This is a genomic window from Lentzea sp. NPDC006480 (assembly GCF_040611995.1).
GTDB lineage: Bacteria > Actinomycetota > Actinomycetes > Mycobacteriales > Pseudonocardiaceae > Lentzea.
In genome coordinates this window covers 1-56,247 of sequence record NZ_JBEXPJ010000006.1, presented here as the reverse complement: position 1 = coordinate 56,247, position 56,247 = coordinate 1, and the positions used below count along the sequence as shown (strand labels likewise).

The following is a 56,247-nucleotide window of genomic DNA, read 5'->3' as shown; positions in this document are numbered from 1 at the left end:
GCGCCACCTTCCAAGCGGGCCAGCGGAACGTCGGCGCCGAGGGCATCACGCAGCCGGCGCCCGGCCGCGACGACCATGCGGTTTCCCCAGGCCTGGCCCAGCGCGTCGGACACCGTCGACAGGATGTCGAGGTCGATGCGCAGCACCACGCCCTTCTGGGAGTCGCGCAACGGTTCGGCGCACGCCTCGCGCAGGCCCGGCCGGTTCAGCAGGCCGGTCAGCGGGTCGTGGTAGGCGTCGTGGCGCAACCGGGCCAGCAGGCGCCGGTTGTCGACGGCCGTCGCGAGGTGCGAGGCCAGCGTCCTGAGCAGCTGGATGTCCGCCTTGCCGAACCCGCGCCAGCGCGAGAGCCGGTCGTGCGCCTCGACCGCGCCGAGCAGCTGCGTCGCACCGCGCAACGGGACGACGAGCGCTTCTTGCGCGTCACGGCGCAGCAGGGCCTCGGTGACGTCCTCGGTGGCGTCGGCGACGCGGTAGTAGCGGACGTGCGTGCCGGGCAACTGCAGGATCGGGTCCTCGCGCACGGCCCGCGGGTCGGTCGCGGCCATCTCGTCGGGCAGCGGTTCGCCGGCGACGAGGGTGATCATGGCTTCCTGCGGGTCGGTGCGCAGGCGCAGCACGACCCGGTTCGCGTTGAGCTGCTCGCGGATGCGTTCCGCGATGAGCTGCCACTCGTCCTCTTCGACACCCGTCGTCAGGTCGTCGTCGGGCTGGCGCGGGCCGGTGCCGTGCTGTCCCGACCTCGCGACACGGAGGCTGACTTCGCTCAGCGCCTCGAGGTCGCGCTGTTCGCGCAGCAGTCCCGAGTAGGCGAGATAGGTGGCGACGATGCCCGCGAGCACCAGGATGATCAGGACGCCGCCCCACTCGGTGGTGGAGACGATCTGGTAGCCGACGAGGCCGGCCGAGGTGTTCAGCAGGGCCACGACGAGCGTCTGCAGCACGAGACGGACGCTGTTGCCCACGCGCATCGACTTGCCCATGAGCCGCAACGCGCAGAGGCCCAGCACGCTCGCGAGCAGCGGCACGGTGATGGTGCCGACGAAGGCACCCGCCCAGAACGGTCCGCCCGCGCCGATCATCCTGTTCACGGCCTCGGCGGCGGCGAACGCGACCGAGATCTCCATGAACATGAGGCCCGCGTTGTACACCGCGCGGTCGAGGATCCGCCTGCCGAGCAACGTGCCCACGCCCGCGACCACGTGCGCGGCGAGCACGACCTCGAACGGCGCTACGAGCAAGCCCAGGACCAGCGGGATCTCGGTGAAGGAGATCGTCCACGCGACGCCGCTGCGGACGTCGACGTTGATCGCGAGCTGTTCCGCCAGCAGGAAGCCGACGACGAGAAGGGGGCCGATCCAGAAGAGGGAGGTGTTCTCCTTCTCCGGGAGCCATGCCGCGACCATGCCCGCGCAGACGACGCCTGCCACCAGGAGGGTGACGGCGAACGCGCTGAACGCGCGGTTGGTCGACTTGGCCGACCAGGCGGCCGAGTCCGACACGGGGGCCGACGCTCGGTCGGACATCCAGCCTCCTCGTCGGCCTGGGGTGGGGGGACCTCTAGGCGTGACTGAGGGGTCCCGCACTTGGCGATCAGGACCCCTCCAGGGGCACCAATGTACCCCGCTCGGGGGACGAAATGGCAGGTCGAGCACCCCGTGTGACTTCGATTCACCCAGACGTGGTTACACGCTCAGGTGTCCGCGGAGCACCGTCACGGCCTGCCCGGAGAGCAGTACGCGATCTTGGTCGAGGGTCGCCCTGACGAACCCCCCACGCGGCGACGCCTGCTCCGCCAGCAGGTCAGCGCGCTGGAGCCGAGGCACCCAATAGGACGCCAGCGTGCAGTGGGCCGAACCGGTGACGGGGTCCTCCGGGATGCCGGCGGCCGGATAAAAACAGCGACTCACGATGTCCGCGTCGCCGTCGCCGATCGCCGTCACGATTACTCCGCGTGACGATATCTGTGTCAGTCCTTGGACATCAGGTCGCAAGGAACGGACTTCCGCGGCGCTTTCCAACTCGATCAGGTAGTCGAAGCGCCCACGCGAGACGGACTTGATCGTCGCATGTGGCAGCGCTTCTACTAGTCCGATTGGCGGGTCAGTCAACTCTGGAGGGTCCGCCGGGAAGTCCATCCGGACCCATCCATCGTCATTCACGCATGTGAGGGGCCCACTACGCGTGGTGAACGTCTGCTCTCCGCCCAGCACATGAGCGGTGGCGAGGGTGGCGTGCCCGCACAGGTCGACTTCGACCGTCGGCGTGAACCAGCGCAGGTGGTTGTCGGGGGTCACGAACGCCGTCTCGGCGTGCTTCATCTCGGCCGCGACGGCCTGCATCCAGGCGTCGTCGCGAGGCTCGGTCAGGAGCACGACGCCGGCCGGGTTGCCCGCGAAGGGCCGGTCAGTGAACGAATCCACCACGTAGATCTCCACACCCCGACCTTCCCATGCTCAGATGGGGGCGTGAGCGAGATCTTCACGTACCGCGAATCGGATCCGGACTCCCTGCTGCCGACGTGGGGCGCGATCCGCACGCACGGGCTGAACTGGCAGCCGGGCTGGGACCTGCCGGCGTTGCTCGACGAGTGGGAGACCAGGCTGACCGGCGTCGACGACCCGGACACCGCGGCGATCGTGACGCTGCCGAGCCACGAGACCGCGGACGCGCTCCCCTTGGTGCGGCACGGGTTCGCGCCCCTGATCGTGGTCGCCGAGCGGCGCGCGGGGCACGCCGTCGCGCAGCGCCCGTCCGATGTGACCATCCGGCCGGCCACGCACGCGGACCTGGACGTCGCGGTCGAGTTGAACATGCACACCATCAGGTACGACACGGCGTTCGGCATGATCAGCGAACGACCGAACAGCGCGGAACACCTGCGAACCACGTACACCGAGGTGCTCGACCGCGACCACGAGTCGATGTGGCTCGCCGTCCGCGGCGACACGCCCGTCGGCATGGCGTACGCCGACATGCCGTCGCACGCCCAATGGATGGAGCGCTTCACCGAGGCGCGACCGTTCGCGTACCTCGGCCACCTCGGCATCCGGCCGGACGCACGTGGAAGCGGAGCCGGGAGTGCGCTCGTGGCGCACGTCCACTCGCTTTTGGACGGTGCCGGCGTGGCGTCGGCCCTGCTCCACCACGCGTTGCCGAACCCGCGCTCGACGCCGTTCTGGTACTCGCACGGGTACCGGCCGCAGTGGACGACCTGGGTCCGGCGACCGGCTTTGCGCACGTCCCCCGGCGTGTCTTCGTGACCCGAACGGCCTAGTGGCGCATGATCTACCCGTTCACACAAGCGAAGAACCCAAACGACACCGTACTTGTGGAACGAATTCGGCCTCTATATCGACAAAGGGGTAGCGGATTCGGACACCACACCTGGGGGGTCGAGATGGAACTCAGCGGAAGAGCAAGGTCGATGTTGCGGGCCGTCGAGGCGGGCCGTGCCGAGGTCACCGGCGGCACAGAGCCCGAGCTGTACGTCGACGGACTGCCCTGCTGCGACCAGATGGCGACGCACGACCTCGTGCACGCGGGACTGCTGCGCCCCACGCAGCCGACGAGCTTCGGCCGCCGCGTCTGCGCGGAACTGACCGACGACGGCCGGGCAGCACTCGCCGTGAGTTGATCGGCGTGTTGGTCGCCCAATGATCGAACATCTGTTCGACATGGGGTATGCTGCGCGCTGAGGCCGGCACGCAAGAGAGAGGAAGCTCTTGCGCGCCGGCTTCAACCTTCTCCTGTGGACTCAAGCCACCTTCTGCTGCGTGCCCACGTTCATCCGGTTCCAGAGGTTGATCGCACCGATGGCGATCATGAGACCGGCGAGCTGCTCCTCGTTGTAGTGCCTGGCGGCCTCGTCCCACACCTCGTCGCTCACGTGCACCTGCGTGACCTGCTCGGCGAGCGCGAACCCGGCCCTCTCGGCGTCGCTGTAGTACGGCACGTCCCTCCAGCCGGCGACGGCGTAGACCTTCTCGTCCGCCACCTTCGCCTCGCGCAGGAGCTTGGTGTGGTAGTCGATGCACGCGCCGCAGCCGTTCATGATGCTGACGCGCAGGCAGATCAACTCGACGTAGTCCTTGTCCAGCCCCGTCTTCCCGGCGGCGGCGGACAGGTCCAGCAGCGCCTTCATCGCACCGGGCACGGACATGATCGGGTTGGCGATCCTCATCTTCGTTCTCCCTGTCTTCATCGTCTTCTGCCCTCTCGACCCGGCAGGAGACGCAGGTGTGACAGGTCTGCCGAAGATTTTTTCCTAGGCGCTCAGCCCCTGGCCGAGGCCGCCGTCGACGGCCAGTTCGGAGCCGGTCGTGAAGGTGGCGTCGAACGCCAGGAAGAGCACCGCGTCTGCCACCTCGTTCATCGTGCCGTGGCGCTTGAGCGGCGTCGCGCGGTCGCCTTGCTCCTTGAACTGCCGCAGAACCTCTTGCGGCACACCGGTCACGCCCATCGACGGCGTGTCGACGAAGCCTGGGCTGACGACGTTGACCCGGATGTTTTCGGGGGCCAGTTCCGCGGCGAGCCCCCTGGAGAACGCCCTGACGGCGGCCTTCGCGCCCGCGTAGACGCTCAGGCCCGGTGAGCCCAGGTTCACCGCGACGCTGGTGGTGAAGACGATCGAGCCGCCCGGCTTGATCAGCGGGGCCAGGTGCTGGGCGGTGAAGAAAGCGCCCTTGGTGTTCACGTCGAACGTGCGGTCGTAGTCGGCCTCAGAGGTGGTGTCGAACGGCGTGAGGGTGGAGAAGCCGACGTTGATGAACAGCAGGTCGATGTCGCGGAGTCGTTGTGCGACTTCGGCTTTGAGGGTCGCGATGTCGTGCAGGTTCGCCGCGTCGGAGGCGATGGCGTGGGCCTTGACGCCCTCGGCCTTCTCGACCGTGCGGCCCGTGAGGAGCACCTCGGCGCCACCGTCGACCAGCTTGTCCACCACCGCGCGGCCCATGCCGTGCGTGCCGCCGGTGACGACGGCCCTCTTCCCCAGGTACTTCATTTCCGGATCTCCTCGATGACGCTCGCGATGCTGTGCGCGCCGTGGCCGTTGCGCTGGGCGCGTCGGAACAGGTCGTGCAGGGCCTGCGGGACCGTGACGTCGAGGTCTTGTTCCTCGTTGGCACGCGTGAGCAGGCGCAGGCCCTCCACGTTGATGTCCAATGCGGACACATCGGTCTCGTAGTTCTGGTGCGCGGTCTGCTCGCCCATCTCGGGCAGGAAGGTGCCGACGGTGGCGAGCCAGTCGGTGGCCATCGGCGTGAACTGCCGCGGCGTGATGCCGGCGGTCTGGACGAGTGCCTGTGCCTGCAGGTAGCCGGCGAACGTCGACCACATGATCCCGAGCAGCGCGAGGTCGTACAGCGCGGCCAGCCCGGCGTCCTCACCGACGTGGACGGGCTCGCCGAACGCTTCGAGCACGTGGTGCTCGGGTTGGCCGCTGTACAGGATCCGGGCCTGCTTCGTGCCGATCTGCTGGGGCACAGCCATGATCACGCCGTCGACGTACTCGATGCCGTTCTGCCACGCCCACTCCGCAGCGGCGCGAGCCTGGTCCGGAGTGCCGGACGTGAGGTTGACGAGCGTCTTGATGTTCTTGCTCAGCAACGGTTGCTGGACGTCGTACGTGGACAGGCAGGTGACGACGACGTCTGTTTCGAAAGCTTCCTCAGGTGTGGCAACGCTTCTGGTGCCGGGCAACGTCTTCGGCGTCCGGTTCCACACGGTCACGTCGTAGCCCTCGTCGACGAGGGCGGTGGCGAGCGCGCTGCCCATCCGGCCGAGGCCGAGCACGCTCACGGATTTCTTGGTCCCCATGCGAGCAATGCTCGTTCGGCCACTGTCGAGGCGACAAGTACCTACTATTTTGTCAGGTACCCACCTTTTGGTAAGGATCCAGCATGCTGCCTAGGAAGTACTCCTGCGGACTCGACGCGGCGGTCGACGTGATCGGCGGGCGGTGGAAGGCGTTGCTGCTCTGGCAGCTGCACTACGGCCCGCTGCGCACCGGCGAGCTGCGCCGAAAACTGCCCGGAATCAGCGAGAAGATGCTGATCCAGGTGCTGCGCGAGATGGAGGCGGACGAGATCGTGCACCGCGAGGTGTTCCACGAGGTGCCGCCCCGCGTCGAGTACTCGTTGACCGAGCAGGGGCAGAAGCTGAACACCGCGTTGCTGCCGTTGGGCGACTGGGGCGAGGACAACATGCAGGCGATCGCGCGCCGCCGTGGCGTGGAACCGGCGCCTAGGCATTGAGCAGCAGGCGTTCCGCCCACTGCGGCAGCTCGTGACCCCGTGCTGCTTCCCTGATGCGGATCCGGAGCGGGCCGGGCAGCCGTGCCACGTCGAGCCGCTGCTTGATCCTGCTGTTGCCCACGAGCAGCAGACGGGCCGCGGCCGCGTCGTGACGTTCGTCGGCGTTGGGGTCCTGGAGCGCGGCGATGATCTCCGCGATCGGCGTCTCGCGCAGGATCAGCCCAGGAACGTCCTCGTACGGCGGCTTGCCGGTTCCGGCAGCGGACCATGCCAGCAGCTGCAGCACGCGGGTGACGGGATCCAGGCCCTGCAAGCGCTTGCGCGCCTCGATCACGTGCTTGGAGTCCGCTGCCATCTCGAAGTGGCCGACCAGATCGCCGGCCATCTCCTCCAGCGCGGGCGGCATCGCGGCGATCCACGCCAGCCGCTCCGGCCGTTCCTGCCAGCTCAGCCCCGGCCCGGGCAGACCGTGCTCCGCCAGCCAGCGCAACAACTCCGCGCCGTCCGCGAGCTCGCCGTGGCCGCTGTCCCACTGCCAGGCGAGCGAAACCCCGTGGTGCGCCACGACCTCGGTGAGAGGCGCGCCCCGCACGTCGGAGAACTCGAACCTGACCTGGCCGCGGCAGGCGCACACGTAACCCGGCAACGAGCCGATCTTCATGGCCGCGCGCAGGCGATCGCGGTCCTCGGGCCGGGACAGGTCGACGACGACCTCGCCGTACCACTCGATCTCTTCGACGCGGACGCGCGCGGCGCCCCGCAGGACGTCGTCGAGCGCGGTGAGACTCATCGTTCGAGATAGACGACAGTCGCGTCGTCGGAAACCTTCTTGCGCGGCCAATCGACGGCCTTGGCGTCTTCCTTTTCGACCGCGCGCATTTTGCGGATCAGATCGTCCGGCCCGTTCGCGGCCATCAGTTCGAGCGCCTTGCGCCAATCGAAGAGATTGAACAAGTCGACCGCCCGCGCGGCACCGTCGGAGAGGATCGCGACCCGCTTGACGTCCTGCAGCGGAATTTCGCCCGTGAGCGCGTGCTCGACGTCGGCGGGGTTCGCACCGGCCGTGCGGTTGGTCTTCGTGTCGCTCACGACGTGCAACTGCTGCTTGGTGTCGATCACCACGGTGGCGTCGCCCAGCACCAGGTACCGCAGCACGTCGCCGGAGATCTGAACGAGCCCGACCGCAGCGCTGGGGCTGTCCGGGTGATCGAGATCGCAGCTGCCCGAGTGCAGCTCACGGGTCTGCCTGATGGCCTCTGCCAGCGCCGGAGCAAGCCCGAGGTGCGCGACCCGCAGCAACTCGGCGGCCAGCTGGTCGGCGAACCAGCCGACGCTGTGCGCGCAGCCGGTCTCCTCCTTCGCCGTCACCCCGTCGAGCACGGCGAGCAGGTTCGGCCCCACGAGCGCGCGGTCCTCGCTCGGCGCGGTGGTCCGTCCCGCCTCGGTTGCCATCTGCGTGCGCACAGCGTCCCCCTCTGTCACCACACCGGATGTACGACGATGGGCCCCTGACCAGCTCGGTCAGAGGCCCATCGACTTGCGTGGCGGGTAGAGGATTCGAACCTCTGTAGCTTTCGCGACGGATTTACAGTCCGCTCCCATTGGCCGCTCGGGCAACCCGCCCCACACCGCCGTAACGGTGCGGGCAGAACGATACATAACCCCTTCGGGCGGCCCCAAATCGGGGTCCCCCAGTAGCATCGACGCTGGCTGTGAGCCCGAGTTCGTTGCACCCGAGATCGTTGAGGAGTGAAGTCGTGGCAGACCCGTCGTTCGACGTGGTGAGCAAGGTGGACCGGCAGGAGGTCGACAACGCGCTCAACCAGGCGGCCAAGGAGCTGAGCACGCGCTTCGACTTCCGGGGCACCAACACCACCGTGGCCTGGGCCGGCGAGGAGGCGATCGCCTTCACCTCGGAGACCGAGGAGCGCTGCAAGGCGGCGATCGACGTCTTCCAGGAGAAGCTGGTCAAGCGCAACATCTCGATGAAGGCGTTCGAGATCGGCGAGCCCGCGATCTCCGGGAAGGTGTTCAAGGTCACCGGAAACCTGGTGCAGGGCATCACGTCCGAGAAGGCCAAGGAGATCGCCAAGAAGATCCGCGACGAGGCGCCCAAGGGCGTCCAGGCGCAGATCCAGGGCGACCAGCTGCGGGTGTCCGGCAAGAAGAAGGACCACCTGCAGGACGTCATCGCCCTGCTGAAGAGCTCCGACTTCGGCATCGCGCTGCAGTTCACCAACTACCGGTGAAGGGCATCGTCCTCGCCGGTGGCAGCGGGACGCGCCTGCACCCGATCACGCAGGCCGTCTCCAAGCAGCTGCTGCCGGTCTTCGACAAGCCGATGATCTACTACCCGCTGTCGGTCCTGATGCTGGCCGGCATTCGCGAGGTGCTGATCATCTCCACGCCGACGGACTTACCGCTGTTCCGCCGGCTGCTGGGTGACGGGTCCCAGTGGGGCATGGACTTCTCCTACGCCGAGCAGGCCGCGCCGAACGGGCTGGCGGAGGCGTTCATCATCGGCGCGGATTTCGTCGGGAACGACGACGTGGCGCTGGTGCTGGGCGACAACATCTTCTACGGCCAGGGTTTCTCGTCGACGCTGCAGCACCACGCATCCTCTTTGGACGGATGCGTGCTGTTCGGGTACCAGGTGAAGGACCCGGAGCGGTACGGCGTGGGCGAGGTCGACTCGACCGGGAAGCTGTTGTCGATCGAGGAGAAGCCCAAGCAGCCCAAGTCGAACCGGGCGATCACCGGGCTCTACTTCTACGACAACGGTGTGGTCGACATCGCGTCGAAGCTCAAGCCGTCACCGCGTGGCGAGCTGGAGATCACCGACGTCAACCTGCACTACCTGCGCGAGGGGCGGGCGCAGCTGGTGGACCTGAGCCGCGGGTTCGCGTGGCTCGACACCGGCACGCACGACTCGTTGCTCGAAGCGGGGCAGTTCGTGCAGGTGCTGGAGCACCGGACCGGCGTGCGCATCGCGTGTCCTGAGGAGATCGCGCTGCGGATGGGCTTCATCTCGGCGCAGGAGTGCTACGCGCTCGGCGAGAAGCTCGGCAAGTCCGGGTACGGCGAGTACTTGATGGCAGTGGCGCGCGCGGGACGTTAGCGACGCGCCATTTCCTCGAGCCTGCGGATGCGGTCGGCGATCGGCGGGTGGGTCGAGAACCACTTCGCGAACTGCTCCCCCGAGCGGAACGGGTTCGCGATCATCAGGTGGCTCTGCGACACCACCTCCGGCTCCGGTGCGAGCGGTGCCGCCCGCGTCCCCAGCTCGATCTTGCGCAACGCCGAGGCCAGCGCCAGCGGGTCGCCGGTGAGCTCCGAGCCGGACTCGTCGGCCTGGAACTCGCGCGACCGGCTCACGGCCAGCCGCACGACGGTGGCCGCGATCGGACCGAGCAGCGCGATCAGCAGCAACCCCAGCGGACCTGGGCCGTCGTCGTCATCGCCGAAACCGAAGATGCCGGCGATCACGGCCAGGTTCGCGAGCATCGTGATCACGCCCGCGAGCGCGCCGGCCACGCAGCTGATCAGGATGTCGCGGTTGTAGACGTGGGCGAGCTCGTGGCCGAGCACGGCGCGCAGCTCGCGTTCGTCGAGCAGCTCCAGGATGCCCGTGGTGCAGCACACCGCGGCGTTGCGCGGGTTGCGGCCCGTCGCGAACGCGTTCGGTGCGATGGTCGGGCTCAGGTAGAGCCTCGGCATGGGCTGGCGGGCCTTCTGCGACAGTTCGCGCACGATCGCGAAGAGCACGGGCTGCTCCACCTGCGACACCTGATGGGCCCGCATCGCACGCAGCGCGAGCGTGTCGGAGTTGAAGTACGCGTAGGCGTTCACGCCCAAGGCCAACACCAGGCCGATGACCAGTGCCGTCCGGCCGAACAGCCCGCTGATCACCACGATCAGCGCGCTCATCCCGCCGAGCAGCACGGCCGTCTTCAACCCGTTGAAGTGCTTGTGCACGGTTTTCGCCTCCGGGTTTACGTCCTACCTCTCAACGAACCGGGGCGCCTGCCGGTTCCGGTGGCCGTTTCCGGTGCGGCTTCGGCGGCCGGGTCGAGCGCAGGTGGCGGTGGCACCTTCTCGACCCACGTGGCCAGCACGTCGCGTTCGTGGACCAGCTCGGCCACGGCACCGTCGCCCTCGATCGAGCCCGTACCCGGATAGCCGAACTCCGGGGCCCAGTGCAGGGCGTCGAACGGGCAGACCTCGACGCAGATGCCGCAGTAGAGACACTGGCCGTAGTCGATCGCGAACCGGTCGAGCACGTTGCGGCTGCGTGGCCTCGCTGAGCCGGGCTGCTGCTCGACCTCGGTGTGCGAAGTGATGTGGATGCACCAGTCGGGGCACTCGCGCGCGCAGATCATGCAGACGGTGCAGTTGGCGTCCAACAGCGCGATGACGCCTCTTGTGCGCGGAGGAAGCTCGGTCACGGGGTCTCCTCTTCGCGGCGTGGGCCCCAGGACGGGTCCGGCACGCCCGGCGGTGCGGTGCGGCGGCGGCTCGGGGCGCTGGTGTTGTCCTCGCCCGGTTCGAGCCGGCCCGGCCACGGGCGGACGACCCGGGAGGCCAGCACGAAGTCCTTGCGCAGCGGGTGGCCCTGGAAGCTGTCGGGCAGGAGCAGGTGCTCAGGCTCGCTGCCGACCGTGATGCCGAACATCTCGGCGGCCTCGCGCTCGTGCCACCGCGCGCCCTTCCACAGGTGGGCGACGCTCGGCAGCGCGTCGGTGTCGCCGATCTCCGTCCGCAGCATCACGCCTTCGCGCGTCTGCGGGTTGATGACGTGCAGGAACACCGCGTGCCGGAGATTTGCGGCTCCTGGCCTGCCCGCGTCCTCGACACCGAGCCAGTCGAACATGACGTAGCCGCTGGAGTGATGGGCCGCGGCCGTCTCGAGCCAGTCGGCGAGCTCGACGTGGTGGATCGTCTGGCCGAAGGCGGTCTTCGGGGTGGTCACGCGTTCACCAGCCCGTGGAGTGCCTTGAGGCCTTCGAGCAGCGCTTCCGGACGTGGTGGGCAGCCGGGGACGGCGACGTGGACCGGCAGCGCCTGGTCGATTCCCTTGGTGACGCTGTAGGAGTCCCAGTACGGGCCGCCGGTGTTGCTGCAGGCACCCACGGAGATCACGTAACGCGGTTCGGGCATGGCCTCGAAACTGCGGATCACAGCGGGCAACATGACGTCCGTGACGGTGCCGGAGACGACGAGAACGTGCGCCTCGCCCGCGCCGGCGACCGGCGTGACGCCGAGGCCGGGAAGGCGGTCGAGAGCTGCCATCACTTCGACTCCGCAGCAGGCGAGCCCGAGTTCGAGGACGGTGACCCGGTAGGTGGTGCCCCAGTTCAGGACAACGCCGTCGGGGCGAGCGGAAACGGTCACAACCAGCGAGGGTAATACTTGGGGGCCCACCAGCTTGCGCCTGGCGGACCCCCACCCCCCAATGATTCCCCCCCGGAATCGGCTCCCACGCGTGGTCGCCGGAGATAGCTTTGTACACCGCGCGATAAGAGTCCAGAGATTTACGAACAGGATCTGCAGATCATTTCCCTGCGAAATGCGGTCAAGTTCAGTTCAACTGATCGGTAGAACATCAGAGAGGGTTCCGATGTCCGGCTCGTCCCAGTTGGTGCTCCCGACCAGCACCTCCCTGCACCGGCTGCTGAACACGCCCGGCGCCCTACTGGATACCACGATGGACCAGCTCAGGACGCTGTTGACGGTTCACGAGACCCGTTCGGCGCTGCGGGCGGCACGGGCGCTGGGGCGCGAGCAGTCGAGCGTGCAGAAGCAGCTGGACACGTTGAACCGGAACTTCCAGGAACTGTGCGGCGAACAGCTGGTGGTGAAGCAGGGACGCGGAAAAGACGTGCTGTTCACGCCCACCGGTGAGTCGCTCGTCGAATTGGCGCGGGAGACGCTCGCGGAGTGGCTCGACGGAATTCACGAGTGCCGCCGCAAGCTCGGCACGACGGTCACGGTCGGCACCACCCGATACATGCTCGACACGCTCGCGAAGGCGTGGCACCACGTCGCCGAGGAGTTCCGCGAGCGCGACGTGGACCTCAAGGTCGTGCACATCCGGACCAAGGACATCTGGGCGAAGCTGGAGACGCAGGAGGTCGACGTCGTGTGCGGCAGCGTCGTGACGCGGGCCGGCGCGGGGTGGGAGAGGCCGGAGTTCGACGTCATCGAGTGGCGGCGCGGCGGGCTCGCGTTGCTGACGAACCTGCCGGAGACGGTGGTCGGCGACCGGGTGCGGGTGCCGCAGCTGCGGTCGATCCCGCTGGTGGTGCCAGGAGCGGGTCTGATCGCGGAGTTCCTGCGAGGGTGGTTCGGGCCGGACTACCGGCAGGGGCTCGACATCGCGGCCGAGATCGACGAGATCCAGTACGGAATTTCGCTGCTGCGCTCGAACCTCGTCCAGGGAGCCATGATCGTGACGTCTGGTTTGGGCGTGGTGGCGTCGAACAACGAACTCCGGGAGGGCGGGGGCCTCCGCGTCGTCGAGCTCTCAGACGACTCGCTGGAGCGACTTGTGGGCGTCTTCGCCCGAACGGACGAGCTGTCGAAGCATCCGGCGGACCACCCGCTGAACCTGCTGTGGACGGCCTTCAAAGCAGAAGCGCCCCGGCCGTAGCCGGGGCGCTCTGGTTCCTTCTGCCTACTTCTTCGCGGGTGTCATGGCGTCGTGCTCAGGCTTCCGCTGCTCGACTTTGGGACGTTGCTGGGCTTTGGCCATCTTGGCCAGCCAACTCGTCGCCTCCGAGCGGACCTTCGCCAGCTCGTCGTCGCGTGCCTGTTGCTCGTTCATCGGCCACTCCCTGCGTTCGGGAAATCGCTTCGATGGGAGCACTACCGGGCGTGCGCCCGCTAGGGCCGCCATACTTGTGGGTGAACCTGGTTGACAGCATCGCCCGCCGATGGGTTTGACGCACCCCGACACGGCGTGATTGGCGTCTTTAGTACCCCCGGTACCCGCCACCCAGGCCGATGCTGACCAGACCGGGGTGGTTGTGGAAGCCGCCGTAGCGCGCGTACGTGTAGCGCACGCCGGCGATGATGTTGTCGACCGGCGCGAGGATGTTGTCGTAGCCGGGCAGCTTGTACGCGCGGAAGGTCGGGTCGATGGTCTGCATCAGGCCCTTGGACGGCGTGCCGCGCATCGCGTTGGAGTCCCAGTTGTTGACGGCGTTGGGGTTGCCGTTCGACTCCTGCATGATGATCGTGTAGATCTCGTCGACGCTGCTGTTGTCGATGTTGGTGCCGTTGGCCTGCAGGATCTTGATGGCTTCCTTGATCCAGCCCTCGACCTCGCGCTGCTTCGCGGGCTTGCGCATCTCGATCTGACGCTCGGCCTCGGCCTTGGCGGCGGCCTCGCGCTGGGCGTGCGCGTCGGCGGCGACCTTGGTGGCCTGCTCGAACGTCTGCTGCGCGTACATCTGCTGGAACTGCAACAGGCGGCCGACCTGGGTGCCGGGGTTCACGTCGTGCACGGTCTGGACGTTCTTGGCGGCCTGCTGGTCGGCAATGGCGCCGAACTCGGCTCCCGCGGCCAGCTCACTGGCGGATCCGCTGGTGGCGGCGTTGGCGATGGCGGCGGTGCCGGCGGCGACACCCGCTGCGACGACGATGGCGCTCACGCGGTGGGCGAGCGGAACCTTGTCGTCCTCGGCGCGATGCGCACCGATCTTCAGTTCTGCGTTGGGCACGACCGTGTACACGGTTCGGCCGGCGGCCTTGCTGTGCCGGGCCAAGGGGGAGCCTCCTGCGTCGGGGAGCTTGGCCACCGGAGCTAACTCGGCGGGGGATTCCGGGCCGGACTTTGGACCCTGTTACTGCGGTTCCTGTGTCCTGCCGGTGACCAAACCGTTATCGGCGGGCGAGAACGTAACCTCGCGTCACGAGCGCAGGCAAGCTTGAGCGCCCGTTGGGTGACTCTCGTCACGTTTCCGATGAGTTGGGCTACACGCTGCTGACAGACAGTCAGCTCGCCGCTTGCATCCTCTTTAAGTTCATCGTTGCCTCCTGACGAACTGGCGGAGCTGTCTGTTAGTTCGGTGTGAGCCCGGCTCTCGTTATGGGTTACGTCCACGACCACGCGATCGAGTGATGCCGTCACGCTTCGTAGCTGGTTTTCTGTGTTCGGCGCTGACCTGCGCGTTCTTGATCGCTGGACAGCGTTTTCTGCAGTCTGATGAGGGGTACGGAGAGCGGGGCTCCACGGTTCACGGCACCATGAATCTCATGGGGGACCACGATCGTGAGGCAGCCCGTCGAGCCGTGCGCGAGGCACGCCTGGAGGCCCAGCGGCCTTGGTGGCAGAAGCGCGTCACGGCGTGGCTCTTCTCGGTGCCGTCGCGCGTCTGGCGCTCGCTGAGGTGGTGGGGCGCGGAGCTGGGCGAGGTGCTGGTGTGGTGGATCGCCCTGGCCTTGTTGTTCGGCGTCGGCCTGCTCGGGTGGTGGGCCTGGCGGACCGTGTTCTAGCGGTTCCTGCGCTGTTCGAGGGCCTTCACGACCCAGTCCGCGCTGTCCGTCGGGCCGCTGTTGAAGGCGATCGCGGCTCGCGGCTGCTGCCAGTGCACGAGGTTCACCACGGTCTGGAAGAGCCCGAGCAGCTCCGCGGGCTTGCGGATGCCTCCGCCGACGACCACCGCGTCGTACGGCCCGCGTCCGAGGTGCTCGACGATCTTGCGCTCGGGGTGGGGATCACCGAAGTCGATCAGGCACTGGTCCTCGGTCAGCCCCGCCTCTGCGAACCTCCTGCTGCCCTCGTCGAGCTGTGCCGCGACCGCGCCGGGCGCGAAGCCGGGGATGGACTCGGGGGCGAACCCGATGAGGAGAACGGTGGGCACTTCAGCGGTTCCTGCGCTGTTCGAGGGCCTTGAGCACCCAGTCCGGGCTGTCGCCGGGGCTGTCGTTGAACGCGATGGCCGCGTCCGGCTGGTGCCAGTGGACGAGGTTGACGACCGTCTGGAAGAGCTCGAGCAGTCCAGGCCCCTTGCGGATGCCGCCGCCGACCAGCACGGCGTCGTACTGCCTGCCTGCGAGCTTCTCGGTCAGCTTGGCCTCGGCGGGGCCGCCCAGTTCGGTGAAGTCGACGAGGAACAGGTCCTCGGTGAGGCCGAGCTCGGCGAAGAGCCTGCTGCCCTGCTCGATGCCTGCGGCCACCGGGGCCGGGTCGAAGCCGGGGATGGTGTGGGGGTCGAAGCCGATCACGAGGATGTTGGGCACTCACCCGAGGTTATTCGTTCATCGCGGCCGCAGCTGGCGGAACGGCCGGAAATCGGCACGACATGCCACGTCGGCGTCGATACGGTCCGCGACATGCGCGAGTTGATCTGGCGGCCGCTGACCCGTGACGACGCCCAGGCGTCGGCCGACCTCCTCAACGCCATCGAGGCGGTTGACCAGATCGGCGAGAACTACACCGCAGAGGACACGTTGACCGAGCTCGTCGACCCGTCGGTGGACCTTTCGCGCGCGAGCCTCTGCGCCTTCGACGGCGACGTGATGGTGGGGTACATGAAGGTGCGCCACAAGCCGGTGGCCACCTCGGTCCACCGGGTCACGATGGACGGCGGCGTGCACCCCTCGTACCGGCGCTGCGGTGTCGGCAGCCGGCTTGTTTCGGCCGGGATCTCGGCGGCTCAGGTGGTGCACGACCTTCACCACCCGTCTCTGCAGCTCGTGGTCGAGGTCTACAAGGCCGAGAAGATCGCCGGGGTGCCCGAGCTGATGGCGTCCTGCGGCTTCGCGCCGATTCGCTACTACCAGCGCATGGAGCACTCACTCCAGAATCTGCCTCCGGGCGAGGACCTGCGGGTCGAGGCGTGGTCGGCGCAGAACGACTCCGATTTCCGCTTCGTGCGGAACGAGGCTTACGCGGACTACTTCGGTGCCGCGCCGATGCCGGCCGACCTGTGGCGCAACAAGATCACGAACCAGACGTTCCGGCCTGCTTGCAGCTTTTTGTTGCGTGATGCGGACGGGACTCCGGCCAGTGTGCTCGTGACCATGCACTGGGAGGCCGACACCGAGTACACCGGTGTTCGGGACGCGCACTTCATGGTGATCGGGACGCGGCCGTCCTACCGGAAGCGCGGGTTCGCTCGTGCTTTGCTCGCGCACGCGCTTCAGGCCGCTGCCTCGCAGGGCTACGACTCCGCCAGCGTGAGCGTGGACTCGGAGAGCGCGGCCGGTGCGCCGCGGATCTTCGAGAAGGCCGGTTTCGTGCCGAAGATGCAGTACGTGCGGTGGGCGCTCTAGGGACCCAGTAGAGGCGGGCCGTACGACATGAGCGCAAATGCCGCGAGCACTGCGACGACGGCCGTGCCGCCGGCGACCACTCCCACCGTTCCGAAATCCCGCTTGCCGAACGCGGCCACCACTCCGAACGCCATGAACCCCAGCGCTGCCACCACCGCGAGGACGGTGATGAGCGGCGACTCCGACCAGCCCCACTTCACCAGGAAGTACCCGCCGAGCCCGATCGCCAGCAGAACGAGCGAGCCGACGAGCTCGGCGAAACATCCGGCCACGTGCTTCATGAGGCCCCCTCCCCCTGTCGAGCCTCCCCTTGAACGCGCACGACCACTGAGTTGTTGAACGACAACCAAAAGTCCTACGGCTCACCCAGATGCGGCTCGCCGCCCACGATGATCAGCGAGGTGGGGCGCTCGTCGAACTGCTCGCGGAAGTGGCCCGCGTAGCCGTCGTCCTCGACGTGAGGAGCCAGCAGCTCGACGACCTGCCACCAGATCTCGGCCCACTCGTCATCCAGCCAGTACAACCGCGTGTGCAGCCCCCAGGCGTGGTGCTCGCCGTTGGCGTTGTGGCCGCGGTACTGGCGGCGCAGCGCCACGTGGTCGCCGCCGGGCAGGTAGCTGTCCTCGTCCGGCCGCAGGACCTGGTGTTCGTAGTCGATCACGAGGTTCCGCGGCCGCTCGTCGGTGAGGCCGAGGTGGTACCGGAGCTCGTCGAGGACGGCCGGAGGGGTGTCATCGCGCAGGAACGTCGAGAAGACGACCTCGTAGTGGAAGCTCACGGCGGCCGATCGTATTGAGCGGTGTCCGTGCCGCCCTGGGCGGAATCGGGCCAGGTGAGAGCAGCTGCGTCACCCAAAAGAGAAAATCTATGGTGGCGGAGGTAGACATCCTCCCTCAGGCATGTGTACAGTTCTCCTCGTTGGCCGAGAGATAACATGGCACGGGAGATGACGAACTACCCGTGAGCAAGACGGTCAGGTGTGCCGGAGCCGTAGTTGGAGGCTCCAGGCAGATGGCCAAGGGCAGCCGGCGAGCAGTGACGCAGTGCGCAAGAGGATCGGAACCGGCGGCCGCATGATCAGCAAGTGCAAGACGCAGTTCGCAGTTGAAGTACGAGTTGCAAGGGCAGTTGGCGAGATGAGTCCGGCATGTGCACGAGGTCCGGTGCCGACAGCCACGTGAGAGAAGAGAGTCAGTACTCAGAGGAGAAGGGAAGGGTTGCACCCCATCGGATCGCCCGCCTCCGGCTGAACTCCGCCGGACGGGTACCGCAGTTCCATCAGATTGGAAGGTGGTCTTCGGTTACGCACATGCGATCCCCGCAGCGCCCGCTCCGAACAAGGGGCATGCGGACAGAGGAAGCCGATCTCACGGTCGGCTAGGTGGAAGTGAAACCCAACAACCCCTGGGGCCCCGGTGCTACTGCGCCGGGGCCCCTCGTGATGCGGAGGCGCGATGACCCCAGACACCAGCAAACCTGCGGACGACGAGCCGCAGACCACAGCCGAGAAGTTCGACGACGAGCACTACCCCGCCTACTCGATGGGCCGGGCCGCCGAACTGCTCAACACCTCGGCGAACTTCTTGCGCAGCCTGGACGAGGCGAAGCTCATCGAGCCGCAGCGCTCGGCCGGCGGCCACCGCCGGTACAGCCGCTATCAACTGCGCCTGGCCGCCCGTGTGCGGGCACTGGTCGACCAGGGCACGGGATTGGACGCGGCGTGCCGCATCGTCACGCTGGAAGACCAGCTTGAGGAAGCTCAGGCGCTCAACGCCAAGCTCTCGCCGCCGTCAACGCCCGACGAGCCGTATCCACCGCTGCAGAGCGTGTGACTCGGGGCATCGACACAGGGAGTCCCGCGGGACGTCTCCACGCGACTGATCTGCGCTGGCGAAAGCTGGATCAGCTTTTACCGAGCGCAGGTCAAGCCCGTGTGGGCACTCAGAGGGCTTAGTACAAGTCGAAGCCGACAACGAGATTGAGAGCGCCCAACCTGCGGATCAGGTCGGCCTCCAGAGTGAAGCCACCCTGCGAGTCGTCAGCCGTGAAGACGCCGCAGAAGACATCGGTCAGGACCTTGTCCCCGAGTGCGTCGAACCCACGACTGTGCGCCTCGGCGAACGTGACGAGTTCCGCGATGTGCTCGTCGAGTGGTTGCGTGCGCGGCGCCGTGCTCCCGAGACGCCAGTGAGCCCACTTCCGGCGAGGACCGTCAGGGCGCCGTTGGCTCACCGGGTCGCCGATGTCATATCCCTCGGTTGGTTCGCCAAGTACCGCAACCAGATCCGCGAACGTCAGCCTCTCGCTGAACACCCTCAGCGACGCCGTGTACTCGTGTTGCTCTTGCTCCGTCATCGGATGCCTCCCCTGGTCGTCCGGATATGGAGATGAGAACGCCCCCAGCAAGGATCTGCTGAGGGCGTTCTTGTTCCGCGGGCAAGCCTGTGGGCTGGAATCCGTCAAGGCGGCAAGCTGTCCCCATAGGCGCGGCTGTCGGGTACCGCGCCCGGCCCGGTCAGCACCGCCTGCTTCCAGGACAGCGGTGCAGGTGACACTCCATCGAGCGCGGGACCCCTGTGAAATTGATCTGTGAGAGGGCCACTTCACACCGGGGTTCCGACAGTTGCGCGGAAAGCCTCACCGAGCGAAGAAGGGTGGCCAGGGCGACTGCCCTGGCCACTCGTCACCAGGCTTCGATCTCACCGAACTGCAGGTAGTAATCGCCGAAGGAGTCCGCGCCGAACCCGGTCCCGGTGATCTTGAGGTAGCGGGTTGTCGAGGTCGGGATCGGGAAAGACCGGCCAGGCTGTCCAGGAGTCGCGATGCCCGCTCCGGACGCCACCGCGGTCCAGGTCTGACCGTCACCGGACACCTCGATGATGACGTCGGACGGGAAGCCGGAACGACCGTCGAGCTGGTCTGTTCTGGGCAGCAGGTCCACCCGGTTGACCGCAGTCGGTGCGGCGAGATCGACGGTGACCGACTCGCTGCGGCCCGCGGGCCCGCTACCGCTGCTCCACCCGGCGGCATCGTTGCCGGTGTTGACGCGGATCCCGTCGGTGGCGTTGCGACGACCCCACCCCGGCAGCGCTTCGATCGAGCTGGCCGAGGACACGGTCTTGCCGGTGGCCAAGTTCGAGCCGTAGGCCTCGATCTCGGCGAACTGCATGCGGTAGTGCCCGTTGTCGTCCGTGCTGAGGCTGGTGCCGGTGACCTTCAGGTAGCGGCCCGACTTCCCGGCCAGGCTGAACTCCTGAGCGCCCGCGCCCGGCCTGCCGTAGCCGGTGCGGGTGACCGCGGTTGTCCAGTTCGTGCCATCGTCGGACACCGCGATCGTGAAGTCACGCGGGAAGCCGGTACCGGTGGCGGCACCATCGGAACGCGGGTACAGGTCCACCCGGCTCAACGGCTGGGGACGGCCCAGGTCGACCGTCAGCCACTCCGTGTGGTTCGCGGTGAGGCTGTTGTTGCTGCTCCAGCCGGACGAAGCCGAGGTAGAGGTCCGAACACCGTCGATCACCGCCGCCGTGCTCCAGGCCGGGATACCGCCGACGGTGCTGGAGGCGACGACCGCCTTGCCCTGGACCGAATTCGGGACGTAGGCCTCGATCTCGGCGAACTGCATGCGGTAGTGCCCGATGTCGTCCGTGCTGAGGCTGGTGCCGGTGACCTTCAGGTAGCGGCCCGACTTCCCAGTGAGGCTGAACTCCTGAGCCTCCGCGGCCGGCCTGTCGTAACCGGTGCGGGTGACCGCGGTCGTCCAGTTCGTACCGTCGTCCGACACCGCGATCGTGAAGTCACGCGGGAAACCCGAACCGGTGGCGGCACCATCGGAACGCGGGTAGAGGTCCACCCGGCTCAACGGCTGGGAACGACCCAGGTCGACCGTCAGCCACTCCGTGTGGTTCGCGGTGAGGCTGCCGTCGCTGCTCCAGCCGGACGAAGCCGAGGTAGAGGCCCGAACACCGTCGACGACCGCCGCCGTGCTCCACGTGGCACTACCTCCGTAGCTGCTGGAGGCGGTCACCACCCTGTTCTGCGCCAGGTTGGCGTTGGCCTGTCCGAGTTGCCCGATCCAGCCGGTGAGGTCGTCCACCCGCGACTCGGTGCTGCCTTGCCGGGTCTCGGTCACACCAAGGCAGCCGTGCTGCCACGAGGTGGAGTTGATGGCGACCAGCTCGACCCGACCGGCGGTCTCGCGGAACGCCGGGCCGCCCGCGTCACCCTTGCAGGTGTCCGCGCCGGCGGAGTTGCTGAGGGCGAGGGTGGTGTCGGCGGCAGCCCCGGCGGTGAACTCGGTGACGGCGAGCCGGTCGGGCACCCACTCGGTCGCGGTGCGGCCGTAAGCCGCGACGCGCAGGGTCTCCCCGGTGCTCGGCGCGGTGGTGCTCACCGGAATCGGGGCGATGTCGTTGATGATCGTGTCGAGCCTGGCCAGCACCACGTTCCGGTCCGTGCGCGGCACGAGGGTGGTGACCTTGGCCACCCGGCCCGCGGTGCCCGCGAGGTTGGTCCGCCCGATGGTGACGGTGGTGGGTTTCGCCGGAGCACCGGCCCGTTGGGCGTTCTCCGGAAAGCACGAGCGGGCGGTGATCACCCACTGTGGGTCGATCAGGGCGCCCGTGCACGCCCGACCCTCGATCTCCACCTTCGCGACGAACTGGTACGTGCCGTCCGGAACGGGCGTACCACCCGAAGCGGCCTGAGCCGATCCGGTGACGAGCAGACCGCTCGCGAGAGCGGTTGCCGCCAAGGCAACGACTCTTCTGTCTTGCAGTGACATTGGGTGCACCCTTACGTATTGGCAAGCGACGTTTAGTCGCAGAAATTAATTGATCGACCAATCACCCTGATTTCAAGTTAGGCGACAGAACGCAGTTCGACCAGAGCGGCCGCACCCTCCTCGGGGTGGATGGTCTCGCCGACCGGGGTCAGCTCACCGGCCTTGATGGTGTATTCCCGCTTGACCTCCTGACCGTCGACCTTTGCGGTCAGGAGGGCCTTGATCTTGAGACTGCCTGCCTTGATGAAGTACGTCGAGGGGATCTCCAAAGTCAGATACGCATCGCGGCCGGTGACCCTGAAACAGGCGATGTGATCAGGAGTGGTGATGCTGTCGCTCTCGACGGTGAGCAGGTCGCCACCCACAGCGCAGTCCACCCAGTAAATCCTGCCGTCGCCCTTCTTCAAGGTCATGCCGATCGCCGCGGCAGCCTCCTTGTTCGGGTGCTCGAAGTCCTCGATGAGCGACGACTGCCCCGTCGGTTCGTCGGAGGCGGCGGCACCCACGCTCTGCACAATTGCCGTCGTCGCCAGGACCGCGGCAGCACTCAACACGCCTACACAGGCAACAGTCAAAGACGAACGCATGAAAAAGAACCCCCCAGTGCAGACACGGACAAAGCACTATAAAACAAGATCACAAAGGGCTGTGCAACTGCGGAAGCGCACGACAAATACTGCCGTACACTTGATTGAACCCCCCAGGTCAGCCCCCATGTCACGCAGAAAGATACAACTTGACGATTCGCGCGTCAATGCTAAGGTGGCGCGAACTTTCCCGGAGTAGCGAAGAACACGGGGCTATCGCCATCCGGACCGCTACTCGGGGAAGCGTTGACAATTGGGGGAATTGTGGACGACAACGTCCGTATAGCTTTGTCGCGCGCAGGTACCGCGCGCGTTGCGGTAATTCTCGTCACTGTTGTGGCCTTGGTCGCCGCGATGCTCGGCACCTCCGCCACCGTGACCCCGCCAAGGGCAAGCGCCCAAACGGCTCTCGACGACCGGGCCGTGGCCGTCGAACTGCTCAAGACCGGCGGCCGAGCCACCAAGAGCGCCGCCGAAGCCGCACTCCTGGGCTCCGACGACCAACTCCGCCAGTTCGTCGCCACCGGCCAACACGTCACCATCGCCCACGACAACCGCCTCAAGACCGGCCAGATCATGGCCGTTTCGGGTCGACGGGTGCGCGAAGCCGCCCAGGCCGCACTCGGCGGCACCCCGGAAGACGTCCGGAAGTTCCTGGCCGGAGGCTGGCAGGAACCGCACCGCCTCGACCTCCGGGCCAAGGTCGGCGAGATCATGGCGGCCAACGGCCCCACCACCCAACGCGCCGCCCAGGCAGCACTCGAGGGCACCGCCGACGACGTCCTCAAGTTCATCGCCGCCGGCCAGTACTCCCCGGCCGTCATCGACCGCCGCAAGAAGGTCGGCGGGATCATGGCCACCGGCGGCGCGGAGGTCAACAAGGCCGCCCAGATCGCCCTCAGCGGCAGCGACGACGACGTCCAGGAATTCCTCGCGACCGGCCAGCACACGGCACGGGCCAGGGACAACGAACAGGCCAGCATCACCGAACTGGTCAACCTCGCCAAGGCCGCGGGCACGGAAGCCGCCCTCGAGACCGAAGCCGCCAAGGAGGCCTCCGGACGAGCCGTCGCCGCAGCCGAACAGGCCAAACAGGCAGCACTGACAGCCGCGGCCGAAGCCGCCGCGGCAAAGGACGACGCCGCCGCCGCGGCGGCCGCCGCCGGACGGGCCGCCGACTTCGCCAGCCGCGCCGCCAGCGCCGCACAGGAAGCCGTCTCCGCCGCCAACGCCGCCAACAACGCCGCCCGCGTCGCCTCCAACGCCGCCATGCAGGCAGCCGCGGCCGCCTCTGCCGCCGCACAGGCGGCCTCCGACGCCCGCGGTGCCGCCGCGAATGCCGCGACCGACGCGAACCAGGCAGCCAACGCCAGGATCGCCGCGCAAAAGGCACGAGACGTCGCCGCGGGCGCACGCCTCGCCGCGGACGCTTCCAAGGCCGCCGGCGACGCCGCCGGCCAGGCAGCGGGCGCCGCCCGAGCCGCGTCGAGCGCGGGTGCCAACGCCGACCGGGCCGCCTCCGCCGCCGAGGAGGCCGCCAACCAGGCCGGCGTGTCCGGCGCGGAAGCCGAACGCGCCCGACGCGCCGCGGCCGACGCCCACAAGTTCGCCGGACAGGCCAACCGGGCCGCCACCAACGCCGAATCACTGGCCAACCAGTCGGCCAAGGCCGCCGGAGACGCCTACCGCGCCGCGATCAGCGCCGCCGAACACGCCGAAAACGCCGCCAGAGCCGCAGATGAAGCCGCCGCACACGCCGGAGAGGCTGACAAAGCCGCCCAGGAATCGGAAAAACACGCCAAAGCAGCCCAACAGGCCGCCCAGGCGGCGACCGATGCCACCAATCTCGCCATCGACATCGAGAAGAACGCCCGCCTAGCGGACAGCAACCGTCTGCAGTTGCTGCAGGACGAGGGTGTCGCAGCCGCGGAGAAGGCGAAGAGGGACCTCGCCAACCAAGCCGCCTACGAGACCGCGGAGGCGGCGCGGATCGATGAGGAAACGCAGACGCTGCTGAACACGGCGCTGCACGCGGCCATCACTCCAGGCGTGGACGACGCCACGATGGTGCAGGCCGGACGGCAGGCGGCGCTGCGGTTGCGCAACGTCGGCGGGTCCTGGAGCCGCTCGGCAGCCGAACAGGCGCTGGCCGGCGGTGCGACGGAGATGTACAGCTACCTGACGCAGCGACGGGCCATGGCGGCTGAGGCCGATGACCTGGCGCGCGTGCGGCACGTGGCCAAGACGACTCCGAACGAGAGGAAGCAGGCCGCGGCGTACAGCGCCGTTCGCGGCGACCCCGAGGACATCGCGGAGTTCCTGCGGACGCAGGACTACGAGGGCAAGGTGGTCGACGACCGCAAAGAGGTCGGCCTGATCATGTCCAAGGGCGGCCCGGCCACTCAACGGGCCGGTCAGAAAGCCCTGGAGGGCACGCCCGCCGACGTGGCCGAGTTCCTGGCCAAGGGTCAGTTCGACTCGGCCGTTCTGGACGACCGGATGAAGGCCGGCGAGATCATCGGCTCCGGCGGCCCCGAGGTGAAGACGGCAGGCCAGATCGCGTTGGCGGGCCCGCCGTCCTACGTGCGGGAGTTCGTGCAGACCGGCCAGCACAAGGCCAGGCAGCGCGATGAGCTGGTGGCCTCGCACGTGTCGACGGTGCGACGGCTCATCGCCGAAGGCTCACGGATCGCGGCGACCGCGCGGGAGAACGCCGCGGAAGCCGCCAGGGTGGCCGCGGTGGCGCGCCACGCCGCCGACGAGGCCGCCGAGTGGGCCAACCGGGCCCGCGCCTCGGCGAACGAGGCCGCGGAGTACGCCAAGCAGGCCAAGGCATCCGCCGACGCCGCACAGGTCTCGGCCAACCAGGCAGCCGAGTCCGCCAAGGCGGCTCGCTCCGCAGCCGACGCGGCGGCTCGCGATGCCGAATCGGCTTCGCAGGCCGCGACGAGGGCCGCGAGTTCCGCCGCCGCGGCCAATGCCTCCGCGGCCGACGCGAGTCAGTCCGCTCAGGCCGCGCGCAGTTCCGCGGTCCAGGCGGGCAAGGACGCCGAGGCGGCTCAGGTCGCGGCCGATGAGGCCTACAGCATCTCGATTTCCAAGAAGTCAGCGGAGGAGCAGCAGAACCAGAGCGGGCCGCTGAACGCCTCGGAACAGGCGCAGTTGGAAGCCAGCTGCAACGGCGACGCGGCGTGCATCGAGAAGTTCAAGGCAGCGCAGCGCGATGCCAGCAAGACCATGATGGACTTCCTGCTGGAGAACGGCGCCGAGGTCATCCTCGACCTCATCGGCTACAACGACGCCGTCAAGTGCTTCACCCAGGGCGACATCGAAGCGTGCATCTGGACCGCGGTCAACGCGCTGATGATGGCCAATCCGCTCGCGCTGATCGGCAAGGGCGCGAAGCTGGTCGGGGCGATCGGCAGGGTGATCGGCAAGGTCGGCAAGTTCCTCAAGCGCTCCGAAGAAGCCGCGGGGGAGCTGAAGGCCGGCCGCAAGGCGATGCAGGACGCCGTTGAAGCCTGCACCGTGCCGGGCAACAGCTTCGCGCCGGCGACCGAGGTCCGCATGGCCGACGGTTCACGCAAGGCGATCAAGGACGTCGTGGTCGGTGATCAGGTCGCCGCGACCGACCCGCAAACCGGACTGTCCGGAGGCCGTGCGGTCACCAGGGTGATCGTCGGCGAGGGCACGAAGCAGATGGTCTCGGTAGGCGTCGACGGCCCGAACGCGGGCGTCGTCGAAGCGACCGCCCGGCACCCGTTCTGGGTCACCGACCGCGGCCAGTGGATCGACGCGCGGGACGTCCGGGCGGGCGAGCACCTCCGGACCGTGACGGGTGACCAGGTGGTCGTCACGGGCACCACCAGGCACACCGAGGTCATGAAGGTCTACAACCTCACGGTTGAAGGCATTCACACCTACTACGTGCTGGCCGGGGACACCTCGGTCCTGGTGCACAACACGGGATGCCCGACATCGGGCGCGAAGGGCGCCTGGGAGAGCAAGTCCGACTTCACCAGCACGAAGACCATGAGCAAGAAGTACGACACCCATGCCTCGGACTTCGGCATCACCGGCAACCGGAACCCGGCGAAGCTCGCCGAGTTCGAAGCGGCCATGCGAGCGCACATGACCGCACCGAACACGAAGATCTACCGGTTCAACTATCGCAACCAAGGTCAGGCGATCGGCTTCATCGATCCGAACACCAAGCTCATGGTTATGTTGCGCAGTGACGGAAGCTTTTGGACTGCTTACGAGCTGAAGATCCAGAGGAAGATGGACAAGGTCATTCCCAACAAGGTCCTCTCGGTCTACGACCAATTCGCCAGCATCATCGACGACGGGTACCTCTGGTGACCGATCGAGCTGGGCGGGACGGTGTCGCGGGGTTGTCGGACATCCTGTTCGACGGTGCGGCGAGCTTCAGCCCTGCTTGGTTGAGCCGAGTGGACGGGATCGTGGTTCCGTTCGCGTCCCCCGCCCACATCGACCGCAGACTCGCCGACGTGCTCTACGCGGGCGCGAAAGCGGTCCGGGTGGACTGGGGAGTGGCCGGACGGCTCAGTGAAGATCACCGGGACGACGCGCTCGTGCCGGTGTCGCTGACGGATTCGGCTGCTCTGGCGGCTGCCACGTGGCGGGACACCGACTTCGTGGTGGCACTGCCTGACCTGACGGCGGCGCTGGTGGTCACGACCGATGGGTATTCGCTGCTCGGTGGCATCCCTGCCTTCGTCCAGGGAGCCGTCGTCGGCGGCGGAGGTGTCGACGATGCCAGGGCTCGCTTCGGCCGTGTCGCCGAGAAGCTCGGCGGTGCGCTACCTGGGATCGCGGCCCAGTACCCGCCCCTGCAACGGGTGTGGGTGACCGTGCACGAGGTCGCACCCGGCTCGGCCGTGTCCGATCAGCTGGCTTTGATGACCGCGGTCGTCGCCGGCGAGATCTCGCCGCCTGCTTTCGTCTCGAAGTGGATGAACGCGTCGAGGCGGGAACAGCGCCAAGGCGAACGAGTAGGTGGCGCGCTGGGCACCGCTCTGCACGACGTCTTCTTCGTCATCGAAGACTACGCGGCACCGGACCTGTGGGAGCCCGGTGACCTGAACGACGAAGAACTGGTGGTCAAGGTCCGCGAAGCTTTGGCTTTGCTGGACCTGTAGGCCTGACGAGACGTTCCCGCAGCTGGACTGCATAGAAGAGCCCCCTGGCGATGATCTCGCCAGGGGGCTCTTCTTGTTCCACACATGTTCCAGAGACAGCCGCAGAAGACCCGCAGTCAGCGACAGACGGTGACCTGCCGACGCTGACGTCGTTGGCAGCATCAGAGCAGGTCAACCCGCGTTTGAGGCCTTCAAGCAGGAACCGCGGAACGGCACTGCGTGGGCGAGGTCAGCCGCGCAGTTCCATCGTGCAGCACTTCGGGCCGCCGCCCGACTTGCGCAGTTCTGAGATGTCGACGAACACCGGCTCGAAGCCGCGGCGGGCGACCTGTTCCGCCAGGTTCACGGCCTCGACCGGCATGACGACGTGCTTGCCGTCGGAGACCGCGTTCAGGCCCAGGCAGACGGCGTCGGCGTCGTTGGCGATCACGGCGTCCGGGAACAACCTCCTCAACACCTGCTGCGAGCCCGGCGAGAAGGCTTCCGGGTAGTAGGCGACGAGGGGGGTCGGGGACTGGTCGTCGAGCATGAAGAGAGCGACGTCCAGGTGGTAGAAGCGCGGGTCCACCAGCTGCAGCGAGACCACGGGCACGCCGAGGACCTCTTGTGCCTCGGAGTGGGCGTGGGGGTCCGTGCGGAAGCCCGTGCCGGCCAGCAGCAAGGAGCCGGTCCAGGTGAAGTCGCCCTCGGCCTCGTTCACGGCGGTGGGCATGACGACGGACTTGTAGCCGGAGGACAGGAACCAGCGGCGGAAGTGGTCGGCCTCGGCCGAACGCTGCTCGGCGCGGAAACGGGAGCCGAGGACCCGGCCGTCGATGACCGTGCCGCTGTTGGCCGAGAAGACCATGTCCGGGAGGCCCGGCACGGGGTCGATCACCTGGACGTCGTGGCCCAGGCGTTCGTAGGTCTCCTTCAGCGCGGTCCACTGCTCCACGGCCAGCGAGGTGCTGGTGGGCTTGGTGGGATCCATCCACGGGTTGATGGCGTACTCCACCGTGAAGTACGTCGGCGGGCACATGAGGTACCGACGGGTCGTCGGCATGCGCGTCGGCGCGAGGGGTGCGGCGATGTCGAGCGTGATCGGCTCGCCGGGCCCGGAGATGGATACGGTCATGGATCGAAATGTAAAGGGCGGCTGGACCATCGATCAACGCCGCGACATTGCGTTAACTAGGGCAGAATGTTGCGTGTGGACAGCATCGACCAGCGAATCATTTCGTGTCTCATGGCGAACGCCCGATCGAGCTACGCGGAGATCGGCAAGGAGGTCGGGTTGAGCGCGCCCGCGGTGAAGCGGCGGGTGGACAAACTGCTGGACACCGGGGTGCTCCGGGGGTTCACGGCGGTGGTCGATCCCGAGGCGCTCGGGTGGGGTACGGAGGCGTTCGTGGAGGTGCACTGCAAGGGCAACGTGGCGCCGCACGACATCCAGCACCGGCTGGAGCCGATGGCCGAGGTCAGCGCGGCTTACACGGTGTCGGGGGCGGCGGACGCGATCGTGCATCTGCGGGCGGCGGACATCCACCACCTGGAGACGGCACTGGAGAGACTGCGCGCCGTCGAGATCATCGACCGGACGGTGTCGACCGTGGTGCTGTCCCGGCTCCTGGACCGGCCGCTCGCACCCTAGAGTCCGGGCCATGGCTGAGGTTCTGCTGGAGCACAACGATTCCATCGCCGTGATCACGATCAACGATCCGGAGAGGCGCAACGCCCTGACGATCGACCTGTCCAACGAGCTCGCGGACAAGGTCGTCCAAGCAGAGCAGGAAGCCAACGCGCTGATCATCACGGGTGCACCGCCCGCGTTCTGCGCGGGCGCGGACCTCACGCAGCTCGGCAACTCCAAGGACGAAGGCCTCAGGAACATCTACCGGGGGTTCCTCGCCGTGGCCAACGCCACCATTCCCACCATCGCGGCCGTCAACGGGGCCGCGGTGGGCGCTGGGCTGAACCTCGCGCTCGCGGCGGATGTCCGGATCGCTGGGCCGAAAGCGCGGTTCGACGCGCGGTTCCTCCAGCTCGGAATCCACCCCGGCGGCGGCATGACGTGGATGTTGCAGAAGATCACCAATGCGCAGACGGCGACGGCCATGACGCTCTTCGGACAGATCTTGGACGCCGACCAAGCAGTCGCCCACAACCTCGCCTACGCGAAGGCCGAAGACCCACTCGCAGTAGCAAAAGAGCTGGCCAAGGCGGCTGCTGAGGCGCCGGGAGCACTCGTGCGGACCATCAAGGCGACGATGCGGGCGACCGATGCAATGCACGACCACGCGGAAGCGGTCGAGACCGAGCTGCGGCCACAGGTCACTTCGATCGACACTCCAGAGTTCGCTGCGAGGCTTGCCGCGATGAAGGCTCGGATCAGCGGTCGTTAAGTGTTACCTTGGGTAACAGGTATCGGGGGTGACGTCTGCCGCATTCGGGTATCCGCTGGTAGTGCTGTGCTTACCGTCTAGTTAAGAACCCGGTACGGCAGATGGGACAGTTTGTCTCGCCTAGTGGTACGCGGCCCGTCTGGCGGGCGGTCGTGGCGACTACCCTCGTGGTGGGGCACAGCCACCCTTGGAGAGAGGTATCGGCGTAGGAATGAGCACTGAGACCCGCAAGCTGGATCGCGTCGTGATCCGGTTCGCCGGCGACTCCGGTGATGGCATGCAGCTCACCGGAGACCGGTTCACGTCGGAAGCGGCGGCGTTCGGCAACGACCTCGCCACGCAGCCCAACTTCCCCGCCGAGATCCGCGCACCCCAGGGCACCCTCCCCGGCGTTTCGTCGTTCCAGCTCCACTTCGCCGACTACGACATCCTCACGCCCGGCGACCGCCCGGACGTGCTCGTGGCGATGAACCCGGCCGCGCTCAAGGCGAACGTCGTCGACCTGCCGGACGGCGGCATCCTCATCGTCAACACCGACGAGTTCACCAAGCGGAACCTGACGAAGGTCGGGTACGACTCGAACCCGCTGGAAGACGACTCGCTCGAGAAGTTCCAGGTGCACAAGGTCGCCATGGCGACGATGACCATCGGTGCGCTGGAGGAGACCGGTCTCGGCAAGAAGGACGCCGAGCGCGCGAAGAACATGTTCGCGCTGGGCCTGCTCTCGTGGATGTACCACCGGCCGACCGAGGGCACCGAACGGTTCCTGCGCGAGAAGTTCTCCAAGAAGCCCGACATCGCCGAGGCCAACGTCCTGGCGTTCCGCGCCGGCTACTACTACGGCGAGACCACGGAAGCCTTCGCGGTCACGTACGAGGTCGCGCCCGCGAAGCTGAACGTCGGCACCTACCGCCAGATCACCGGCAACACGGCGACGGCGTACGGCATCGTCGCGGCGGCGCAGCGTTCGAAGCTGCCCGTCGTGCTCGGCACGTACCCGATCACGCCGGCGTCGGACATCCTGCACGAGCTCAGCAAGCACAAGAACTTCGACATCACCACGGTGCAGGCCGAGGACGAGATCGCGGGCATCGGCATCGCCCTCGGCGCGTCCTACGGCGGTGCGCTCGGCGTGACGTCGACGTCCGGCCCCGGCATCGCGCTGAAGTCCGAGACCATCGGCCTCGCGGTGATGACCGAGCTGCCGCTGCTCGTGATCGACGTGCAGCGCGGTGGCCCGTCCACCGGTCTGCCGACGAAGACCGAGCAGGCCGACCTGCTGCAGGCGATGTTCGGCCGCAACGGCGAGTCGCCGGTGCCGATCGTCGCGCCGCAGTCGCCGTCGGACTGCTTCGACGCCGTGCTCGACGCGTGCCGGATCGCGCTCAAGTACCGCACGCCCGTGCTGTTCCTCTCCGACGGCGCGGTCGCGAACGGTTCCGAGCCGTGGCTGATCCCGGACGTCGACTCGCTGCCGGATCTCGGCGTCGCGTTCGCGACGGACCCGGAGAACTTCCAGCCGTACTCGCGCGACCCCGAGACGCTGGCCCGTCCGTGGGCGGTGCCCGGTACTCCTGGCCTGCAGCACCGCATCGGCGGTCTGGAGAAGCAGGACATCACCGGCAACATCTCCTACGACCCGGAGAACCACGACCGGATGGTCCGCCTGCGCCAGGCGAAGATCGACGGCATCGAGGTGCCGGACGTCGAGGTCGACGACCCGAGCGGCGAGGCGAAGGTCCTGGTCGTGGGCTGGGGTTCGTCCTACGGGCCGATCGGCGCGGCCGCCCGCCGCGTCCGCAAGCTCGGCCTGCCGGTCGCGCACGCGCACCTGCGGCATCTCAACCCGTTCCCGAAGAACCTGGGTGAGGTGCTGCGCAAGTACGACAAGGTGATCGTGCCGGAAATGAACCTGGGTCAGCTGGCGTTGCTGTTGAGGGCGAAGTATCTGGTGGACGCGATGTCGTACACCAAGGTGCAGGGCTTGCCGTTCAAGGCGGAAGAGCTGCAGGACGTGCTCGCTGACGTGATCAAGGGGGTGTCGGCGTGACTGCGATCGACCTCGGGATTCCGGGACTGACCGGAGTTCCCACCACCGACGAGAAGCAGACGGCCAGGGACTACAAGTCGGACCAGGAAGTCCGCTGGTGCCCCGGCTGCGGCGACTACATCGTGCTCAACACCATGCAGTCGTTCCTCCCGTCGCTCGGCCTGAAGCGCGAGAACATCGTGTTCGTCTCGGGCATCGGGTGTTCGTCCCGCTTCCCGTACTACATGAACACCTACGGCATGCACTCCATCCACGGCCGTGCGCCGGCCATCGCCACGGGTCTCGCCGTGTCGAGGCCGGACCTGAGCGTGTGGGTGGTGACCGGTGACGGCGACGCGCTGTCCATCGGCGGCAACCACCTGATCCACACGTTGCGGCGCAACGTGAACCTCAAGATCCTGCTGTTCAACAACCGGATCTACGGCCTCACCAAGGGCCAGTACTCGCCGACCTCCGAGGAAGGCAAGGTCACCAAGTCGACGCCGGTCGGATCGCTCGACCACCCGTTCAACCCGGTGTCGCTGGCGCTGGGCGCGGAGGCCTCGTTCGTGGGCCGGGCACTCGACTCGGACAAGGCGGGTCTGACCTCGGTGCTGCGCCAGGCGGCCGAGCACCGCGGGTCGGCGCTCGTCGAGATCTACCAGAACTGCCCGATCTTCAACGACGGCGCGTTCGACGTGCTGAAGGACGCGGACGAGGCGCAGCGGCGGATCATCAACGTCGTCGACGGCGAGCCGATCCGCTTCGGTCGTGAGGGCGAGTACTGCGTGACCCGCGAGGGCTTCGGGCTCGCGGTCGCGAAGTCCGCGGACGTGGACGCTTCGGACATCGTGATTCACGACGCGTCGGACCTGAACCTGTCGTTCGCGCTCTCGCGGCTGTCGACGCAGGACCTCACGCACACCGTCACCGGTGTGTTCCGGCGTGCGGACCGGCCCACGTACGACGACAGCGCGCGGGCGCAGGTCAACGAGGCCAAGTCCGTCAAGGCCCCGGATCTCGCCAAGCTGTTGCACGGCAAGGACACCTGGACCGTGGTCGGCTAGTACCCAGAACACCCGAAAGGCCCGCCAGCAACGCGCTGGCGGGCCTTTCGCATCAGCGCTGGTGCGAGCGGCGGTCGTAGGAGACCGCGTAGATCGTGCTGCGCGCCGCGAGGACCGGGTCGTCCGAAGGCTCGATGCCCTCGACCAGCGAGGTCGGGTCGAACACCTGGGACTGCCAGTGCTCCTGGTCCGGCGACTCCTTGGTGATCTCGATCCGGCCGACGTCGACCGTGCGGCGATCAGCCGGCCACGCCACGGTGGAGTCGTGCGTCGGGTCGCCCGGCTCGCCGAACTGCACGCGCAACGTGAACGCGATCGGCAGCCGGTCGCGCAGCTCCTCGGTCAGGTGGTGCGGGGTCCACGACGCGGAGTCCTCGGCGTCGACGATGCCCGCTTCCGGGACCCACGAGTAGCGCACGGGACGCACGACGCCTGAGGCGTCACGCCACAGGAACGCGTGGATGGCCCAGTACTGCGTGGTGGCGTAGGAAACGGGGATCGCGATGGTCTTGGCCGCCACCAGCGCGGGGCCGACGGTCGGGTGGGCGCCGACGAACGACTTGATGTGCGGCACGGACGGGTCCTGGGCATCGGTGTCCGCCTTGGCGGCCTTGATGAACTCCACGAACTCCTCGGGCGTGGCCGCGACGAACCGCTCCACGCTCACCATCACCAGGTCAGTGTTGGTGCCGTCGGCGAGGTGGAACTTGGTCGCGAAGCCGCGCACCGCACGGTCGCTGTCGGCGGCGTGCGGGTTGGCGTCGGTGTGCGAGAACCGGACGGTGGCGCGCACCGGGTCGCCCTGCAGGTGCGGTGCCGTGGTGAACGGCGCCGCGGCACCGTTCGGCGTGAAGACCGCTTCGTAGACGAAGCCTCGTGCGTGGGCGCGACGGAAGCCGTGGTGGGTGCCTTTCAGATTCTCGATCGAATCCACAATGGTCGAGGAGATCTGCGATTTGGCCAGTTCGGAGGACATGCGTCGACGCTATCGACGCAGGTCAGACCCGGCCAGAAAGGCGTTCCAATTGGGCACAGTTCCCGGTATTCCCGGTCACGGTGCCGGTCGGAACCCCGCCTTCTCGGCATCGGCTTCGGTGCGGAACCAGACATCGGCGCGGGTTTCGCCGAAATTGGCGGAACCCTCCGTGTAGTAGCGCCGGCCGGTCAGCGTGGCCTTCACCGAGAAGTCCGCGGCGGGCGCGTGACCGTCCGACTTGGGCAGCACCGAACCGGGACCGAACGGGGACCGCGGGTTGAATCCCTCAGGTTGCTGGAACCGGGACGATCCCGGGGCAGCGGCACCGTTGGGACGACCGCCCGTCGACGGCGAATATCCGACCGGACGCGGCCGGGACGGAAGGGCTGCCGCCGGAGCGGGCTGCGGGACGGGTTCCGGCTTCGGCTGTTCGAAGGCCGCGAACGCCGAGAAGCTCTGCTGGCGCTGCTGCGTGGTGCGCCGGGCCTCGCGGATCGGCAGGCCCGCCTCGGTGATGCGCTGCGGCAGGTCGGACTCGAACGGCTCAGGTTCGGGCTCCGGCTCCGGCGGCGCGGCGAGCAACGGCTCGTCGCTCGGCACGAACGTGGGCACGAACGGCTGCTCGTCGTGCGTCGGTTCGGGGAGCTGCCGGGTCTGCCCGAGCGCGGGGAGCGGCTCGTCGGCGTCCAGCAGCGGCTCGAAGAGCGAGCGCGGGCGGTCGGCGACGGGCTCCGGCTTCGCGGGGACCTCCGGCGCCTCCACGAGGTGGTCGAAGGCCGCCGCGACGGCACGGGGCTGGCGGCCGGTGGTCTCCATCTCCGTCTCCGGCGGGGCACCGAACGCCGAGAACGGCGCGGGAGCCGGGGCACCGGGCTCGCTGAAGGGAGCGACATACCCGACCGGCGGGCGGTACTCGGCGGGTTCCTCGGGCTCGGCGTAGGCGACGGGTTCGGGCTCGAAGACCTCTTGCTCGACGACCTCAGGCTCGTAGACCTCGGGCTCGTACACCTCAGGCTCGTGCGCCTCGGGCTCGAGCGGCTCACGGCGGGCGTGCGCGGGCTCGGACTCGCGCTCCGGCTCGGTGAAGCCCTGCTCCTCGGCCAGCGTCGTCTCGAACACGCCGTTGCGGACGTGCGGGGCGTCCAGGTCGGCGGGTTCGATCGGGGCGATCGCCTCGACCATGGTCTGCTCGGCGGGCGACTCCGGCTCGACGAACCCGTCCAACTGGCCGGAGATCTCGTCGCGCAGGCCGGGGTACTCGCCGGTGAGGTCGTTGGCGGGCCAGGAGCCCTGCTCGACCGCGATGAACGTCGTCTGCTCGGACTGCGTGTACTCGCGCTCGGAGTCGGCGTGAGCGGGCTCGTCCTCCTGCTCGGCGGCCTCGTCGAGGAACGCCTCCTGCTCCTGCTGGGCCCACACCTCGCGCGGCTGGTAGATGAAGTCGTCGTGCTCGTCGACCTCGGCGGGCGCGGTCGGCTCCTGCGCGGGCGGCGCGACCTCGGCGGTCGGCTCCGCGACGGTGGGCATGAACCCGGTCTGCTCGGCCGGGAGCTCCGGCTCGTCGTCGAAGTCGGCGGCCTCGAGCCCGGACCGCGGCAGGACCGTCGTCATCTCGGCCGGCGACTCCTGCGGCACGTCCTCCGGGGACAGGCGCTCGAACAGGGAACGCGGGCGGTCCTCGTCGTCCTCTGCCAGTGCGCGCTGCTCGGCCAGCTGCTCCTCGAACCGGCGCTGCGCCTCGTCCGCCTCCATGTACTGGCGGACCGGCGTGACCGGCTCCTGCACGACGACGGGCTCTTCGGCGAGCGGCTCGGGTTCCGGCTCCGGCTCCTCGGCCACGGCGGGCGGCGCGACGGGCTCACCGAAGTAGGCAGGGGGCTCCACGTACGGCCCGGGAGCGGGTGCGGGTGCGGGCACCGGCGAGGGGAAGGGTGCGGGCGTCGGCGGGCTCAGCACGTCGGCGCTCAACGACCGCGGCGGGGCGTCGTCCCACTCGTCGACCTCGAAGTCGTCGTCGCGGGCCACCGACTCGATGGGCGGCGCCGACCGCCGTGCGTCGAGAAGTTGATCTTCGAGGTCGGCGACCTGCCGGCGTGCGGGTCGGACCGCCACCAGCCACGTGAGCACCACTCCGGCGAGGAACGCCAGCAGACTCCACAGCCAGACCTGCCCGAAGACATTCACGGGTAAGCCCCTTCTACGACCACACTCGGTCCCTACTCACTCGGAAGGGTGAGCATGGCCAAACTACAGTGCCTTTGATGATGCTCCGTCACTACGCCGTTCGGCGCAAATATCCGGAGGAAACGCCAGCGTAGAGTGGCATTTTGTGCCGCAGCTGACGACTTCATCCCTCACTTCGCCAGAAGTTCACACCCAGGGGCGAGGCATCACCTACGGCGTACTCGCATACGTCCTTTGGGGCCTGTTCCCGGCGTACTGGCCACTCCTCGTGCCCGCCCAGCCGGTCGAGGTGCTCGCACACCGGATCGTCTGGTCGTTCGTGACGCTCGCCATCGCCGTCGTGCTCCTCCGGCGGTGGCGTCCTTTCCTTGAGTTATCAGGAAAAGGATGGCTCATCGTTACCGCAGCCGCCGTGTTGATCACGGTGAACTGGGGCACCTACATCTACGCGGTCAACAGCAAGCACGTCGTCGAGGCCGCGCTCGGCTACTTCATCAACCCGTTGGTGAGCGTGGCACTCGGCATGATCTTCCTCAAGGAACGATTGCGTCTCGTTCAGGCGGTCGCGTTCGCCGTCGTCGTCGTGGCTGTGATCGTGCTCACCGTCGACTACGGACGACTGCCGGTGATCTCGCTCGTCCTGGCCGTGTCGTTCGGCACATACGGGCTGCTGAAGAAGAAAGTCCCGCTCGACGCCATCTCCAGCCTCGCCGCGGAGAGCGCCGTCATCGCGCCGATCGCGTTCGTCTACCTGCTCGTGCTCGGCAGCGCGAACACCTTCACCACCGAAGGCGGCGGCCACACGCTGCTGCTCCTCAGCACGGGCATCATCACCGCGATCCCGCTGGTGCTGTTCGGAGCGGGCGCGCGGCTGATCCCGCTGACCACCATGGGGATGCTGCAGTACCTGGCACCGGTGCTGCAGTTCGCGTGGGGCGTGTTCGTGGTGCACGAACCCATGCCGCCCAGCAGGTGGATCGGCTTCGCCCTCGTCTGGCTAGCCCTCGCGATCTTCACCTTCGACGCGGTGAGGGAACGCGGGGGCCCCGCGTTCCCCAGAAGGAAACGCGGGGCCCCCGCGTGACCAACGGGAGCAGCTAGTGGGAGCGGGCCACTACGTAGGTGGCTAGTTCTTCCAGCGCGTCGCGGGCGGCGCACGGGGGGAGTTTGCCGAGTTCGGTGCGGGCCCGGTCGGCGTAGTCGTCGAGAGTTTCGCGGGCCTTGTCCATGCCGGACGACTTGCGCAGCAACAACAGGGCCTCGTCGACCAGGGCGTCGTCGGTGATCGGGCCCGCCAGCAGCTCGGCGAGTCGCGTCTCGGACGGGTCCGCGAGCGCGTAGAGCATCGGCAGCGTCTTCACGCCCTCGCGCAGGTCGGTACCGGGCGTCTTGCCGGACTCGACCGACGGCGAGGCGATGTCGATCACGTCGTCGGAGATCTGGAACGCCGCGCCGATCACCTCGGCGTACCGGCGCAGTGCGTCGGTCTGCTCCTCGGTGGCGTCGGAGAACATGCCGCCGAACCGCGCCGCGGTGGCGATCAGCACGCCCGTCTTCTCCTCGATCACCTTGAGGTAGTGGGAGATCGGGTCCTCGCCGGGCTGCGGGCCGACGGTCTCGCGCATCTGGCCGGTCACCAGGACCGAGAAGGTCTCCGCGATGATCCGCGCCGCGTCCGTGCCCAGGTCGGCCGTCAGCCGGGAGGCGTGGGCGAAGAGGAAGTCGCCCGTCAGGATCGCGATGCTGTTGTCCCACTTGGCGTTCGCGGACACCGCGCCGCGCCGCATGGTCGCCTCGTCCATGACGTCGTCGTGGTAGAGCGTGGCGAGGTGTGTGAGCTCGACCACAGCAGCGGCCTTGATGACCTTCTCGCGGTCCCAGTTCTCGCCGAACTGGGACGCCAGGAGTGTGAAGAGCGGGCGGATCCGCTTTCCGCCCGCCTCCACAAGGTGAAGCGAGGTTTCCGTCACGGGGGCGAACTCACTCCGCACGACCTCGTGCAGGATGCGCTCGACCTCGGCCAGACCGTCCTGGACTACCTCGGTGAGCACGGGGTCCACCAACGCGAACCCCGGTCCCTCATGCTCGCTACTGGTCACACCAGCAGACTACGTACACCTAGCTGAGGAAGGTGCCGGTACCCGCCCAATCGAGCACGAACGTGGGCCACAACCCCAGCACCAGGGTCACGACGGCACCCAACGTGATCGCGATCGTGGTGAACGCGCCGGGCACGCTGACGGTCGGGCCGTCCGGAGCCGGGTCGCTGAAGTACATCAGCACGATCACCCGCAGGTAGAAGAACGCCGCGACGGCCGAGGCCACCAGTGCGATCACCACGAGCGGCGTCAGGCCGGCCTCGATCGCCGCGCTGAACACGACGAACTTGCCGATGAAGCCGGACGTCAGCGGAATGCCGGCCAGCGCCAGCAGCAGGAACGTGAAGACGCCCGCCACGATCGGCGACCGCTTCGCGAGACCAGCCCACTGCGACAGGTGCGTCGCCTCGCCGTCCGAGTTGCGGACCAGCGACACGATGCCGAACGCGGCGATCGTGGTGAAGCCGTACGCCAGCAGGTAGAACATGGTCGCGCTCACACCGGGCGCCTTGCCCTCCGGCGTCAGCGCGATGGTGCCGATCAGCAGGAAGCCCGCGTGCGCCACCGACGAGTACGCGATCATGCGCTTCACGTCGGTCTGCGTGAGACCCAGCACCGCGCCGATCACCATCGACACGACCGCCACGCCCCACAGGACACCGCGCCACTCCCACTGCGTGTTCTGGAACGCCACCGTGAGCACGCGCAGGATGCCGCCGAACGCGGCCACCTTGGTGCACGCGGCCATGAACGCCGTCACCGGCGTCGGCGCGCCCTGGTACACGTCCGGGGTCCAGGCGTGGAACGGGCCGACGGCCGCCTTGAACAGCAGACCCACCACCAGCAGGCCGAAGCCCGCGAACAGCAGCGTGTCGGAACGGTCCGTGCCGGCGGCCGCGGACGCGATCGCCGAGAGCTTCACCGAACCCGCGTAGCCGTACAGCAGAGCCACGCCGTACAGGAAGAACGCGGAGGCGAACGCGCCGAGCAGGAAGTACTTCACGGCCGCTTCCTGCGAGAGCAGGCGACGGCGGCGCGCCAGGCCGCACAGCAGGTACAGCGGCAGCGACAGGACTTCCAGCGCGATGAACATGGTCAGCAGGTCGTTCGCCGCGACGAACGTCATCATGCCGCCGAGCGCGAACAGCGTGAGCGGGAAGACCTCGGTCTGCATGCCGGTCTTCGTCGCCTGAGCGCGGTCCTGGACGGTGCCGGGACGGATCGCGGCCTGGGCCACGAACACCCCACCGGGCTCCACCGAGCGGTCGGCGATCAGCAGGATCGACCCGAACGCCAGCACCAGCAACGTGCCCCACAGGAACAACGACGGCGTGTCGACCGCGATCGCGCCCGCCAGCGTCGCCACTCCCTGCGCGGGCCGGTCGGACACCGCGTAGAGGATCATCGCGCCCGTCGCCCCGACCAGCGTGACGAGCGACAGCACGAGCTGCACGGCCCACCGCTGATGCTTGGGCAGCAACGCTTCCAGCAACACGCTGACGCAGGCCGCGCCGAGCACGATCAGCACCGGCGCGATCGCACCGTAGAGGATCTCCGGCGCTTCGATCTGCTGCGCCTGAGCGACGAGAAGGTTCACGTCACTTGCCTTCCTGCACGGAGACCGGATCGGTCACGCCGACCTCGGTCAGCGTCGCCCCGACAGTCGGGGTGATGACGTCGAGCACCGGCTGCGGGTAGAACCCGAGGGCCAGCACGATGACAACGAGCGGTGCCAGTACCGCGATCTCGCGCCTGTTCAGGTCGCCGATCGCGGTCTTCTTCGCCGGGTCGCCCACGGCACCCGGACCGGCAGCGGCGCCGAGGAGGGCGTCGCCGCGCAGCGGGCCGGTCATCATCCGCTGGTAGAGCCACAGCACGTAGAGCGCCGCGAGCACCATGCCGACCGTCGCGATGATCGTGTAGACCGGGCGGGTCGGGAACGAACCGATCAGCACCAGGAACTCGGAGACGAACGAGTTGGTGCCCGGCAGCGACAGCGTGGTCAGACCGGAGAGCAGCAGCATGCCGGCGAGCACCGGTGCCACCTTCGACATGCCGCCGTAGTCGGAGATCAGCGACGAACCACCGCGCGCGATCACCATGCCGATCACCAGGATCAGCATGCCGGTCGAGATCGAGTGGTTGAGCATGTACGACACCGAGCCCACGCCTGCCTGCGACGTGAACGAGAAGATGCCGAGCGCGATGAAGCCGAAGTGGGCGATCGAGACGTAGGCCAGGAACCGCTTCATGTCCCGCTGGCCCGTGGCGAGCAGCGATCCATAAAGGACACCGGCCACCGCGAGCACGAGCACGAGCGGCGCCAGGTTCTTCGACGCCGTCGGGAACATCGGCAGCAGGTAGCGCAGCATGCCGAACGTGCCGACCTTGTCCAGGATGCCGACGACGATCACCGTGACGCCGATGGGCGCCTCGGCCGCCGCGTCGGGCAGCCAGGTGTGGAACGGCACGAGCGGCGCCTTGATCGCGAACGCCAGGAAGAAGCCGAGGAACAGCCAGGTCTGCGTCGTCGCGTCGGCGTCGCTGACCACCTTCACCAGCGTGGCCCAGTCGAACGTGCCCTTGCCCAGCTCGTCCGACGCCATCGCGTAGGCGCCGATCGCGGAGGCCAGCATGATCAGGCCGCCGAGGAACGAGTACAGGAAGAACTTGACCGCCGCGTACTGCCTGCGCGCGCCGCCGTAGCCGCCGATCAGGAAGTACATCGGGATCAGCATGACCTCGAACAGCACGTAGAACAGGAAGACGTCGGTGGCGGCGAACACGCCGACCGTCACGGCCTCCTGCACCAGGATCAGCGCGAGGTACCCGCCCTGGGAGCGACCGGCCGGCAGCTTCTCCGTCCAGCCCGCCCCGATCACCAGCGGGATCAGCAGCGCGATCACCGCGATCATCACCAGCGCGATGCCGTCGATGCCGAACGACAGCCGCACGCCGAACGCCGGGATCCAGTCCACGCCCGCGGCGAGCTGGATCCGGTCACCGTCCGGCTTGTACGCGGTCCACAGCAGCACGGCGAGCACCAGCTCGACGAGCGAGAACGCCAGTGCGACGAGCTTGGCCTTCTTGTCGTCCTTGCGCAGGAACGCCACCACCAGGGCGCCGACGAGCGGCACCACCAGCAGTGCGATCAGAACCCAGGTCACGAGAACCTCACCACCAGGAGCGCCCCGAGCACGAAGATCGAGCCCAGCAGCATGGACAGTGCGTAGGAGCGGACGAACCCGGTCTGCAGCCTGCGCAACCGGCCGGAGCTACCGCCGAGCAGCGCCGCCATGCCGTTGACGGCACCGTCGACGCCCTTCAGGTCGAGGAACACCAGCGCGCGGGTGAGCCAGGTGCCCGGCCGCGCGAAGAGGGCCTCGTTGAGCGCGTTGCCGTACAGGTCCGCACGGGCGGCGCGCACCGGGAACGACACCCGCAGCGGACGCTCGACCGGCTGCTTGCCGCGAGCGAAGATCAGGAACGCGAGAGCCGCGCCGAGAACGGAGAGCCCCGCGGTCAGCAGGCCGACGGTGCCGTGCGACAGCACGCCGTGCTCTTCCTTCAACTCACCCAGTGAGGGCTCCAGCCAGCCGGCCAGACGGCCACCGGTGGAGAACCACCAGCCGCCCGCCACCGACCCGACCGCGAGGATGATCATCGGGATGGTCATCGTCAACGGCGACTCGTGCGGGTGGTAGTCGCGGCCGTCCTCGGACTTCAGGTCCTTCCAGCGGGGCTGGCCCAGGAAGACCAGAACCAGCAGGCGCGTCATGTAGAACGCGGTCAGCGCGGCACCGAGCAGCGCCACCCCGCCGAAGACATAGCCTCGCCAGCCCTCCCCGGTGAACGCCGCCGCGATGATGGCGTCCTTCGAGAAGTAACCGGAGAACGGCGGGATGCCGATCAGCGCGAGGTAGCCGAGCGCCCAGGTGACGAAGGTGATCGGCAGGTACTTCGCCAGGCCACCCATCCGCCGGATGTTGCCCTCGTCGTTCATGCCGTGCATGACCGAACCGGCACCGAGGAAGAGCCCGGCCTTGAAGAAGCCGTGCGTCAGCAGGTGCATGATGCCCAGCGCGTAACCCACCGGGCCGAGGCCCACCGCGAGGATCATGTAACCGATCTGCGAGACCGTGGAGTACGCCAGGACTTTCTTGAAGTCGTCGTAGGCGCAACCGATGATGCAACCGATCAGCAGCGTGACGCCACCGATGATCATCACGACCAGGCGGCCGTCCTCGCTCAGGTTGTAGAGCGGGTTGGACCGGGCGATCAGGTACACACCGGCGGTGACCATCGTCGCCGCGTGGATCAGAGCGGACACCGGGGTCGGACCGGCCATCGCGTCCGGCAACCAGGCCTGGAGCGGGAACTGACCGGACTTGCCGCAGGCGCCCAGGAGCAGCAGCAGCGTGATCGCGAGGACCTCGGCGGACGAGAACTCGCCGACCCGGCTGAAGACCTCGGTGTACTGCGTGGTCCCGAGCCGGTTGAACATCAGGAAGATCGCGATGGCCAGACCGAGGTCGCCGACGCGGTTCATCAGGAAGGCCTTCTTGGCCGCCGACGCCGCTTCCGGCTTGTACTGATACCAGCCGATCAGCAGGTACGAGGCGAGACCGACGCCCTCCCAGCCGAAGTACAGGGTCACGAAACCGTTGCCCAGCACCAGCAGGAGCATCGCCGCCACGAAGAGGTTGAGGTAGGCGAAGAACTTCCGCCTGCCTTCCTCGTGCGCCATGTAGCCGATCGAGTAGATGTGGATCAGCGAACCCACACCGGTGATCAGCAGCACGAACGTGAGCGACAGCGGGTCGAGCCGCAGTCCGAAGTCGACGGTCAGCGCGTTGATGTGGACCCAGTCGAACAGGTGCAGGTTCTGCACCCGCTGCTCGGGGTTCGAGATGCCGATCGTCGAGAAGAACAGCGCGAGTCCGTAGCCGAACGCGCCGATGATGGTGGCGCAGCCGAGCAGATGACCCCACTTGTCGGTGCGCTTGCCACCGACCAGCAGCACCGCCGCGCCGAACGCGGGCAGCGCCAACAACAGCCAGGCGAAGCTCGCGACCCCGCTGGCGACAACAGGTTCCGTCACCGGTGACCCCTCAGTACTTCAGCAGGTTCGAGTCGTCGACCGAGGCCGAGCGACGCGTGCGGAAGATGGACATGATGATCGCGAGGCCGACGACGACCTCCGCCGCGGCGACGACCATCACGAAGAACGCCATCACCTGACCGTCGAGCGAGCCGTTGATCCGCGCGAACGTCACCAGGGTCAGGTTGACCGCGTTGAGCATGAGCTCGACGCACATGAACACGACGATGGCGTTGCGGCGCACCAGGACACCGACGGCGCCGATGCTGAACAGCAGTGCCGACAGCAGCAGGTAGTACGTGGGAGTCACGACTCACTTCCCTTGAGCGCGTGCGCGTCGGCCTCGTGCCCGGTGCCGGCCGCCCCGGCGATGTCGTCCGACAGGGTGGACTTGTCGGTCGCCTCGATGACCTCGAACAGCGACTCCTCCGACACGCTGCCGTCGGGCAGCAGCGCGGGGGTGGCCACCGAGTTCGCGGTGGCGAAGACACCGGGACCGGGGATGGACCCGACCCGCTTGAACTCCTGGAAGCGCTCCTCGACGAGTTCCTTCTGCGTCTTCTTGGAGGGCTTCCCGTCGCGGCCCACGAACGCCAGGATCATCGCGCCGAGGGCGGCGGTGATCAGCAGCGCCGACGTGAGCTCGAACGCGAACAGGTAGTCCGTGAAGAGCTTCGTGCCGATGTTGCCGACGTTGCCGCCGTTCGTGGTGTTCGCCTCGGCGAGCCCCGCAGGCTCGACCGAGGTGAGCGCGCGGGCGACGGAACCGACCATCAGGACGGCGAACCCGATGCCGAGCAACGCGGCCGCGAGTCGTTGCCCGCGAATGACTTCGACCACGGAGTCCGAACTGTCGCGGCCGACCATCATGAGCACGAACAGGAACAGCATCATGATCGCGCCGGTGTAGACGATGATCTGAACGAAGCCGAGGAACGGCGCCTGCTGGATCATGTACAGCACACCGAGGCTGAGCATCGTCACGACGAGCCACAGCGCGGAGTGCACCGCGTTGCGCGCGAAGAGCATGCCGAGTGCGCCGGCCAGCGCGAGCGGGCCGAGCACCCAGAAGGCGATGGCCTCGCCGGTGGTGACGGTGTCGACCACCTTCTGCACTGGCTCCGGCTGCTGGGCGAGGAAGCTGACGAGAAGGCTCACTGCCCGGCCTCCTTAGCCAGCTGCGGGCCGTTCACGTAGTAGTCCTGCTCGTTGTTTCCCAACCGCATCGGGTGCGGCGGCTGCTCCATGCCGGGCAGCAGCGGAGCGAGCAGGTCCTCCTTCGTGAAGATCAGGTCCTGGCGGTTGTCGTCGGCGAGCTCGTACTCGTTCGTCATCGTGAGCGAACGGGTCGGGCACGCCTCGATGCACAGACCGCAGCCGATGCAGCGCAGGTAGTTGATCTGGTAGTCGGCGCCGTAGCGCTCACCGGGCGAGAAGCGCGCTTCCTCGGTGTTGTCGCCACCTTCGACGAAGATCGCGTCCGCCGGGCAGGCCCACGCGCACAGCTCGCAGCCGACGCACTTCTCCAGCCCGTCCGGGTGCCGGTTCAGCTGGTGACGGCCGTGGAACCGCGGCGCGGTCACCTTCTTGACCTCGGGGTACTCCTCCGTCACCACCTTCTTGAACATGGTGCCGAAGGTGACGCCGAAGCCTTTCAGGGACTCGAACATCCCTACTCAGCCTCCTTACCGGTGGTGACGGCTGCCTTGTCCTTGGGGATGTTGGCGACCTTGACCTTGCGCTTGGGCGCGGCCTTGGGGACAGCGAGATCGAGCGGCGGCACCGGGAAGCCGGAACCCGCGAGCGGAACGCCCTTGGTGTCCTGGACCTTCTTGTCCGGCAGCAGGAACGAGACCAGCAGCACGAGACCGACGACCACGCCGAGCGCGATGAGCCGCTGCGCCGTGGAGAGCTGCTGGATGGCACCGGTGCGGATGACCGCGACGGCCATGATCCAGACGAGGCTGGTCGGGACCAGCACCTTCCAGCCGAGCTTCATGAACTGGTCGTAGCGCAGGCGGGGCAGCGTGCCGCGCAGCCAGATGAAGATGAACAGGAAGAACAGCGTCTTGCCGATGAACCAGAGCAGGCCCCACCAGCCGGTGTTCATGAACTCGCCGCTCCACGGGGCGCGGTAGCCGCCGAGGAAGAGCGTGGTCGCGAGCGCCGAGACGGTGACCATGTTGACGTACTCGGCGAGGAAGAACAGCGCGAACTTCAGCGAGCTGTACTCCGTGTGGAAACCACCGACGAGCTCCGACTCGGCCTCGGGGAGGTCGAACGGCGCGCGGTTGGTCTCGCCGACCATCGACACCGCGTAGATCACGAAGCTGGGGAACAGCAGGATGCCGAACCAGCCGGGAATCACACCGCCGAGCACCATGTTCGCCTGCGCGTTGACGATGTCACCGGTCGACATCGAGCCGGTGAACATGATCACCGCGACGATCGACAGACCCATCGAGATCTCGTAGGAGATCACCTGCGCGGCCGACCGCAGGGCGCCGAGCAGCGGGTACGGCGAGCCGGAGGCCCAGCCGGACAACACGATGCCGTAGACGCCGATCGAGGAGCAGGCCAGCACCACCAGCACGCCGACCGGGAGGTCGACGAGCTGCAGCGCGGTCTGCTGGCCGAACAGGTTGACCTCACCCGCGAGCGGGATCACCGAGAACGCCAGGAACGCGGGGATGCAGGAGATCACCGGCGCGAGGAAGAACACCCACTTGTCCGCGAGGACCGGGCGGATGTCCTCCTTGAACGCGAGCTTCAGACCGTCCGCGAGCGACTGCAGCCAGCCGTTCGGGCCGACCCGGTTGGGGCCGGGGCGGTGCTGCATCCGCGCGACGACCTTGCGCTCCCAGTTGATCATGAACAGGGTCATGACCACGAGGAACGCGAAGATCCCGACGACCTTGATCAGCACCAGCCAGATCGGGTCGTCCGCGAGGAGCTTGGCGGTCTCGCCGTTGTCCGCGGCGAGGAAGAGCTGGGGCGTCATGACTTCCCTCCGCTGACGGAGACGATCGAGCCGTGGCCCGCGCCGAGCGTGGCGCGGACGGTCACGTCACCCGAGTTGGTGGGCAGCCAGATGACGCCCTCTGGCAGGTCGTCGGTCTCGACCGGGAGCGTGATCGCGCCGCGTTCGGTGGAAACCGTCACGTAGCCGCCGGTCTCCAGGCCGAACTGCTGCGCGGTGGTCTCCGCGACCTTGGCGACGACCGGGCGGGCCGTGCCGGCGAGGTGCGGTTCGTCCACCTGCAGCGAGCCGTTGCCGATCAGGCGGTGCCACGTGGCGAGCACTGCCTTGCCGGCACCGGCCGGGCTCTGCAGCGGCGCGGCGACGTTGAGCGAGGATCCGCTCGGTGCGCCTTCGCCGAGGCGGGCCAGGTCGGCGGCCGCGGCGGCGGGCGTCTGCGTGAACAGGTCCGCGTCCATCTCCACCGCGAGGGTGTCGAGCACGCGGCAGTCCGGCAGCGCGCCGGTGCCTTCCAGCGTCAGGCCGAACTCGCGGCGGCGGCCCTCCCAGTTGAGGTAGCTGCCGGACTTCTCGACCGCCGGGGCGATCGGGAGCACGACGTCGGCGTGCGCGGTGACCGCGCTCGGCCGCAGCTCCAGGCTCACGACGAAGCCGACCATGCCCAGTGCCCGTTCCGCGAGCGCGGGATCCGGCAGGTCGAACGGGTCGACGCCACCGATCACCAGGCCGGACAGACCGCCACTGGCGGCCGCGATGAGGATTCCATTGGTGTCGCGGCCGGGCGTCGCGGGCAGCGAGCCCTCCTCGACACCCCAGGTCCGCTCGACCTCGGTGCGCGCGGAGGCGTTCGCGACGTGGCGGCCACCGGGCAGCAGGTTCGGCACCGCACCGACCGCGAGCGCACCGCGCTCACCGGCACGGCGCGGGATCCACGCGACCTTGGCTCCGGTGCGCTCGGCCAGTCGCGTGACCGCGGTGAACGCGCCGGGGATCTCGGCGGCGCGCTCGCCGACGAGGATCACCGCACCGGGCTTGCTCAGCAGCTCCACGACATCGGAAGCGTGCTCCGCCAACGCGTTCAGCGCGTTCGCCTCAGCACCGGGCACGCAGGCGAGCAGCGTGCCGAGCGTCTTCTCGACGGCCGGGGTGGTGAACTGGCCGAGGTGGAAGACCTTGGTCTTGCCGGTGCGAGCGGCCTTGCGCAGGCGCAGGAAGACGATCGGCGCTTCCTCTTCCGGCTCGAAGGCGACCAGCAGCGCGGCCGGTGCGGATTCGATGCCCTGGAAGGTGACGCCGTTGTCCGGGTTCGTGAACACCGCGGTGCTCGACAGGAACTCCAGCTCCTCGGCGCTGTGCGGCCGAGCGCGGAAGTCGATGTCGTTGGTGTGCAACGCGATCCGGGCGAACTTCGAGTACGCGTAGGCGTCCTCGACGGTCAGCCGGCCACCGGTCAGCACGCCGACGCCGTTCGCGTCACGGGCCGCCGTCAGACCTGCCGCCGCGACCTGCAGCGCCTCGGTCCACGACGACTCGCGCAGCTCACCGGTCTCGGCGTCGCGGACCAGCGGCCGCTTGATGCGGTCACCGGTCGTGGCGTAGCGGAAGGCGAACCGGCCCTTGTCGCAGATCCACTCCTCGTTGACCTGCGGGTCGTCGCTGGCGAGCTTGCGCTGCACCTTGCCGCGCCGCCAGTCGGTGCGCTCGGCACAACCCGACGAGCAGTGCTCGCAGACGCTCGGCGTCGACACGAGGTCGAACGGCCGGGCGCGGAACCGGTAGGCAGCGCTCGTCAAAGCACCGACCGGGCAGATCTGGATGGTGTTGCCGGAGAAGTACGACTGGAACGGCTTGTCCTGCGCCACACCGATCTGCTGCTGCGAGCCGCGCTCCAGCAGTTCGATGAACGGGTCTCCGGCGATCTGCGCGGAGAACCGGGTGCAGCGCTGGCAGAGCACACAACGCTCGCGGTCGAGCAACACCTGCGTGGAGATGTTGATCGGCTTCGGGAACGTCCGCTTGTGCTCGTGGAAGCGGGAGTCGCTGCGGCCGTGGGCGATCGCCTGGTTCTGCAGCGGGCACTCACCACCCTTGTCGCAGATCGGGCAGTCCAGCGGGTGGTTGATGAGCAGCAGCTCCATCACACCCTGCTGGGCCTTGTCCGCGACCGGCGAGGTCAGCTGGGTCTTCACGACCATGCCGTCCGCGACCGTCATCGTGCAGGAGGCCTGCGGCTTCGGCATCGGCCGGCCGCCCATCTCGACCTCGACGAGGCACTGGCGGCAGGCGCCCGCGGGCTCCAGCAGCGGGTGGTCGCAGAAGCGCGGGATCACGGTGCCGAGTCGTTCCGCGGTGCGGATCAGCAGCTCACCCTTCGGCGCGATGACCTCCACGCCGTCGATGACCAGCTTCACGTGTCCTTCTGGGACAACGACTTCAGCGGTGGGCTTGTCGGGGGCGATGGTCATGCGTTCGCTCCAGCCAGGACCTTGGAGTTCGTGTCGCACAGGGCGAGGAACTCGTCCTTGAAGTACTTGATGCCACTGGTGATCGGGCTGACGGCACCGTCACCGAGCGCGCAGAACGAGCGGCCGAGGATGTTGTCGCAGACGTCGAGCAACGTGTCGATGTCGCTCGCCGTGCCGTTGCCCGCCACCATCCGCTGCAGGATCTGCACGAGCCAGTACGTGCCCTCGCGGCACGGCGTGCACTTGCCGCACGACTCGTGCTTGTAGAACTCCGTCCACTTCATGACGGCCCACGGCACGGACACGGTCTCGTTGAAGATCTGCAGCGCCGTCGTGCCGAGCATCGAACCGGCCTCGGCGGCACCTTCGAAGTCCAGCGGCACGTCGAGGTGCTCCGCGGTGAACAGCGGGGTGGACGAGCCACCCGGCGTCCAGAACTTCAGCGGGATGCCGTCCTTCATGCCACCGGCCATGTCCAGCAGCTCGCGCAACGTGGTGCCCATCGGCGCCTCGTACTGGCCGGGGTTCGTGACGTGACCGGACAGCGAGTAGATCTTCGGACCGGGTGAGCGGTCGCGGCCCATCTCGCGGAACCAGTCCGAGCCGCCGTTCACGATGAACGGCACGGACGCGATCGTCTCGACGTTGTTCACCACGGTGGGCGAGGCGTACAGGCCCGAGGTCGCGGGGAACGGCGGCTTGAGCCGCGGCTGGCCACGACGGCCCTCCAGCGAGTCGAGCAGTGCCGTCTCCTCACCGCAGATGTACGCGCCGGCGCCCGCGTGGATCACCACGTCGAGGTCGAAGCCGCTGCCGAGGATGTCCTTGCCCAGGTAGCCCTTGGCGTACGCCTCGCGCACGGCGGCGTTGAGGCGGCGGATGCAGTGCAGGACCTCGCCGCGGACGTAGATCGCGGCGAAGTTCGCGCGGATCGCGTACGCCGTGATGATCACGCCCTCGATCAGCGAGTGCGGGTCCGCCATCATCAGCGGGATGTCCTTGCAGGTGCCCGGTTCGCCCTCGTCGGCGTTGATGACGAGGTAGTGCGGCTTGCCGTCGCCCTGCGGGATGAAGCCCCACTTCATGCCGGTGGGGAAGCCCGCACCGCCGCGGCCGCGCAGCCCGGAGTCCTTGCACTGCTGGATGAGCTGGTCCGGGTGGGCCTTGAGCGCCTTGGGCAGCGCGGTGTAGCCACCGACGCGCTCGTAGGTCTCGATCGTCCAGGACCTGGGCTCGGTCCAGCTCTTGGTGAGAACGGGAGTCAGCGGGTTTGCCATCGGTTCCCCCTACTTCTTTTCCGGCAGTGCGGGGAACTCGGCGTCGGCCGGCATCTTCGGCGCGTCCCAGCCGCGGTCCTTCGCGATCTGGGCGCCCCGCAGGGTTTCCGGTGCCGCCGACGGTCCGTCGAGGTCCGCGTCGCGGCCCTCGAAGAACCCGGCGAGCTGCAGTTCCGCCTGCTTGAAATCGGTGAGCGGGGCGCCGCGCGTGGGGGCGGGCTTCTCCCCCGACTGCAACGCCTTCACGAGTCCCAGCGCCTTGTCCGGCGTCTGGTTGTCGTAGAACTCGTAGTTCACCTGGAGAACCGGGCCGAGGTCGCACGCGGCGAGGCACTCGGCGTGCTCCAGGGTGATCGAGCCCGGCGTGCCCGGCTCGCCCGCGGTCTCCTCGTGGCCCACGCCGAGGTGGTCCTTGAGGGTCTTGTAGATGTCGTCGCCGCCGAGAGCCGCGCACAGCGTGTTGGTGCACACGCTGACCAGGTGCTCACCGCACGGGCGGCGCTTGTACATCGTGTAGAACGTCGCGACCGCGCTGACCTCGGCCTCGCTCAGGTCGAGCTGCCCGGCGCAGAACCGGATGCCCTCCTGCGAGACGTAGCCCTCGACCGACTGCACCAGGTGCAGCATCGGCAGCAGGGCGCTGCGGGCCTGCGGGTAGCGGGCGATGATCGCCTGCGCGCGGTCCGCAGTGGACTGGTCGAAGGTCTGTTCTGGCGCTTGAGTCATCGGTCGCAACCACCCATCACCGGGTCGATCGAGGCGACGGACGCGATCACGTCGGCGACCATGCCGCCTTCGCACATCGCGGGCATCGACTGGAGGTTCACGAAGCTGGGCTCGCGCAGGTGCACGCGCATCGGGCGGGTGCCACCGTCGGACACGACGTGGTAGCCCAGCTCGCCGCGCGGCGACTCGACCGGCACGTACACCTGGCCGGACGGCACCTTGAAGCCCTCGGTCACCAGCTTGAAGTGGTGGATCAGGGACTCCATCGACTGGCCCATGATCTTGCGGACGTGCTCGAGCGAGTTGCCCATGCCGTCGCTGCCGATCGTGAGCTGCGCGGGCCACGCGATCTTGGCGTCCTCGACCATCACCGGACCGGTCGGCAGGCTCTTCACGACCTGCTTGATGATCTTCAGCGACTGGTGCATCTCCTCCAGCCGCAACAGGTACCGCGCGAAGCAGTCCGCCGCGTTGGAGGTCGGCACGTCGAAGGCGTAGTTCTCGTAGCCGCTGTACGGCTCGATCTTGCGCAGGTCCCAGGCGAGGCCGGCGGAGCGCAGGATCGGGCCGGTGATGCCGAGCGCGAGGCACGCGTCGACGGGCAGGTAGCCCACGTCCGCGAGGCGGTTGCGCCAGATCGGCTGGCCGGTGAGCAGCTTGTCGTAGTCCGGGAGCCGCTTCTCCATGATCTTGACGAACGCGTTGATCTTCTCGATCCCGTCCGCCGGCAGGTCCTGTGCGAGGCCGCCGGGGCGGATGAACGCGTGGTTCATCCGCAGACCCGTGAGGTGCTCCAGCAGGTGCAGCGCCTCTTCGCGCTCGCGGAAGCCGGAGGTCATGCCGGTCAGCGCGCCGAGCTCCATGCCGCCGGTGGCGAGCGCGACGAGGTGCGAGCTGATCCGGTTGATCTCCATCAGCAGCACGCGGATGGCCTGCGCCTTGTCCGGCACCGTGACGCCGAGCAGCTTCTCGACCGACATGCAGTACGCGGCCTCGTGGTGCAGCGGCGCCAGGTAGTCGGTGCGGGTGATGAAGGTGACGCCCTGCACCCAGTTGCGGTACTCGAGGTTCTTCTCGATGCCGGTGTGCAGGTAGCCGATGACGCTGCGGGCGTGCGTGACGGTCTCGCCCTCGAGCTCCAGGACCAGGCGGAGCACGCCGTGCGTCGACGGGTGCTGCGGGCCGAGGTTCATGACGATGCGCTCGTCGTGGACGGCGTCCGCGAGCACCTCGTCCCAGTCGCCGCCGGTCACCGTGTAGACGGTGCCCTCGGTGGTCTTCCGGGAGTCGGCGATCTCGGGAGTCTCTTTGGTCTCGACGCTGTCGCTGCCGGGACCGCTCGTGTCGGTGCCGGTGGTGACGTCGGAAAGTCGCTCGGTCATGAGTAGGACCGCCTCTGGTCCGGCGGAGGAATCTCCGCGCCCTTGTACTCGACCGGAATGCCGCCCAGCGGGTAGTCCTTGCGCTGCGGGTGGCCGTCCCAGTCGTCCGGCATGAGGATGCGGGTCAGTCCGGGGTGACCGTCGTAGATGATCCCGAACATGTCCCAGGTCTCGCGCTCCTGCCAGTCCGCCGTCGGGTAGACCTCGACGAGGCTCGGCACGTGCGGGCTCTCGACGTCGACCGCGACCTCCAGCCGGATGCGGCGGCGGTACGTCATCGACGTCAGGTGCGTGACCGAGTGCAGGCGCTGCGGCACGTCCGCGCCGTAGTCGACACCGGACACCGAGCTGCAGAGCTCGAAGCGCAGCGACGGGGTGTCGCGGCAGATGCGCGCGACCTCCAGCAACGTCTCCGGCTTGAGGTAGAAGGTGATCTCGCCGCGGTCGACGGTCACCTGCTGCACGGTGTCGGCGGGCAGGCCCTTGTCGCTGATCGCGGCGAACAGCTCGTCGGCGACCTCGTCGAACCAGCCGCCGAACGGGCGCTCGGCGGGCGCGGCGACGTGGGCGGGCAGGCGCAGGCCGCCGAAGCCCGACGTGTCACCGGAGCCGGAGACGCCGAAGAGGCCCTTGCGCTCCTTGCCCGCGAAGATCGGCGCTTTGGCCTCTGCCCCGTTGGTCTTCTCGAGGCCCTCGACAGCGCGGTCGGCGCTGGAGTGCTCTCCCCCTGGCTCGGTCACTTCTTCCTCGCAAAACGCTCGGAGGACGGGATGAGATCGGTGTGGTAGCCCGAGTCGGCGAGTGCCTTGGCGCGCACGGCGCCCAGCGGCTCGTCCATGATCTTGGCGTGGATCTTGAGGATCGCGTCCATCAGCATCTCCGGCCGCGGCGGGCAGCCCGGCAGGTACATGTCGACGGGCACGACGTGGTCGACGCCCTGCACCACCGCGTAGTTGTTGAACATGCCACCGGTCGACGCGCAGACGCCCATGGCCAGCACCCAGCGGGGCTCGGGCATCTGGTCGTAGATCTGCCGCAGCACCGGCGCCATCTTGTTGGTGACGCGGCCCGCGACGATCATCAGGTCGGCCTGGCGGGGTGACGCGCGGAAGACCTCCATGCCGAAGCGGGCGAGGTCGTAGCGCGGACCACCGGTCGTCATCATCTCGATGGCGCAGCAGGCCAGGCCGAAGGTGGCAGGCCACAGCGAGGACTTGCGGGTCCAGTTGACCAGCTTCTCGACGCTGACCAGCAGGATGCCGTTCGGGAGCTTCTCCTCGAGACCCATGACTTCCTCAGTTCCAGTCGAGGCCGCCGCGACGCCACACGTAGACGTACGCGAAGCCGAGCGTGGCGACGAACAGGACGATCTCCACCAGCCCGAACAGCCCGAGCTTGTCGGCAGCGACGGCGAACGGGTAGAGGAAGACCATTTCGATGTCGAACAAGATGAAGAGCATCGCCGTCAGGTAGTAGGCGACGGGCATGCGCCCACCACCCACGACCGGCTGCGGGCTCGGCTCGATGCCGCACTCGTAGGCGTCGAGCTTCGCCCGGTTGTAGCGGCGGGGTCCGATGTAGGGCGCTGCGGTCACCGAGAACAGCGCGAACGCCCCGGCGAGCGCGAACATCAATACGAGGGGGAGGTAAGGGTCCAGCACGCTCCGTCGTCCTTTCCTCGCGGTCGAGGCGCACCCTATGGGTGTAGTTCTTCGCCCGGTTTGTTAGGCGGACCTAACAAACCGCTTGTGAAACAGTTCACAAGCTTGTTCACACTGTTGTGAAGTGATTCACAAGGTCGATGGCCAGTGTAGAACGCCTGTAAATGACCTAGGTCACAGGGTCTGACCTGGGGCTTTAACTTGCCCGACACATGCGAAACGGCACCGGCTCGTATTGAGCCGGTGCCGTCACCTATTCGGAGTAATTTACGCCGTCGGCGCAAGCTTCGTGGCAGCCACGATCAGGCGGTCCATTGCGTCGCCGTCCTTGGGGTCGTAGAGGCCCGCGAGCAGCTTGAGCACGAGTTTCATCAGGCGTTTGCGCGGCATTCCGTACTTCGTTGCGGTCCGCATGACCGCCGGATTCCCGATGAGCTTCGAGAAGACGTTGCCGAGCCGGTAGTAACTGCCGAGCGCCTGTTCGATGCGGACCGGGTAGCCGTGCAGCGCGCGTTCACGGTTGACGCCCGTCCGCGCGAGGGCCTGGACGACACTCTCGGACGCGATCTTGGCCGACTCCATGGCGTAGCCGATGCCCTCACCGTTGAACGGGTTGACCATGCCGCCGGCGTCGCCGACGAGGATCAGGCCGTTCTGGTAGTGCGGCTTGCGGTTGAGGCCCATGGGGAGCGCGGCGCCGCCGATGCGGCTCGTAGCGTTCTCCTCGCGGAAGCCCCACTCCTCCGGCGTGCCGTCGAGCCAGGAGCGCAGCAGCTGGCGGTAGTCCGTGGTGCCGTAAGCCTTCGACGTGCTGAGGATGCCGAGACCGACGTTCACGCTGCCGTCGCCCATGCCGAAGATCCAGCCGTAGCCGGGCAGCAGCTGGCCGTCCGGGGCCCACAGCTCCAGGTGCGACTCGAGGTAGTCGTCCTTGGTGCGCGGGCTCGCGTAGTAGCGGCGGACCGCGACGCCCATCGGCTTGTTGTCGTCCTTCTGCAGACCGGCGCTGATCGCGAGCCTCGCACTCACCCCGTCGCACGCCACCGTGATCGGCGCGCGGTACGTGACCGGGTTCTTTTCCGGTCCCTGCTTGGCTTCGACGCCGACGACGCGGCCGTTCTCGATGATGGCCTTGGTGACCGTGGTGTTCTCGTGCATGCGCGCGCCTGCTTGTTTGGCGGCGTTCGCGAGCATCTCGTCGAAGTCCATGCGCGGGCGGACCACGCCGTAGTTGGGGAACGTGGCCAGCTCGGGCCAGTCGAGCTCCATCGTCACGCCGCCGCCGACGACCCGCAGCCCCTTGTTGTGGAGCCAGCCGTTCTCTTCGCGGGTGTCGATGCCGAGGTCGATCAGCTGCTTGACGCCGCGCGGCGTGAGGCCGTCACCGCAGACCTTCTCGCGGGGAAAGGAGCTCTTCTCGAGGAGGAGCACGTCGAGACCCGCCCTGGCGAGGTAGGTCGCCGCGGTCGAGCCCGCCGGTCCCGCCCCCACGACGATGACGTCGGCGTCCTCGTTGATCCCACGCCTGCTCATCCAGACTCCCTACCTGATACCCGGTCACACAGCTCACTCGCGACTCTAACCGGCACTACCTGAGACCCCCCTCGCCCACTCCTGCTGCCGTGGGAACGCAGGGGCCCTGCGTTCCCCCTAGGGAAACGCAGGACTCCCGCGTGACTCTGAAGATCTCGAGTTGTCCACATGTCGATCATGAGGTGGTTGCTGTCAGCTGATATCTGCCCATCATTGGGCGAGTGGCGAAATGGACCCGAGCTGACTACGGACTGCTGGCCGACTTGTTCGAGGACGGCGTCGCAGCTCGCCGTGAACTGCTCAAACTCGGGCTCTCGGGAAAGGTGATGGCACTCAAGTGCCGACCGGGAGGCGATTGGACGCGGTTGTTCCTCGGTGTCTACCTGCTGACGGGCGGAACTCCTGATCGAAGACAGCTCGTCCGAGGAGCGTTGTTGCGGTCAGGTCCGCTCACGTACCTGACCGGTCTGGAAGCTGCGCGGCGGCATGGTGTGCGACGAGTTCCTGATGACCAACGCATCCATGTCCTGGTGCCTCACGGGCGAGGCCTCGCGAGCCAGGGCCCTCTTCTCGTCGAGCGGACCAACCGGTCATGGTCAGGCACATTGCGCGACGGTTTCCCCGTGGTCGATCTCGCTCGTGCTCTGATCGACGCCGCGCGTCGAGAAGCTCGCTTCGACGTCGTGCGAGCGATGATCGCCGATGCTGTGCAGCGGCAACTGTGCTCCCCGAAGGCGTTGGCATCCGAGCTTCGGAACCTCCATCTCGGTGGCACCGCCCTACCCCGAGCAGTACTGGACGAGATATCGGACGGAGTCCGCTCCGCAGCTGAGGCTTGGGCACGATCGCTTGTCGGTCGCTCCTCGCTGCCGTCGCCCCTGCACAACGTGCTGATCCGCTCCTCACGTGGCCGACAACTCGCAATCGTGGACGGCTGGTGGGACGACGTGGGGCTGGCATGGCAGATCGACTCGAAAGAATTCCACATGTCTCCCGACGACTACGCCCACACGATGGCTCAGCATTCAGTTCTGTTGGCGCACGGCGTGATGACCGTGCACACCGTTCCGTCGCGACTCAAAGCCGACCCCAACGCCGTACTTGAAGAACTCGTCGGCGCATACCGTTCAGCTGCGACACGCCCGCGACCCAACGTCACGGCGACACTCTGGCGGCCCGTCTGACGGGAACGCGGGGGCCCCGCGTTCCCGTCAGGGGAACATAGGGCCCCCGCGTTCCCTGAGAGGCAGGGTCAGGGTGCCGCTACCGGATGCTGGTGACCATCCGCGAGTTCTGCTCGCAGCACAAGCGCGTCGACGCCG

Annotated in this window: 56 protein-coding genes and 1 tRNA gene (1 of these 57 only partly in view); 17 read left to right on the top strand and 40 right to left on the bottom strand. The window is 67.8% G+C overall.

The genetic code is table 11. The features are described 5' to 3' along the window. Together ABZX92_RS04245 and ABZX92_RS04240 are read right to left on the bottom strand one after the other, a co-directional pair. A protein-coding gene (locus ABZX92_RS04245; RefSeq protein ID WP_355553801.1) for an EAL domain-containing protein crosses the window boundary here: on the bottom strand, positions 1 to 1,526 show its 5' portion. 1,081 nt of this gene lie to the left of the window's left edge; 1,526 of the gene's 2,607 nt are visible here — the first part of the coding sequence; it begins with the start codon at positions 1,524 to 1,526; the stop codon falls past the left edge of the window. Positions 1,527 to 1,685: 159 nt separating this feature from the next. Further along, the gene (locus ABZX92_RS04240; protein WP_355553798.1) at positions 1,686 to 2,438 is read right to left on the bottom strand and encodes a PhzF family phenazine biosynthesis protein; all 753 of its coding nucleotides are present in this window, start codon (positions 2,436 to 2,438) and stop codon (positions 1,686 to 1,688) included. 30 nt (positions 2,439 to 2,468) lie between these two features. On the opposite strand from ABZX92_RS04240, the gene ABZX92_RS04235 reads away from it, so the two are divergent. Beyond that, a complete protein-coding gene (locus tag ABZX92_RS04235) occupies positions 2,469 to 3,263 on the top strand; it encodes a GNAT family N-acetyltransferase (protein ID WP_355553795.1) in 795 nt (264 codons plus the stop codon). 164 nt (positions 3,264 to 3,427) lie between these two features. Continuing rightward, the gene (locus ABZX92_RS04230) at positions 3,428 to 3,637 is read left to right on the top strand and encodes a hypothetical protein (RefSeq protein ID WP_355553792.1); all 210 of its coding nucleotides are present in this window, start codon (positions 3,428 to 3,430) and stop codon (positions 3,635 to 3,637) included. 120 nt (positions 3,638 to 3,757) lie between these two features. On the opposite strand, the gene ABZX92_RS04225 is transcribed toward ABZX92_RS04230, so the two are convergent. The 3 genes from ABZX92_RS04225 to ABZX92_RS04215 form a co-directional block, all read right to left on the bottom strand. Further along, positions 3,758 to 4,183 carry a carboxymuconolactone decarboxylase family protein gene (locus ABZX92_RS04225; RefSeq protein ID WP_355553789.1) on the bottom strand — a complete coding sequence of 142 codons (426 nt, stop codon included), beginning with the start codon at positions 4,181 to 4,183 and terminating at the stop codon, positions 3,758 to 3,760. 84 nt (positions 4,184 to 4,267) lie between these two features. Beyond that, a complete protein-coding gene (locus ABZX92_RS04220; protein ID WP_355553786.1) occupies positions 4,268 to 5,002 on the bottom strand; it encodes an SDR family oxidoreductase in 735 nt (244 codons plus the stop codon). Continuing rightward, positions 4,999 to 5,817, bottom strand: a complete 819-nt coding sequence (locus tag ABZX92_RS04215; protein ID WP_355553783.1) for an NAD(P)-binding domain-containing protein — start codon at positions 5,815 to 5,817, stop codon at positions 4,999 to 5,001. The genes ABZX92_RS04220 and ABZX92_RS04215 overlap by 4 nt, the downstream gene beginning before the upstream one ends. An 83-nt stretch (positions 5,818 to 5,900) precedes the next feature. Between ABZX92_RS04215 and ABZX92_RS04210 the strand changes: the two genes are divergently transcribed. Next, positions 5,901 to 6,254: a helix-turn-helix domain-containing protein gene (locus ABZX92_RS04210; protein WP_355553780.1), complete on the top strand. Its 354-nt coding sequence runs from the start codon at positions 5,901 to 5,903 to the stop codon at positions 6,252 to 6,254. Here ABZX92_RS04210 and ABZX92_RS04205 read toward each other — a convergent pair. The 3 genes from ABZX92_RS04205 to ABZX92_RS04195 form a co-directional block, all read right to left on the bottom strand. Then, positions 6,244 to 7,044 (bottom strand): hypothetical protein, encoded by an 801-nt coding sequence (locus tag ABZX92_RS04205; protein ID WP_355553777.1) that lies wholly within the window; start codon positions 7,042 to 7,044, stop codon positions 6,244 to 6,246. The genes ABZX92_RS04210 and ABZX92_RS04205 overlap by 11 nt on opposite strands. Next, the gene (locus tag ABZX92_RS04200; protein ID WP_355553774.1) at positions 7,041 to 7,718 is read right to left on the bottom strand and encodes a protein phosphatase 2C domain-containing protein; all 678 of its coding nucleotides are present in this window, start codon (positions 7,716 to 7,718) and stop codon (positions 7,041 to 7,043) included. Before ABZX92_RS04200 ends, ABZX92_RS04205 begins: the two co-directional genes overlap by 4 nt. Before the next feature lie 78 nt (positions 7,719 to 7,796). Then, positions 7,797 to 7,877 (bottom strand) — tRNA-Tyr (locus ABZX92_RS04195). Positions 7,878 to 8,011: 134 nt separating this feature from the next. Here ABZX92_RS04195 and ABZX92_RS04190 point away from each other — a divergent pair. Both ABZX92_RS04190 and rfbA read left to right on the top strand, forming a co-directional pair. After that, positions 8,012 to 8,503, top strand: coding sequence for a YajQ family cyclic di-GMP-binding protein (locus ABZX92_RS04190; RefSeq protein WP_355553771.1), 492 nt, complete (start codon positions 8,012 to 8,014; stop codon positions 8,501 to 8,503). Continuing rightward, positions 8,500 to 9,372 (top strand): glucose-1-phosphate thymidylyltransferase RfbA, encoded by an 873-nt coding sequence (gene rfbA, locus ABZX92_RS04185; RefSeq protein ID WP_355553768.1) that lies wholly within the window; start codon positions 8,500 to 8,502, stop codon positions 9,370 to 9,372. The genes ABZX92_RS04190 and rfbA overlap by 4 nt, the downstream gene beginning before the upstream one ends. Here rfbA and htpX read toward each other — a convergent pair. The 4 genes from htpX to nuoB are packed head-to-tail and all read right to left on the bottom strand — an operon-like array spanning position 9,369 to position 11,645. Then, the gene (gene htpX, locus ABZX92_RS04180; protein ID WP_355553765.1) at positions 9,369 to 10,229 is read right to left on the bottom strand and encodes a zinc metalloprotease HtpX; all 861 of its coding nucleotides are present in this window, start codon (positions 10,227 to 10,229) and stop codon (positions 9,369 to 9,371) included. The genes rfbA and htpX overlap by 4 nt on opposite strands. A 17-nt stretch (positions 10,230 to 10,246) precedes the next feature. Then, positions 10,247 to 10,699 carry a 4Fe-4S binding protein gene (locus tag ABZX92_RS04175; protein ID WP_355553762.1) on the bottom strand — a complete coding sequence of 151 codons (453 nt, stop codon included), beginning with the start codon at positions 10,697 to 10,699 and terminating at the stop codon, positions 10,247 to 10,249. Continuing rightward, a complete protein-coding gene (locus ABZX92_RS04170; RefSeq protein ID WP_355553759.1) occupies positions 10,696 to 11,223 on the bottom strand; it encodes an NADH-quinone oxidoreductase subunit C in 528 nt (175 codons plus the stop codon). Before ABZX92_RS04170 ends, ABZX92_RS04175 begins: the two co-directional genes overlap by 4 nt. Beyond that, complete coding sequence (nuoB, locus tag ABZX92_RS04165) at positions 11,220 to 11,645, bottom strand: NADH-quinone oxidoreductase subunit NuoB (RefSeq protein ID WP_355553756.1); 426 nt, start codon at positions 11,643 to 11,645, stop codon at positions 11,220 to 11,222. Before nuoB ends, ABZX92_RS04170 begins: the two co-directional genes overlap by 4 nt. Before the next feature lie 226 nt (positions 11,646 to 11,871). On the opposite strand from nuoB, the gene ABZX92_RS04160 reads away from it, so the two are divergent. Then, positions 11,872 to 12,903, top strand: a complete 1,032-nt coding sequence (locus ABZX92_RS04160; protein ID WP_355553753.1) for a LysR family transcriptional regulator — start codon at positions 11,872 to 11,874, stop codon at positions 12,901 to 12,903. Between the two features lie 24 nt (positions 12,904 to 12,927). On the opposite strand, the gene ABZX92_RS04155 is transcribed toward ABZX92_RS04160, so the two are convergent. Further along, positions 12,928 to 13,077: a hypothetical protein gene (locus tag ABZX92_RS04155; RefSeq protein ID WP_156212688.1), complete on the bottom strand. Its 150-nt coding sequence runs from the start codon at positions 13,075 to 13,077 to the stop codon at positions 12,928 to 12,930. Between the two features lie 148 nt (positions 13,078 to 13,225). Then, a complete protein-coding gene (locus tag ABZX92_RS04150) occupies positions 13,226 to 14,053 on the bottom strand; it encodes a transglycosylase SLT domain-containing protein (protein WP_355553749.1) in 828 nt (275 codons plus the stop codon). A 457-nt stretch (positions 14,054 to 14,510) separates the two neighbouring features. Between ABZX92_RS04150 and ABZX92_RS04145 the strand changes: the two genes are divergently transcribed. Then, the gene (locus tag ABZX92_RS04145; RefSeq protein WP_355553746.1) at positions 14,511 to 14,750 is read left to right on the top strand and encodes a hypothetical protein; all 240 of its coding nucleotides are present in this window, start codon (positions 14,511 to 14,513) and stop codon (positions 14,748 to 14,750) included. Here the strand turns inward: ABZX92_RS04145 and ABZX92_RS04140 are convergent. Together ABZX92_RS04140 and ABZX92_RS04135 are read right to left on the bottom strand one after the other, a co-directional pair. Continuing rightward, positions 14,747 to 15,118 (bottom strand): hypothetical protein, encoded by a 372-nt coding sequence (locus tag ABZX92_RS04140; protein ID WP_355553743.1) that lies wholly within the window; start codon positions 15,116 to 15,118, stop codon positions 14,747 to 14,749. The two genes, ABZX92_RS04145 and ABZX92_RS04140, sit on opposite strands and share 4 nt — an antisense overlap. A 1-nt stretch (position 15,119) precedes the next feature. Then, complete coding sequence (locus ABZX92_RS04135) at positions 15,120 to 15,497, bottom strand: hypothetical protein (protein ID WP_355553740.1); 378 nt, start codon at positions 15,495 to 15,497, stop codon at positions 15,120 to 15,122. 93 nt (positions 15,498 to 15,590) lie between these two features. Here ABZX92_RS04135 and ABZX92_RS04130 point away from each other — a divergent pair, with 93 nt between their 5' ends. Continuing rightward, entirely contained in the window at positions 15,591 to 16,532 is a 942-nt protein-coding gene (locus ABZX92_RS04130; protein ID WP_355553737.1) for a GNAT family N-acetyltransferase, read from the top strand. On the opposite strand, the gene ABZX92_RS04125 is transcribed toward ABZX92_RS04130, so the two are convergent. Together ABZX92_RS04125 and ABZX92_RS04120 are read right to left on the bottom strand one after the other, a co-directional pair. Then, positions 16,529 to 16,813: a hypothetical protein gene (locus tag ABZX92_RS04125; RefSeq protein ID WP_355553734.1), complete on the bottom strand. Its 285-nt coding sequence runs from the start codon at positions 16,811 to 16,813 to the stop codon at positions 16,529 to 16,531. The two genes, ABZX92_RS04130 and ABZX92_RS04125, sit on opposite strands and share 4 nt — an antisense overlap. Before the next feature lie 74 nt (positions 16,814 to 16,887). Continuing rightward, complete coding sequence (locus tag ABZX92_RS04120) at positions 16,888 to 17,310, bottom strand: hypothetical protein (protein ID WP_355553732.1); 423 nt, start codon at positions 17,308 to 17,310, stop codon at positions 16,888 to 16,890. A 676-nt stretch (positions 17,311 to 17,986) separates the two neighbouring features. Here ABZX92_RS04120 and ABZX92_RS04115 point away from each other — a divergent pair. Next, positions 17,987 to 18,364, top strand: a complete 378-nt coding sequence (locus ABZX92_RS04115) for a MerR family transcriptional regulator (protein ID WP_355553730.1) — start codon at positions 17,987 to 17,989, stop codon at positions 18,362 to 18,364. Between the two features lie 118 nt (positions 18,365 to 18,482). On the opposite strand, the gene ABZX92_RS04110 is transcribed toward ABZX92_RS04115, so the two are convergent. From ABZX92_RS04110 to ABZX92_RS04100, 3 genes are all read right to left on the bottom strand, one after another. Next, the gene (locus ABZX92_RS04110) at positions 18,483 to 18,887 is read right to left on the bottom strand and encodes a DUF4279 domain-containing protein (RefSeq protein WP_355553727.1); all 405 of its coding nucleotides are present in this window, start codon (positions 18,885 to 18,887) and stop codon (positions 18,483 to 18,485) included. Positions 18,888 to 19,215: 328 nt separating this feature from the next. Next, entirely contained in the window at positions 19,216 to 21,315 is a 2,100-nt protein-coding gene (locus ABZX92_RS04105; protein WP_355553724.1) for a discoidin domain-containing protein, read from the bottom strand. A gap of 77 nt (positions 21,316 to 21,392) precedes the next feature. Then, positions 21,393 to 21,869, bottom strand: coding sequence for a hypothetical protein (locus ABZX92_RS04100; protein WP_355553721.1), 477 nt, complete (start codon positions 21,867 to 21,869; stop codon positions 21,393 to 21,395). Between the two features lie 369 nt (positions 21,870 to 22,238). Between ABZX92_RS04100 and ABZX92_RS04095 the strand changes: the two genes are divergently transcribed. Together ABZX92_RS04095 and ABZX92_RS04090 are read left to right on the top strand one after the other, a co-directional pair. After that, entirely contained in the window at positions 22,239 to 26,264 is a 4,026-nt protein-coding gene (locus tag ABZX92_RS04095; protein ID WP_355553718.1) for a polymorphic toxin-type HINT domain-containing protein, read from the top strand. Next, positions 26,261 to 27,064, top strand: a complete 804-nt coding sequence (locus ABZX92_RS04090) for a hypothetical protein (protein WP_355553716.1) — start codon at positions 26,261 to 26,263, stop codon at positions 27,062 to 27,064. Before ABZX92_RS04095 ends, ABZX92_RS04090 begins: the two co-directional genes overlap by 4 nt. A 229-nt stretch (positions 27,065 to 27,293) precedes the next feature. Here the strand turns inward: ABZX92_RS04090 and ddaH are convergent, their stop codons facing one another. Then, positions 27,294 to 28,106 carry a dimethylargininase gene (gene ddaH, locus ABZX92_RS04085; RefSeq protein ID WP_355553946.1) on the bottom strand — a complete coding sequence of 271 codons (813 nt, stop codon included), beginning with the start codon at positions 28,104 to 28,106 and terminating at the stop codon, positions 27,294 to 27,296. Positions 28,107 to 28,253: 147 nt separating this feature from the next. Between ddaH and ABZX92_RS04080 the strand changes: the two genes are divergently transcribed. From ABZX92_RS04080 to ABZX92_RS04065, 4 genes are all read left to right on the top strand, one after another. Further along, positions 28,254 to 28,694: an Lrp/AsnC family transcriptional regulator gene (locus ABZX92_RS04080; protein WP_035913697.1), complete on the top strand. Its 441-nt coding sequence runs from the start codon at positions 28,254 to 28,256 to the stop codon at positions 28,692 to 28,694. A gap of 10 nt (positions 28,695 to 28,704) precedes the next feature. Beyond that, positions 28,705 to 29,445 carry an enoyl-CoA hydratase gene (locus ABZX92_RS04075; RefSeq protein WP_355553713.1) on the top strand — a complete coding sequence of 247 codons (741 nt, stop codon included), beginning with the start codon at positions 28,705 to 28,707 and terminating at the stop codon, positions 29,443 to 29,445. Positions 29,446 to 29,656: 211 nt separating this feature from the next. Next, the gene (locus ABZX92_RS04070; protein ID WP_355553710.1) at positions 29,657 to 31,495 is read left to right on the top strand and encodes a 2-oxoacid:acceptor oxidoreductase subunit alpha; all 1,839 of its coding nucleotides are present in this window, start codon (positions 29,657 to 29,659) and stop codon (positions 31,493 to 31,495) included. After that, on the top strand, positions 31,492 to 32,541 hold the full coding sequence (locus ABZX92_RS04065) for a 2-oxoacid:ferredoxin oxidoreductase subunit beta (protein WP_355553707.1): 1,050 nt from the start codon (positions 31,492 to 31,494) through the stop codon (positions 32,539 to 32,541). The genes ABZX92_RS04070 and ABZX92_RS04065 overlap by 4 nt, the downstream gene beginning before the upstream one ends. Before the next feature lie 52 nt (positions 32,542 to 32,593). Here the strand turns inward: ABZX92_RS04065 and ABZX92_RS04060 are convergent, their stop codons facing one another. Together ABZX92_RS04060 and ABZX92_RS04055 are read right to left on the bottom strand one after the other, a co-directional pair. Continuing rightward, positions 32,594 to 33,517 carry a catalase family peroxidase gene (locus ABZX92_RS04060; RefSeq protein WP_355553704.1) on the bottom strand — a complete coding sequence of 308 codons (924 nt, stop codon included), beginning with the start codon at positions 33,515 to 33,517 and terminating at the stop codon, positions 32,594 to 32,596. Positions 33,518 to 33,592: 75 nt separating this feature from the next. After that, positions 33,593 to 35,701, bottom strand: a complete 2,109-nt coding sequence (locus ABZX92_RS04055; protein ID WP_355553701.1) for a hypothetical protein — start codon at positions 35,699 to 35,701, stop codon at positions 33,593 to 33,595. 145 nt (positions 35,702 to 35,846) lie between these two features. Here ABZX92_RS04055 and rarD point away from each other — a divergent pair, with 145 nt between their 5' ends. Next, positions 35,847 to 36,785, top strand: coding sequence for an EamA family transporter RarD (gene rarD, locus ABZX92_RS04050; RefSeq protein WP_355553699.1), 939 nt, complete (start codon positions 35,847 to 35,849; stop codon positions 36,783 to 36,785). A gap of 13 nt (positions 36,786 to 36,798) precedes the next feature. Here rarD and ABZX92_RS04045 read toward each other — a convergent pair whose 3' ends face one another. From ABZX92_RS04045 to ABZX92_RS03970, 16 genes are all read right to left on the bottom strand, one after another. Then, on the bottom strand, positions 36,799 to 37,764 hold the full coding sequence (locus ABZX92_RS04045) for a polyprenyl synthetase family protein (protein ID WP_355553943.1): 966 nt from the start codon (positions 37,762 to 37,764) through the stop codon (positions 36,799 to 36,801). A 55-nt stretch (positions 37,765 to 37,819) separates the two neighbouring features. Beyond that, positions 37,820 to 39,397 carry an NADH-quinone oxidoreductase subunit NuoN gene (gene nuoN, locus ABZX92_RS04040; protein ID WP_355553696.1) on the bottom strand — a complete coding sequence of 526 codons (1,578 nt, stop codon included), beginning with the start codon at positions 39,395 to 39,397 and terminating at the stop codon, positions 37,820 to 37,822. A gap of 1 nt (position 39,398) precedes the next feature. Further along, a complete protein-coding gene (locus ABZX92_RS04035) occupies positions 39,399 to 40,967 on the bottom strand; it encodes an NADH-quinone oxidoreductase subunit M (protein ID WP_355553693.1) in 1,569 nt (522 codons plus the stop codon). Next, a complete protein-coding gene (nuoL, locus tag ABZX92_RS04030; protein WP_355553690.1) occupies positions 40,964 to 42,901 on the bottom strand; it encodes an NADH-quinone oxidoreductase subunit L in 1,938 nt (645 codons plus the stop codon). Before nuoL ends, ABZX92_RS04035 begins: the two co-directional genes overlap by 4 nt. 10 nt (positions 42,902 to 42,911) lie before the next feature. Then, on the bottom strand, positions 42,912 to 43,211 hold the full coding sequence (gene nuoK / locus ABZX92_RS04025) for an NADH-quinone oxidoreductase subunit NuoK (RefSeq protein ID WP_109628915.1): 300 nt from the start codon (positions 43,209 to 43,211) through the stop codon (positions 42,912 to 42,914). Next, positions 43,208 to 44,017: an NADH-quinone oxidoreductase subunit J gene (locus tag ABZX92_RS04020; protein WP_355553940.1), complete on the bottom strand. Its 810-nt coding sequence runs from the start codon at positions 44,015 to 44,017 to the stop codon at positions 43,208 to 43,210. Before ABZX92_RS04020 ends, nuoK begins: the two co-directional genes overlap by 4 nt. A gap of 38 nt (positions 44,018 to 44,055) precedes the next feature. Continuing rightward, positions 44,056 to 44,571, bottom strand: a complete 516-nt coding sequence (gene nuoI / locus ABZX92_RS04015; protein WP_355553687.1) for an NADH-quinone oxidoreductase subunit NuoI — start codon at positions 44,569 to 44,571, stop codon at positions 44,056 to 44,058. 2 nt (positions 44,572 to 44,573) lie between these two features. Continuing rightward, a complete protein-coding gene (gene nuoH / locus ABZX92_RS04010; protein ID WP_355553684.1) occupies positions 44,574 to 45,902 on the bottom strand; it encodes an NADH-quinone oxidoreductase subunit NuoH in 1,329 nt (442 codons plus the stop codon). Next, entirely contained in the window at positions 45,899 to 48,346 is a 2,448-nt protein-coding gene (locus tag ABZX92_RS04005; protein ID WP_355553682.1) for an NADH-quinone oxidoreductase subunit G, read from the bottom strand. Before ABZX92_RS04005 ends, nuoH begins: the two co-directional genes overlap by 4 nt. Continuing rightward, complete coding sequence (nuoF, locus tag ABZX92_RS04000) at positions 48,343 to 49,623, bottom strand: NADH-quinone oxidoreductase subunit NuoF (protein ID WP_355553679.1); 1,281 nt, start codon at positions 49,621 to 49,623, stop codon at positions 48,343 to 48,345. The genes ABZX92_RS04005 and nuoF overlap by 4 nt, the downstream gene beginning before the upstream one ends. Before the next feature lie 9 nt (positions 49,624 to 49,632). Next, entirely contained in the window at positions 49,633 to 50,349 is a 717-nt protein-coding gene (gene nuoE / locus ABZX92_RS03995; RefSeq protein ID WP_355553677.1) for an NADH-quinone oxidoreductase subunit NuoE, read from the bottom strand. Then, entirely contained in the window at positions 50,346 to 51,731 is a 1,386-nt protein-coding gene (locus ABZX92_RS03990; protein WP_355553674.1) for an NADH-quinone oxidoreductase subunit D, read from the bottom strand. The genes nuoE and ABZX92_RS03990 overlap by 4 nt, the downstream gene beginning before the upstream one ends. Beyond that, entirely contained in the window at positions 51,728 to 52,471 is a 744-nt protein-coding gene (locus ABZX92_RS03985; RefSeq protein WP_355553671.1) for an NADH-quinone oxidoreductase subunit C, read from the bottom strand. The genes ABZX92_RS03990 and ABZX92_RS03985 overlap by 4 nt, the downstream gene beginning before the upstream one ends. After that, positions 52,468 to 53,019: an NADH-quinone oxidoreductase subunit B family protein gene (locus ABZX92_RS03980; RefSeq protein ID WP_355553668.1), complete on the bottom strand. Its 552-nt coding sequence runs from the start codon at positions 53,017 to 53,019 to the stop codon at positions 52,468 to 52,470. The genes ABZX92_RS03985 and ABZX92_RS03980 overlap by 4 nt, the downstream gene beginning before the upstream one ends. Positions 53,020 to 53,026: 7 nt before the next feature. Beyond that, positions 53,027 to 53,392 carry an NADH-quinone oxidoreductase subunit A gene (locus ABZX92_RS03975; RefSeq protein ID WP_045309716.1) on the bottom strand — a complete coding sequence of 122 codons (366 nt, stop codon included), beginning with the start codon at positions 53,390 to 53,392 and terminating at the stop codon, positions 53,027 to 53,029. Between the two features lie 267 nt (positions 53,393 to 53,659). Continuing rightward, positions 53,660 to 54,925 (bottom strand): geranylgeranyl reductase family protein, encoded by a 1,266-nt coding sequence (locus ABZX92_RS03970; RefSeq protein WP_355553665.1) that lies wholly within the window; start codon positions 54,923 to 54,925, stop codon positions 53,660 to 53,662. A 221-nt stretch (positions 54,926 to 55,146) separates the two neighbouring features. On the opposite strand from ABZX92_RS03970, the gene ABZX92_RS03965 reads away from it, so the two are divergent. Continuing rightward, on the top strand, positions 55,147 to 56,109 hold the full coding sequence (locus tag ABZX92_RS03965) for a hypothetical protein (RefSeq protein WP_355553663.1): 963 nt from the start codon (positions 55,147 to 55,149) through the stop codon (positions 56,107 to 56,109). Positions 56,110 to 56,247 lie beyond the last annotated feature (138 nt).

What these genes read in the sequence shown, in the direction of transcription:
- ABZX92_RS04225 (WP_355553789.1), bottom strand. Translation starts at nt 4,183, where the DNA reads ATGAGGATCGCCAACCCGATCATGTCCGTGCCCGGTGCGATGAAGGCG.
- ABZX92_RS04125 (WP_355553734.1), bottom strand. Translation starts at nt 16,813, where the DNA reads ATGAAGCACGTGGCCGGATGTTTCGCCGAGCTCGTCGGCTCGCTCGTT.
- ABZX92_RS04005 (WP_355553682.1), bottom strand. Translation starts at nt 48,346, where the DNA reads ATGACCATCGCCCCCGACAAGCCCACCGCTGAAGTCGTTGTCCCAGAA.
- ABZX92_RS04105 (WP_355553724.1), bottom strand. Translation starts at nt 21,315, where the DNA reads ATGTCACTGCAAGACAGAAGAGTCGTTGCCTTGGCGGCAACCGCTCTC.
- ABZX92_RS03980 (WP_355553668.1), bottom strand. Translation starts at nt 53,019, where the DNA reads ATGGGTCTCGAGGAGAAGCTCCCGAACGGCATCCTGCTGGTCAGCGTC.
- ABZX92_RS04155 (WP_156212688.1), bottom strand. Translation starts at nt 13,077, where the DNA reads ATGAACGAGCAACAGGCACGCGACGACGAGCTGGCGAAGGTCCGCTCG.
- ABZX92_RS03990 (WP_355553674.1), bottom strand. Translation starts at nt 51,731, where the DNA reads ATGACCGAGCGACTTTCCGACGTCACCACCGGCACCGACACGAGCGGT.
- nuoE (WP_355553677.1), bottom strand. Translation starts at nt 50,349, where the DNA reads ATGACTCAAGCGCCAGAACAGACCTTCGACCAGTCCACTGCGGACCGC.
- ABZX92_RS04115 (WP_355553730.1), top strand. Translation starts at nt 17,987, where the DNA reads ATGACCCCAGACACCAGCAAACCTGCGGACGACGAGCCGCAGACCACA.
- ABZX92_RS04160 (WP_355553753.1), top strand. Translation starts at nt 11,872, where the DNA reads ATGTCCGGCTCGTCCCAGTTGGTGCTCCCGACCAGCACCTCCCTGCAC.
- ABZX92_RS04130 (WP_355553737.1), top strand. Translation starts at nt 15,591, where the DNA reads ATGCGCGAGTTGATCTGGCGGCCGCTGACCCGTGACGACGCCCAGGCG.
- ABZX92_RS04230 (WP_355553792.1), top strand. Translation starts at nt 3,428, where the DNA reads ATGTTGCGGGCCGTCGAGGCGGGCCGTGCCGAGGTCACCGGCGGCACA.
- ABZX92_RS04205 (WP_355553777.1), bottom strand. Translation starts at nt 7,044, where the DNA reads ATGAGTCTCACCGCGCTCGACGACGTCCTGCGGGGCGCCGCGCGCGTC.
- ABZX92_RS04220 (WP_355553786.1), bottom strand. Translation starts at nt 5,002, where the DNA reads ATGAAGTACCTGGGGAAGAGGGCCGTCGTCACCGGCGGCACGCACGGC.
- nuoF (WP_355553679.1), bottom strand. Translation starts at nt 49,623, where the DNA reads ATGGCAAACCCGCTGACTCCCGTTCTCACCAAGAGCTGGACCGAGCCC.
- ABZX92_RS04075 (WP_355553713.1), top strand. Translation starts at nt 28,705, where the DNA reads ATGGCTGAGGTTCTGCTGGAGCACAACGATTCCATCGCCGTGATCACG.
- ABZX92_RS04210 (WP_355553780.1), top strand. Translation starts at nt 5,901, where the DNA reads ATGCTGCCTAGGAAGTACTCCTGCGGACTCGACGCGGCGGTCGACGTG.
- ABZX92_RS04070 (WP_355553710.1), top strand. Translation starts at nt 29,657, where the DNA reads ATGAGCACTGAGACCCGCAAGCTGGATCGCGTCGTGATCCGGTTCGCC.
- ABZX92_RS04215 (WP_355553783.1), bottom strand. Translation starts at nt 5,817, where the DNA reads ATGGGGACCAAGAAATCCGTGAGCGTGCTCGGCCTCGGCCGGATGGGC.
- ABZX92_RS04110 (WP_355553727.1), bottom strand. Translation starts at nt 18,887, where the DNA reads ATGACGGAGCAAGAGCAACACGAGTACACGGCGTCGCTGAGGGTGTTC.
- ABZX92_RS04145 (WP_355553746.1), top strand. Translation starts at nt 14,511, where the DNA reads ATGGGGGACCACGATCGTGAGGCAGCCCGTCGAGCCGTGCGCGAGGCA.
- ABZX92_RS03970 (WP_355553665.1), bottom strand. Translation starts at nt 54,925, where the DNA reads ATGAGCAGGCGTGGGATCAACGAGGACGCCGACGTCATCGTCGTGGGG.
- nuoH (WP_355553684.1), bottom strand. Translation starts at nt 45,902, where the DNA reads ATGACGCCCCAGCTCTTCCTCGCCGCGGACAACGGCGAGACCGCCAAG.
- nuoI (WP_355553687.1), bottom strand. Translation starts at nt 44,571, where the DNA reads ATGTTCGAGTCCCTGAAAGGCTTCGGCGTCACCTTCGGCACCATGTTC.
- ABZX92_RS04060 (WP_355553704.1), bottom strand. Translation starts at nt 33,517, where the DNA reads ATGTCCTCCGAACTGGCCAAATCGCAGATCTCCTCGACCATTGTGGAT.
- ddaH (WP_355553946.1), bottom strand. Translation starts at nt 28,106, where the DNA reads ATGCCGACGACCCGTCGGTACCTCATGTGCCCGCCGACGTACTTCACG.